Origin of the sequence: Methylobacterium sp. E-005, assembly GCF_022829725.1 — a bacterium.
In the GTDB taxonomy this organism is placed as follows: domain Bacteria; phylum Pseudomonadota; class Alphaproteobacteria; order Rhizobiales; family Beijerinckiaceae; genus Methylobacterium.
Map to the genome: position 1 here is coordinate 56,439 of NZ_JAKSYG010000045.1, position 43,123 is coordinate 99,561.

A 43,123-nucleotide genomic window follows, 5' to 3' on the forward strand; every position below is an offset into this window, starting at 1 on the left:
ACGGTCTGCGGGCCTGCGACCCGCGCGACGGGCTCTTCACCTTCTGGGATTATCAGGCGGGCTGCTGGCAGCGGAACGCCGGCATCCGCATCGACCATCTGCTGCTCTCGCCGCAGGCGAGCGACCGGCTGGTCTCGGCTGCGGTGCAGAAGCACCTGCGCGGGCTGGACAAGCCGTCGGACCACGTTCCGGTGACGGTGGAACTGGCGGCGGCCTGACGCTTTTCCCCGCGCTTGACGCTATCGCGTGCCGGTTGGCATCCGGCCGGCTCAGCAGTGTAGGAGTTTCACTTGATCGTCTACGGCACCGGTTATTCGCCCTACGTCCGCAAGGTCCTCGTTTCCCTCGCCGAGAAGGGCATCGCCTACGAGCACAGGCCCGTGATGTTTCACGCGCCCGACGCGGACTTCCAGGCGGCCAGCCCGTTCGGCAAGATCCCCGCGATTGAGGATGACGGTTTCCACCTCGCCGATTCCTCGGCCATCCTGTGGTATCTGGAGCGCAAGCACCCGAGCCCGGCCCTCGTCCCGGCCGATCCGCAGGCCCTCGGCCGCGCCATCTGGTTCGACGAATTCGGTGACACCGAACTGTTCGGGAAGCTGATCGTCCCGTTCGTCGAGCGGGTGCTCAAGCCCAACATGATGAAGCAGGCCACCAACGAGGAGGCGGTGACCAAGGCCCTGGAGAAGGATCTGCCGCCGCTCTTCGACTATCTGGAGGGCGAGATCGCCGGCCCGTATCTCGTCGGCGAGGCGTTCAGCATTGCCGACATCTCAGTCGCCACCAGCTTCTACAACTTCCACTTGGCCGAAGCCCGGATCGATGCCGGGCGCTGGCCCAAGCTCGCCGCCTATATCGATGCCACCCTGGGGCGGCCGTCATTCCGGGCCGCCTTGGAGGCGAAGAAGGGCTGATCGCCGACCCGCGCCGGCGGCATTCAGCGCCGCCGGCGGATCGACCCTACGGTCTGGAGCTGGGTCTGCGCCTCAGCGCGGTCGTCCTCGGCGGCTGCGGCCCAGTTCTTGTCGTAGAGCGCGACGATCCAGTCGTCCTTGCGGCCCTCCGCGCCCTCCCGGGCGAGCGAGAGCCACATCAGGCCCTTCACGCGCTGGATCGGCACACCGCCGAGGCCATTGATCAGCATGTCGCCGAGCAGCGCCTGGGCGGGATGATGGCCCTTCTCGGCCGCGAGGTTGAACCAGCGCGCCGCCTGCCGGGGATCGGACTCGACGCCGGTACCGTCGAGGTAAAGCCGAGCGAGATTGTACTGCGCGTTGGGGTCGCCGTAATAGGACGCCGCGTAGTTGAACATGTCGTAGGCGCGCTCGGGATTCGGGCGTACGTAGGTCCCCTTGATCCCCTCCAGGAAATAGGTTCCGAGCGCCGTGAAGGCGCTGCCCAGCACCGCGGAATTCTGCGGATCTGGCCCGTCATCGGTGCTCGCATCGGCGATCCGGGAGAAGAATTCAAACGCCTTCAAGTCGTCATGGGGCACGCCGTCGCCGTCGGCATACATCCGGCCGAGCTTCCAGAGCGCCAGGGCATGGCCCTGACCGGCCGCGTATTCGAGCGCCCGGGCGGCGCCCTGCTTGTCGCCGGCATTGTACTCGCGCATGCCGGCCCGGAGCGCATCCTTGGCCGAGCGGTAACTCTTGTCGGCCACCGGCACTTGGACCGGCGTGCGCACGTTGGCGTCGAGGGCGCGAGGCGCCGTGGTGGGCAGCGCGAGCAAAGCCAGCGCCCAGGCCGCCAGGGCAGCCCTGCCCGCTGACCGGAACCGACCGGGATCGGCCCCGGCCGACGCCCTGCGCCGGCTGAGGTCAGTCCTAGACGTCCGCATAGCTCTCCGTCTCCTTGGCACCGCCGGGGTGCGTGACGGCGCCGTAGAGCGCCGGGCCGACGCCCTGCGCGTATTTCCAGAGATAGCCGGAGGTCGCGGTGTTGCCCCGCGGCGTCCAGGCTTTGCGCCGCTCGGCCAGTTCCTCGTCCGACAGGGCCACGTTGAGCGTGCCCTGGATCGCGTCGAGGGTGATCATGTCGCCGTCGCGGATCAGGCCGATCGGTCCGCCGACCGCGGCTTCCGGCCCGACATGGCCAACGCAGAAGCCACGCGTCGCGCCGGAGAAGCGTCCGTCCGTGATCAGCGCGACCTTGTCGCCCATGCCCTGGCCGTAGAGGGCGGCGGTGGTCGACAGCATCTCGCGCATGCCGGGGCCGCCGCGCGGACCCTCGTAGCGGATGACCAGAACCTCGCCTTCCTTGTAGGTGCGCGACTGGACGGCCTCGAAGCAGGCCTCCTCGCCGTCGAACACGCGGGCCGGGCCGGTGAAGACCTGCTTCTCGGTCGGCATGCCCGCAACCTTCACGATCGCGCCCTCAGGGGCTAGGTTGCCCTTCAGGCCGACGACGCCGCCGGTCGGCGTGATCGGCTTGTTGGCCGGGTAGACCACGTCCTGATCCGGGTTCCAGGTCACCCGGTCCATGTTCTCCGCGATGGTGCGGCCGGTGACCGTCAGACAGTCGCCGTGCATGAAACCGTGATCCAGCAGCGTCTTCATGAGGAGCGGGATGCCGCCGACCTCGAACATGTCCTTCGCGACGTAGCGTCCGCCGGGCTTCAGGTCGGCGATGTAGGGGGTCCGGCGGAAAATCTCGGCCACGTCGAACAGCGTGAACTCGATGCCGCATTCATGCGCGATCGCCGGCAGGTGCAGTGCCGCGTTGGTCGAGCCGCCCGAGGCCGCCACCACGGTCGCGGCGTTCTCCAGGGCCTTGCGGGTGACGATGTCCCGCGGGCGGATCTGCTTCGCCAGCAGCTCCATCACCTTCTCGCCGGCGGTGGCGCAGAACTTGTCCCGGATCTCGTAGGGCGCCGGGGCGCCGGCCGAGTAGGGCAGCGCGAGGCCGATCGCCTCGGAGACGGTCGCCATGGTGTTGGCGGTGAACTGCGCGCCGCAGGCCCCGGCCGAGGGGCAGGCGACCTGCTCCAGCTCGTCGAGGTCCTCGAGGCTCATGTCGCCGACCGCGACCTTGCCGACCGCCTCAAAGAGGTCCTGCACGGTGACGGGCTTGCCCCGGAACGAGCCCGGCAGGATCGAGCCGCCGTAGATGAAGATCGACGGCACGTTGAGGCGCACCATCGCCATCATCATGCCAGGCAGGGACTTGTCGCAGCCGGCGAGCCCGACCAGGGCGTCGTAGGCATGGCCGCGCATGGTCAGCTCCACCGAATCGGCGATGACCTCGCGCGAGGGAAGCGAGGCACGCATGCCGCCATGGCCCATGGCGATGCCGTCGGTCACCGTGATCGTGCAGAACTCGCGCGGCGTGCCGTTCGCGGCCGCGACGCCCTTCTTCACCGCCTGCGCCTGCCGCATCAGCGAGATGTTGCAGGGGGCAGCCTCATTCCAGCAGGAGGCGACGCCGACCAGCGGCTGGTGGATCTGCTCGCGGGTCAGACCCATGGCGTAGAGATAGGAGCGGTGCGGGGCACGATCCGGCCCCTCGGTGACGTGGCGGCTCGGCAGCTTCGACTTGTCGTTCAAACGCGTCACCATGAGCCCGGACGGAGCCTTCGCACAACCGATCCCGAGACGGTGCGAAAGACCGCGGCGCTTCGCCGTTCGCGATGCGCCGGACCTATCCTCCACGTGCTCGGGAAACCTCGTTCGTTAACGGTAAAGCGTTGTCGAGATTGCCGTTTACCGCGGATGTTGAGGTGGGCCCGGACTATGGCGGGATCGCGGCGTTTACAGGCAGGTCTCGGGGCGGACCCGGGATCGTTTTACGGTGTTGCGACCCCGCCACAGCCACGCTTCGCGGCAATTCGGGGCGTTCCAACAAGTTAAGAATGCGTCAATGGCATCCGGCAGACGTGGTCGCCTCAAATGATCGGCGGCGCCAACGGGATAGATCATCGATGAAATATGGAGGCTATTTTCTGCTTTCTACAAGATTTTAGTGTTTCGAGCTGGCTGTTAAAAGCCGCATAAATCTCGCACGAGGGAATAGTCTTTATCGATCTGGCGCTCGCAACAGCTCTGAAACCTTGCTCGATCGCCGCCGTACGCGTGCATCCCAACGCTTATCTGCCCCCCACCGCCGGCACGGAGGGCATATTCGCCCTCGCCCCTTTTTGTCTGGCTTACGCAGTTCAGCGAAGGTCCGACAGCGCGGTCGGAACACCCTGAGGGTGCCTGAAAGCGTGGCGAACGCGACCGCTCAGGCCGCCCCGGCATGCGGCGCGGGGATTTCCGTCGAGATCGCGTCCACGGTGCGCGGCATGGGGCTGCCCTGCCCGTCCGTGCGCTGGATCCGCACCTGCTGGTTCACGGGCTGCATGTTGCCGAACGGCGTCGAGAAGGCGATCTCCGCGGCGTCGCGGCCGACGCCGATTCGCACCAGCCCGTCGAGATCGGCCTGCCGCGTGGCGTCGAACAGCCACCAGCGCCCATCGAGATAGGCCTCGAACACCGCGTGGAAATCGCTCGGGACGAGGCCATGGGCGTAGCAGCTCACGAATCGGGCGGGGATGCCCAAAGCCCGGCAGAAGGCCGTGCCGATATGCGCGAAGTCGCGGCAGACACCGGCACGCTTGAGCAGCGACTCGTCCGCGGTCGTCTCCCCGTCGCTGGTACCGGGCTGATAAGTGATGTGATCGTGGATCCAGTTGCAGATCTGGTTCACGCGGGCATGGCCCTTGGGCAGGGCGCCGAACTCCGCCAGCGCGAAGGGCGTCAGCCGGTCCGAGGAGACGAAGCGGCTCGGCAACAGGAAGGGCAGGATATCGAGGGGCAGTTGCCCGACCGGCGTCTCGTTGATGCTCGCCGGATCGGCCCGGTGCACGGTGAGGTCGACCTCGGCGTTGTATTCCAGGGCGAACTGGCCCGTCGGGACATTGAGGCCGAGATAGCGGTTCTGGAGATCGGGCGTGATGTAGATGTCGCGCTTCAGGTTCGGCGTAAGGACCAAGCTCTCGCTCAGGATCTCGACGCTCTTCAGCCTGGCCACCTCCAGATTGAAGATGAAGGTGGTGTCCGAGAGGATATTGTAGGACAGGCTGCAACCAAGCGTATAGCGCATCGGATCTCCTTGCCGGACGACAATTTCTCCGTCGTCCAAGCAAGGGGCGCGCCCGATCGCCGGTTCCGCCTCAGGTCGTTTTCGGCTGCATCACGACCGTGAGCGAGCGCACCCCCTGCGCCCCGTGGATCAGCACGCCCTCGATGTCGGCGGTGGCCGAGGGGCCGGTGTGCAGCACCGCGTAGGCCGAGCGCCCGAATTCCGGCCGGCGATAGGCCGCCTGGACATTGGGCAGGATGTCGGCCGGGTCGAGCAGGACGACGAGGTGCTGGGCGAGATAAGCCACGGCGTTCACGATCAGCTGGTCCTGCGTGAACAGCACCGAACCGGTCTCCGCGATGCCGAACACGGCGCGGACCACCGCCACGTCGACATCCTCGACCTCCTGGGGGTAGCGCACCGCCCGCAGGTCGCGGTTGCCGGTCAACTCCGGAACCGCCGAAGCGATGACCGTCGCGCCGTCAAGCCGTTCGCGAACCCCTGCGAAGACGTCGCCGGCCTGGGGCTCGGCCACGCGGCCGCCCATCCGCTCCAGCCGCTCGCCGAACTCGGTCACGAGATCGTCGCCGATGAGCGGGGCGAACAGCGGCACCTCCGGCAGTGGGAAGTCGCCCGCCGGCCGGTTCCGCCGGATGTCGGCCAGGATCGCGTCGCGGGCGCTCACGGCTGCGTCCCCTTCATCCGGTTCTGCTTGTACCAGGCGTGGAAGGTCTGGCGCGGGGCGTCGGGCATCTCGCGCTTCTTCCCCCAGGTATTGAGCGGGTTGTAGACCGCGAAGCGCGGCAGGACCTTCAAGGCAGAATCCGCGGCGCCGATCGCCGCCCGGTAGGCAGCCGGGCGCGACAGCACCGCGCCCGCGGCCTTCATCATGCCCTGCTTCAGCGCCGGAATCTGGTGCTCTTCGACCAGCACTTTGCGCCACGCAAAGATCTGCTCATGAATGTTGATTTTAACTGGGCAGACATTGGTGCAAGATCCGTTCATCGTCGAGGAGAACGGCAGCGTCGAGTATTTCCGCTTGTTGAAGGTCGGGTCGATGATCAGTCCGATCGGCCCGGAATAGGTCGCCCCATAGGACAGCCCACCCGAGCGCCGATAAACCGGGCAGGTGTTCATGCAGGCACCGCAACGGATACACTTCAGGGAGGTCCAGAACTCCTCCATGCCGAGACGCTCGGAGCGGCCGTTATCGACCAGGACCATGTGCATCTCGGTGCCCTTCCGGGGCGCGCGGAAATGCGAGGTGTACTGGGTGATCGGAGAGCCGAGCGCCGAGCGCGACAGCAGCCGGATGAAGACGCCGAGATGCTCGACCTTCGGGATGATCTTCTCGATTCCGATCGAGTGGATCTGAAGCGGCGGCACGTTGCCGGAGAGGTCGGCATTGCCCTCGTTGGTGCAGGTCACGACCGAACCCGTCTCCGCGATGGCGAAGTTGCAGCCGGTCATGCCGGCATCGGCCTTGAGGATGTAGGGCCGGGTCGTCTCGCGCTGGCTCTCGGCGAGGTAATGGGCGTCGTCGTTGTCGGGGTCTGTCCCGAGCGTTTTGGCAAAAACCTCGGCCACGTCCATCCGGGTCTTGTGAACCGCCGGGGCGACCACGTGGCTCGGCTCCTCGTTGTCGAGCTGCTGGATCCGCTCGCCGAGGTCGGTCTCGATCACCTCGATACCATTGGCATCCATGTGGTGGCGGAAGCCGCACTCCTCGGTGAGCATCGACTTCGACTTCACCAGGGTCTTGGCGCCGTGGCTCTTCAGGATCTCCAGCACGATACGGTTGTGGTCCGCCCCGTCCTTCGCCCAGTGGACGTGGACGCCGTTGGCCTTCGCGGCGGCCTCGAACTGCTCGAGGTAGTGGTCCAGGTGGCTCAGCGTGTGCGTCTTGATCTGCGAGGCGAACTCGCGCAGCTCCTCCCATTCCGGGATGCCGTGCGCGGAGACGTCGCGCTTCTTGCGCAGGTCCCACAGGCGCTCGTCGTGCGCTGCCTGATGGAGCGGCGCGGCGAGGAAGCGCTCGGCGGCCTCGGCCTGGTTGATCGGCCGGTCTCCGCGGATCTTGGCGCCGCGCGGCTGGGGCTCACGGACCTTGGGCGCGCGGATCGGCTTCGAGGCGGCCTCGGCGTGCTGGAGGCGGGCGCCGTCCTGCGAGCGCTCGCTCTCGTCGTCGCCCGCACGCACCTCCGGGTGGATGACACCCTCGCGCTCCCGGGGATTGAGATCCTCGACGCTCATGCGGCGGCTCCGTTCAGCACCTGCGCGATGTGGATGTATTTCAGCGGCAGCCCCAGGCGCTCGGCGCAGCCCTTCTGGTGCATCAAGCAAGAGGAATCGGCCGAGACGACGTAGTCCGCGCCGGCACGGTTCTGATCGGCGACCTTGTCATAGCCCATCTTGGCCGACACGGCCGGCTCGAACACCGAGAAGGTGCCGCCGAAGCCGCAGCATTCGTCGGGCCGGGCAAGATCCACGAGTTCGACGCCCTCGACCAGACGCAGCAGGTCGAGGGGCTTTGAGAAATAGGGCTTCACCAGCTCCGAGGGCCGCGCATGGTGAATGCCGCGCAGCGCGTTGCAGTTGGTGTGATAGGCCACCTTGTGCGGGAAGCTGGCCCAGGGCAGCGCCTCAACCTTCAGCACGTCGTGGAGGAACTCCACCAGCTCGTAGGTGCTGGCACGGACGTGGCGGACCTCGTCGGTCTGCGGAATCGCGGTCAGGTGCTCGCGGACCTGATGCACGCAGGATCCGGAAGGCGCCACGACGTAATCGAAGCCCGAGAAATTCTTGACGAACAGGGCTTCGGTGGCGGCCGCCTCGGCGTGGCAGCCGGTGTTGGTCATCGGCTGGCCGCAGCAAGTCTGGTCGAACGGATACTCGACCGTGCAGCCGAGCCGTTCCAGCAGTTCCAGCGTGGCGATGCCGACCTCCGGCTCGAAGGCGTCGACGTAGCACGGCACGAATAGGCCGACCCGCATGGTCTGGCACCCCCCTGCATCGCCGCTCCGTTGGTCTGGAACGGTTCGAGACTGATACAGGTGGTCTACCGGATGAGGTTGGTCTTGGCGAGGTCGAGAACCGCGTCACCGCGTCCGTCCATGACAGCGCGCAGGACATACAGGCTGAATCCTTTCACCTGCTGGCCGTCGATCTTGGGCGGCATCGACAGCTCGTTGCGGGCGGTGCGGACGTCGAGGAGCGAGGGACCGTCGAAGGCGAGGAACTCGCGCATGGCGCCGGGCAGCTCGGCCGGGTCCTCGACGCGCAGGGCGAAGATGCCGGCAGCACGCGACATCGCGGCGAAGTCCGGATTGTCGAGGGCGACGCCGGTCTCGAGGTAGCCCGCCGCCTTCATCTCCAGCTCGACGAAGCCCAGAGTGCCGTTGTTGAACACCACGACCTTCAGCGGCAGACGGTGCTGTCGCAGGGTCAGGAAATCGCCCATCAGCATGGCGAATCCGCCGTCGCCGCACAGCGCTATCACCTGCCGGTCGGGCTGGCACGCCTGCGCGCCGATGCCCTGCGACAGGGCGTTGGCCATCGAACCGTGGACCCAGGAGCCGAGGAGACGCCGCTTCCCGTTCATCGCGAGATAGCGCGCGGCCCAGATCGTCGGCGTGCCGACATCGGCGGTGAAGATTGCGTCGTCCGCGGCCGCTTCGCTAATGGTGCGGGCGAGGTATTGCGGGTGCAGCGGCCCGCCCGGTTTACCCGTGGCGAGCTCGTCGAGGCCGGTGCGCGCCTTGGCGTAGTGCTTCAGGCTGGCATCCAGGAACGACCGGTCGGTCTTGGGTTTCAGCCGCGGCAGGAGCGCCCGCAGCGTCGCCCCGACATCGCCCACGACGCCCAGTTCGATCCGGCAGCGCCGTCCGAGTTCGGACGGGCGCAGGTCGATCTGCGCCACTTTTGCCTCCTGCGGATAGAACTGCTTGTAGGGGAAGCCCGTGCCCAGCATCAGCAGGGTGTCGCAGGCCATCATGGCGGCGTAGCCCGATGCGTAACCGATCAGGCCGGTCATGCCGACATCGTAGGGGTTGTCGAACTCGACGAACTCCTTGCCACCGAGCGCGTGGACGATCGGGCTTTTCAGCGCCTCGGCGAGTTGCAGGAGTTCGGCATGCGCGCCGGCGCAGCCGCGCCCGCACAGCAGCGTGACACGCTTGCCGCCGTTGAGCAGCGCGGCCAGCGCGTCGAGCTCCGGATCCGCCGGACGCACCACGGGCTTCGCCGGGATCAGGCCGGCCCGGGGCGCCAGCGCGCGCTTGGGCGCCTCGCGGAGCGCCACGTCGCCCGGCAGGACGATGACCGCCACGCCCCCCTCCCCGACGGCGGCGCGGATCGCGTTCTCCAGCACGAACGGCATCTGCGCCGGATCGGAGACCATCTCACAATAATGGCTGCAATCGCGGAACAGCTCGGTGGGCTTGGTCTCCTGGAAATAGCCGGAGCCGATCTCGGGTGACGGGATATGGGCGGCGATCGCCAGGACCGGTGTGCGGCTGCGATGCGCGTCGTAGAGACCGTTGATCAGGTGCAGGTTGCCTGGCCCGCAGGAGCCGGCGCAGACCGCGAGCCGGCCGGTGATCTGCGCTTCCCCCGCCGCCGCGAAGGCTGCGGCTTCCTCGTGGCGCGTATGGATCCACTCGATCCGGCCCCGGGCCCGCAACGCCTCCGTGACCCCATTCAGGCTGTCGCCGACAACTCCGTAGATGCGTGCGACGCCCGCTTCCTGAAGGGTCTCGGCGACGATGTCGGCGACGTTGCTGATGCGCATGATCGGGTTCCGCTTTCGGGCTCACGCAGGGATGTGGAACCCGGGGGCTCGAAGTCACCCCGGACAGGCCCACCCACGGGACTTTCCCAGCCAACCCGGTGCGCGCGCTTGATTTCCGCCGCCCCAGAGTCGAAGGACGTCTGGAAACGTTCCGAAGAGATCATCACCATGGAAGAACTGCTCGCCCGTGTGACCGCCCGTACCGGGCTCGACGCCGCGACGGCGCAGACTGCGATCGGTCACATCCTCGCTTTCCTCCAGAAAGAGGGCCCCGAGACGGAAGTGAACCAGCTTCTGGCGGCGCTGCCGGGGTCCGAATCGCTGATCGCTGAGTCCAATGCCGGCGAGAGCGGCGGCGGCGGCCTGATGGGCATGCTCGGTGGCATGATGGGCGGTGGTGGCGTCATGGCGCTGGGCCAGAAGTTGATGGCGGCCGGCGTGCCGATGGGTCAGATGCAGCCGCTCGGCCAGGAGCTGTTCGCCTTCGGCCGCGAGAAGGTCGGCGAGGACGCGATGGGGCCGATTATCGGCTCGATCCCCGGGCTCAACCAGTTCGTCTGATACCGGAGCGCGTGTGCGGGGCCGCACTGAATTCGCGCATGGCTTGAACGATCGTGAAAAAACGGTTTCCGGGCGAAAGCTTGACGGAACCTGTCACCACGATCCCCGTTATTGGGGGGCGGTTGGAATCGACGCTTTCGGCGACGTTCGCGACCGCAATCCAGCAGGCCGGCCATGCCCGTCTTCGAAGCGAAGAATTTGGACAGCGCGTTCGAGGGCCAAGCCCTTCTCGCCGCCATTCTGCATCCGACGCGCGCGGCCCAAACCCGCGCGCTGCGTCACGGTCGCCGTCGCGCCGAACGTGCCGCCGCCCTGGCGGATCCTCTGACCCTGGAGCCGCGATTCCCGGTCACCGTTGAAGGCTTGGCTCCGACGGCTTGCCCGTCGCGCTGAGACTTCGAGCCGCTACCAGGGCTGCGGGACCACGACGCCCTGGCGGGTGACCACCACCCAGTCCCGCCCGCGGCGCTCGACGCCCTCGACGCGGCCGAAGCCCGGCAGGATCTCGCCCGGCCCAATCTCCAAGAGGCGATGACGGCGGTTCTCGAGGATCGCCATCCCGTCATAGACCTCGCGGACCGCCCAGGCGTCGATCACAGGGGGTTTGTCGCCCACTGAAGCCTTCTTGACGTCGGCCGGCTTGGTATCGGCGAGCTTTGCCTCGGTGATTTTGGTATCGGCGAGCTTTGCCTCGGTAATCTTGGCCTCGGTGATCTTGGCCTCCGCTACCTTGGCCTCGACGGCCTTCGGCTCGGTGTTTCGGATTTCGGCGAGGCTCCCGGTTTGGGTCGGCTCGGCTTTCGTGACCGTGGCGGCCCGGCGGTCGATCTGTGCCCCGAGGCTCGCGATCCGGGCGTTCTGCTCACGCTCGACCTGGTCGAGGCGCTCGCTGAGGGCTGCGGTCTTGGCCATCAGGTTTCTATCGAGCTGCGTGAGGCGCTCGCCGAGGGCGCTGCTGCGCGTCGAGGCCTCCTTGCGAGCCGTGTCGGTGGAGGCGCGCAGATCAGCCAAGACTTGGTGCAGCTGCGCGATATCGCTGCCGAGACGTGCTGTTTCGGTACGTCCGGCATCAAGCGTCGTGCTGAGCGCCGCAACGGCGTCGCTCGACAGGGCGGACGCATGGGTCATCGCAATGACGCCGCCGCCGAGCAGCGCACCGAACGCCAGGCAGGCGCCGGGGATCGCAACGGTCCTCCGGTCGATCGCTTTCAAGGAACGCATCACCGCAATCATCGGTGCGGCGGCGTCCGGGGCCTTGGCGTCGACCGCGGGTTCCGCATGGCCGGTGACAACGGCCTTGAGCAGGTCGTCCGGCGAGACGGCCGGCTTGGTCTCGGTCTTGATCATCGCCCCCAACTCCGGTGCAGGACCACGCTGCAAGCCTTCGCTAAGGACGTTTGTTTACGAAACCCTTACCGACCGTTCGAGCTCACGCCGCACGGTCCACGACACCATCCGGTCGCCGTGACGGTCGGATAAATTCCGACCAACCCACCGCGTCATCCTGAGCTGGTGGGTTGGACGTTCCATGCCGTTTCGAATCGTCTCTCGCACTCATGCCGCCAGTCCGCGCTTCTTCAGCAGCGGCTCGATGCTCGGCATCCGTCCGCGGAAGGCTGTGTAGGCCTCGCGTGGGTCGCGCAAGTTGCCGGCGCCGTACACGAAGGTGCGCAGGCGCTTGGCGGTCTCTGGATCGAAGATGTCGCCCGCCTCGCGGAAGGCATCAAACGCGTCGGCATCCAGCACCTCCGACCAGAGATAGCTGTAATAGCCAGCCGCGTAGCCGTCCCCCGAGAAGATATGGGCAAAATGCGGTGTCCGGTGCCGCATGCCGATCTCGGCCGGCATGCTGATCCGCCGGAGCGCCTCGGCCTCGAAGGCGGGCACGTCGAGCCCCGCTTCGCCTTCGGCCGAGAGGTGGAGCGTCATGTCGACGATCGCCGATGCGGTATACTCCACGGTGGCGAACCCCTGGTTGAAGGTGCGGGCAGCCAGCAGCTTCTGCAGCAGGGTATCCGGCATCGCCTCTCCGGTCTGGTGATGGCGCGCATGGGTCCGCAGGACCTCCGGCTGCTCCAGCCAGTGCTCGTAGAGCTGGGAGGGCAGTTCCACGAAGTCACGGGCGACTGCGGTGCCGGAGAGCAGCGGGTAGGTCACGTCCGATAGGAGGCCGTGCAGCGCGTGGCCGAACTCGTGGAAAAGCGTGCGGGCGTCATCGAAGGACAGGAGCGTGCTCTCGCCCTCCGGCGCCTTGGCGAAGTTCATGACGTTGACGATGATCGGCGTGATCGATCCGTTCAACCGCTCCTGCGAGCGGAAGGCGCTCATCCAGGCGCCGGATCGCTTGGTGGCCCGGGCGAAATAATCGCCGATGAACAGACCGACCTCCGACCCGTCCGAATTGCCGACCCGCCAGATCCGCACGTCGGGGTGGTAGCGTGGCGCCTCTTTGAGTTCCTCGAAGGTCAAGCCGAACAGCCGAGAGGCCGTGTCGAAGGCCGCCTGGATCATCCGCTCGAGGGGCAGGTAGGCCTTGATCTCGCTCTCATCGAGATCGTGCTCGGCGCGCCGGACCTTCTCGGCGTAGTGGCGCCAATCATGCGCCTGGAGGGTGAAGTTGTGGCCCTCCTCCTGGATCGCTGCCTGAAGCCGGTCGCGCTCGTCGCCGGCCCGGGCCCGGGCCGGGGTCCAGACATCGCGGAGCAGACCCGTGGCGGCATCGGGACTCGCCGCCATCGTGTCGTCGAGGGCGAAATGCGCGAAGCTGTCGAAGCCCAGCAGACGCGCGCGCTCGGCACGGAGCTGGATGATCTCGGCCGCAATCGCGCGGTTGTCGGTCGGGCCGCCGTTCTCGCCGCGCCGGGTCCAGGCGGCATGGGCGCGCTCGCGCAGATCCCGGCGGGTCGAGAAGACGAGGAACGGCTCGATCAACGAGCGGGACAGGGTGATGATGTGTCCGTCCAGCCCCCGTTCCTCCGCGGCACTCCGGGCGGCGGCACGCAGAAAGGCCGGCAGCCCGGCGAGATCCTCCTCGCCCTGTAGCGGCATCGTGAAGCTGCTCTCGTCGGCCAGGAGATTCTGGCTGAACGTCGTGCCGAGCTCCGACATCCGGGCCGCGATCTCGGCGATGCGTGCCTTCGCATCCGGCGCAAGAGTCGCCCCGGCCCGGCGAAAGCGGATCCGGTAGCGATCGAGGACGCGGCGCTCCTCCGGACCGAGAGCCTCAGCCTCCGCATCCACCGCCGAGATTCGGGCCCAGAGCTGTGGATTCAGGTAGATCGCGCTACCGTGGCGGGCGAGCTTCGGCCCGATCTCGCGTTCGATCGCCTGCAGCTCCGGGTTGGTGTGGCTCCCGGTGAGGTTGTAGAAGACGCCGGCGACGCGTTCGAGGGCCTGCCCCGCCCGCTCCATGGCCGCCACCGTGTTGGCGAAGGTCGCGGGCGCTGTCTCGGCCGCGATGGCCTCGATCTCACGGGCATGGACGGCAAGCGCCGCCTCGAAGGCCGGGCGATAGTGCTCCGGCCGGATCCGCTCGAAGGGCGGGATCTCGAAGGGCGTGCTCCAGAGGGCCTCGGAGAAGGGATTGTCCTGCGGCAGGCTCGGGAGCCCGGCTTCAACGGCGTCCGGCATTCAATCCTCAGAGTCGGTTCAGGCGGCGCGGGTCGTCATCGGGGCGGTTCGCCGACGCGATCCGTGCGCACGATCCGGCAGTGAGAATCCGGTTCTGGCCATCCGTCAACTATGCCGGTGATCCGAATGGCCGCTCGCTCGTTTCCGTGAACCAACGCCCACGCTTCGAGGCCCCATGCCGGCACGACGTCCACCGATCCGCCGATTGCCGTCTGTTCTGGCGTGCGGCGCCCTCGCCCTGGCCCTAACGACCGTCGCATGCCGGGCCGCCGAGGCACCGGCGGCCGCCGTCCCGATGCCCCCACCCCTCCCGCCGGAGCGGCCGGAGGCGCTCAAGACTCCGCCCGCGCCGGAGGCAGCGCCGCCGACGCCGCCGGTCCGACCGGCCGAGCTGACACCACCCGTCGCCGGATCGAAGGAGGCCACCGAGGCACCGGCAGCGGAGAAGCCTTTGGAGAACGGCAAGGCCGAGATCCCCATTCCACCGCCGACCCCGCCCGGGCGACCGCCCGAACTCTCCGGCGAGGCGGCCCTGGCACTGAAGGTCGCGCCCCCGGACGATACCGCATGCCGCACCCGCCTCGCGCGGCTGGGTGTGGCGTTCGAGCCCCTGGCGCCGATCGCCGAGGGACAATGTACGGCGCCGCTGCCGTTGAAGGTCGCACATCTTGCCGACGGCATTGCGCTACCGCAGGGCGCGACTCTCACCTGCCGGACGGCGGAGGCGCTCGCCCGATGGGTGACCGAGGTCCAGGTCGAGGCCGAGAGGACGCTGAAGCAGAAGGTGACCGGCCTGGAACTCGGCGGGACCTATGTCTGCCGCGGCCAGAATCACGATGTCGATGCCAAATTGAGCGAGCACGCTTTCGCCAACGCGGTCGACGTGATGGCCTTCACCTTCGCCAGCCGGGCCGGCATCCCGGTGAAGGCGATGCCTGAGGGATCCGACGAGGCGCAGTTCCTCAGCACCGTCCGCGGCAAGGCCTGTGGCTTCTTCCGGACGGTCCTGGGGCCGGGCACGAACGCAGCCCACGCCAACCATCTCCACCTCGACGAGCGTGAGCGGACCGCCGGTCACCGCCTCTGCGAATAGCGTGGGGGAACGTTCGGACAGACCCGGCATTTCTGCGTGCGGAGCACAGACGCTTCCGGAGATAGCGACCTCGATGACCCCGAAATCCTGGCGGCCGGTCCTTGCGGCGCTTCTGGTGACCAGCGTCGCCGCCCCGATCGCGGAGGCTCGTCCGGAGCCGAAGGTCTCCGAACGTGAAGCGCCATCACCCGCGCTGACCGCGGACGCCATCAACAGCGCTGCCCTGCCCCAACAAGCCGACGACAAGGCTTCCGCCAAACGCCCGGTCAAAACCGGGAAGGCGGACGAGAAACCCGATCCGCTGATCGTGAAGGCCCAGGTGCTGCTGGACCGCGCTCATTTCTATCCGGGCGCCATCGATGGGCTGACCGGCGAAAACTACAAGCGCGCCCTTTCGGCCTTCGCGGTCGCGCAGGGTCTTCCAGCGACGTCGGACCTGACACCGGAGGTCTGGGCCAAGCTCCAGTCCACGAGCGATAAGCCCGTCGTGACCGATTATACGATCACCGAGGCCGACAGCAAAGGCCCCTACGTCGACAAGATCCCGCCCAAGATGGAGGAGCAGGCCGATCTGAAAGCGATGAGCTACACGAACCCGCGCGAGATGCTGGCGGAACGCTTCCACATGAGCCGCGCCCTCGTGACGGCGCTGAACCCGGACAACCCCCTCGACAAGGCCGGCACCACCATCATGGTCGCGGCCGTGGACCCGATGGGAACCGACAAGCCGAAGGCGAAGGATCTGCCGCAGGATCCGAAGGTCGAGCGCATCGAAGTCGACAAGAAAAGCCACGACGTACGCGCGTTCGGTTCTGATGGAAAGCTGCTGGATTATTATCCAGCTTCGATCGGCAGTACCGAGAAGCCAGCACCGAGCGGCGAGACCAAGGTCAAGGGTGTGGCTTTCGATCCGGATTACACTTACAATCCGAAATACGCGTTCAAGGGCGTGAAATCGAAGAGCAAGTTCACCATCCAGTCGGGCCCGAACAACCCGGTGGGCCTCGTCTGGATCGACCTCGCGATCCCCAGCTACGGGATCCATGGAACGCCGGAACCCGAGAAGGTCGGCAAGACCGCGTCGCACGGCTGCATCCGGCTTACGAACTGGAATGCCCGGGACCTCGCCGCCCATGTCGCGCGCGGCGCAAAAGTCAGCTTCAAGGACGAGTGATACCTTAGCCCTGAGAGGGATCGGCCTCGCTGCGAATATGTAACAACGGTTAACATTCCGCGCCGATGCGGTTACCGGTACGGCTCCGCAACGCTTGACACGTTGCCCGTTACGGGCGACGCCAAAGGCTAGAACGTGAACCGTTCGTGGTAGCGGCGTTGGAAATTTCCGGACGTCAGCCAAACGGTTCACGGGTCAATCAATCGGACGGCTCGGTCCCCGGTTCGGGGGCACTCGATGGGAAGACGGCCCGGCGTGACTGCTGACTCCAACGACGATGTTCTCAACGGCGTCCGCGTACTCGTCGTGGAGGACGAGGCAGCGATCTCGATGCTGCTCGAGGACATGCTGCTCGATTTCGGGTGCGCCGTCGTCGGGCCGGCCGCACGCCTGTCCTCTGCCCTGGAGATGGCGGCCCAGGAGACGTTCGAGGTCGCGATTCTCGACGTGAACGTGGCCGGCGAGCCGATCTATCCGGTCGCCGAGGCGATCGCGAAGCGCGATCTGCCACTCGTCTTTTCCACGGGCTACGGCGGCGCCGGCATCCGCGAGCCGTTCCGCGACCGCCCGGTGGTGCAGAAGCCGTTCAGCCAGGCCGAACTGAAGCGCACCCTGATCGGTGCCATCCGGGCTGCCCGTGCCTGAAACGGCGGCGGTGCGTTAAAGACCTTCAATCGGGAACGCGTCGGCCACGTGCGCCGGCCAGCCCCGGGCGCCGACGAACACGGCGTCCGCCCGGAACGTCATGCCCGCGCACCACGGATTGTGCCCGATCCACGACCGGACCGCCCGGGAGAACCGGCGCCGTTTGGCCGCATCGATCGCCTCCCGGGCGTCATCGCGCCGGCTCCGCGCCTTGACCTCCACGAACGCGATGGTGTTCAGGCGCTGGACGATGAGGTCGATTTCACCCCCCGCGAAGCTCACACGCCGGCCGATCGGCCAGTAGCCCTTCAGCATCATCGCCGCCAGGGCGAGCCATTCGGCGCGGTGGCCACGCAGATAGGCGGCCCGACGCCTTGCTGTCTGCTCCGAGCGCGCTTCGATCATCCCTCGCTCCGTGCCAGGGCGAGGGCCCGGGTGTAGACGATCCGCCGCGGTTGCCCGGTCTCGTCGGCGACGAGGCTTGCGGCATCCTTGATCGAGTGCCGCTCCAGCGCCGTACGGAGCAGCGCGTCGAGGGCTTCATCGCCCTCCTCGCTCCGTTCGGCGGCCGTAGCGGCGCCGATGATGACGACGATCTCGCCCTTCACCGGCCCGTCCTCGGCAAAGCGCTGGCTGAGACCGCCCAGCGTGTCGCGACGGACGGTCTCGTAAAGCTTTGTGAGTTCCCGGGTCACCGCGGCCGGTCGGTCCGGCCCGAGCACCGCGGCGGCGTCGGCAAGCATCTCCGGAAGGCGATGCGGTGATTCGAACAGCACCAGCGTGCCTGGCACCTGAACCAGCGCCTCCAGCCGGTTGCGCCGGGCACCGGCCTTCTGAGGCAGGAAGCCCTCGAAGAAGAAGCGATCGGTCGGCAATCCCGCCGCCACCAGGGCGGTCATCACCGCCGACGGACCGGGGACCGGTGTGATCGCGATACCGGCCTCGATCGCGGCCTGAACCAGCTTGTAGCCCGGATCCGAGACGAGGGGCGTACCCGCATCCGAGACGAGCGCCAGGGCCTCGCCGGATTGCAGCCGGCCGACCATCCGCTCGCGCACGGCGTCGTTGGAATGCTCGTGATAGGCCAGCAGCGGCGTCGTGATGCCGTAATGGGCGAGGAGCGTCCGTGTGACCCGGGTATCCTCGGCCAGCACCGCATCAGCCGCCGCGAGGGTGGCGAGCGCGCGGATGGTTATGTCACGCAGGTTGCCGATCGGCGTCGCCACGATGTGCAGCCCGGGGGACAGCGCCTCGACTTCGTTTGCCAGCCCGAAGGCCGTGAAGGTGGTGGCCCGGGGCCGGTCCGCCCCCGGTCTCCGGGGAAGCGCTGTCGTCGGGGCGTCGAATCGGCGTGTCATCGCTGGCGATCTTGCCACACTGGCCGGCCCTCGTCGCGCCTGAGCCGCATGGCCGGGGGCAAGTCCGCTGCGACGCGTTTACATTTCCGGGATGCGCGATCAGGCTGCTTCCGCCTGTCCGAAGGAGATTGCGCCATGGCGCAGCTGATCGGCGCGCCGGTTCGTCTCGTGCGCGCCCTTGCCCTCAGCGTCCTTCTCTGCGCGACGCTCCTGCCCCTCGGCGGCTGCCTCGGCAGCGACGTGGCTCGGAAGGGCAGGCCTTCGCAAGCCGCCCTCACACCGCCGGTCGAGATTCCGCAGGAAGGGCCGTCGGCCGCTGCGCCGGCGCCCGCCGGACCGGGGCCGGTCACGCCCATGGCATCGGCCGGGCCGCGAATCGGCGCCGGATCGGTGAAGGTCGCCCTGATCCTGCCCCTGACCGGACAGGGATCGACCGTTGGCGCCGCCATGCGCAACGCCGCCCAGCTCGCCTACGAGGAGGCGCAGCAGCCCGACCTGACGATCCTGGTGGAGGATGATCGCGGCACCCCCGAGGGTGCCCGGGAGGCAGCCCAGGAGGCCCTGCGGCAAGGAGCCGAGATCGTCCTCGGGCCGCTCTTCGCTGGCAGCGTTCAGTCCGCCGCCGGCGTGGCGAAGGCCACCGGTAAACCGGTGATCGGCTTCTCGACGGATGTCACCGTGGCGGCGCCCAACGTCTACCTCCTGAGCTTCCTGCCGCAGCCGGAAGTCGACCGGGTGATCGAAGATTCCGTGGCGGGCGGCAAGCGCTCCTTCGCAGCGCTGATCCCCGAGTCCGCCTACGGCAACGCCGTGGAGGCAGCCTTCCGCGAGAGCGTGGCACGCCGAGGCGCCCGCGTCGCGGCCGTGGAGCGCTTTCCAGCAGGCAATCCGGGTCCGGCGGTGGAGCGCCTGGCCCGCGTCATCATCGGCCCCGGGGCAACGGCCGATGCCGTGTTCATCCCCGAAACCGCCGAGGCCATGCCAGCCGTCGCGGCGGCGCTGAGCAAGGCCAGATTCGCGCCCGCGCGTGTCCGGCCCGTCGGCACGGCCCTGTGGAACGAGCCCGCGCTCTTCGCCCTACCGGCCCTCCAGGGTGGCCGCTTCGCCGCTCCGGACCGAAGCGGTTTTTCGGCGTTCAGCGGACGCTATCAGGCGCGGTTCGGGGCGGTGCCCCCGCGGGTCACGTCGCTCGCCTACGATGCCGTGACGCTGGCGGCGGCCCTCGCGCGCCAATATGGCTCGCAGCGCTTCGCCGAGCCGACCTTGACCAACGGCGCGGGCTTCGCCGGTGTGGACGGCACCTTCCGCTTCCGCCCGGACGGGCAGAGCGAGCGGGCACTGGCGGTCTATGAAATTCGCAACAACGCCGCGACGCCGGTGAGCCCTGCCCCCCGGGTGCTGGCCAAGCCCGGGCTCTGATCAGCCCGCGAGTTCGGCAACGATCGCGTTCAGGACCGGTGCGCCGCGCGCGGTCGCTGCAATGCGACCTCCGGGGCGCCGCTCCAGCAAGCCGTCACCCGCCAACATGCCGATCCGGTTGCCGTTCAGGGGCCGGCCCTTCAGGGCAGCATAGCGGTCCGGATCGATCCCCTCGCGCAGCCGCAGGCCCATCACCAGAAATTCGTCGGCCTGATCGTTGGACGAGAGGGCCTCGGTCTCGACGATGCCGTGGCCGTCGCGCTCGACCCGACCGAGCCAAGCCTCGGGCATGCGCTCGGTCACGGTGCCGATCCGCCCGGCCTCGGTGACGAGGCGACCATGCGCCCCGGGGCCGATCCCGGCATACTCACCGTAGCGCCAGTAGAGCAGATTGTGGCGCGATTCCGCGCCGGGCCGGGCGTGATTCGAGATCTCGTAGGCGGGCAGCCCAGCAGCAGCACACAACTCCTGTGTCACGTCATACAGGGCGCGCCCCGTTTCGTCGTCCGGCACCACCAGCTTACCCCGCTCGGCAAGGCCCTGGAACGGCGTGCCCGGCTCGATGGTCAGTTGATAGAGGGACAGGTGCTCGCCGGCCCGATCCAGCGCCTCGGCGAGTTCGTCGCGCCACAGGGCGGGCGTCTGGTCCGGTCGGGCATAGATCAGGTCGAACGAGGTGCGGTCGAACGTCGCCTGCGCAACACGGATCGCGTCCAGGGCCTGTCTCACGTCGTGGAGCCGGCCGAGCGTCCTCAGGGCGGCGTCGTTCAAGGCCTGCACGCCGAGTGACACGCGGTTGACCCCGGCCGCGCGATAACCGCGGAAACGGGCCGCCTCAACACTCGACGGATTAGCCTCCAGGGTGATCTCTGCGTCCGGTGCCACGGACCAGCGCGCCGCAACGGCGTCGAGCAGGCCGGCGACCGTGGCGGGCTGCATCAGCGACGGGGTGCCGCCCCCGAGGAAGATGCTGGTGACCGTCCGGCCTGGCGTCCGGGCCGCGGCATGGTCGATCTCGTGCCGAAAGGCATCGCGGAAGCGCGCTTCATCCACGCCGGCGTGGCGAACGTGGCTGTTGAAGTCGCAATACGGGCATTTCGCGGCGCAGAAGGGCCAGTGCAGGTAGATGCCGAAACCCGCATCGCGGGTCGGGTGGTCCGGGCCGGTCGCTTGCATGATGGCGTGGATGTGAGCGGTGCGGCCCGGTTTGGCAATCAGGCGCCGGGTACGAGGCAGGCCCGGCTGAGATCGACGAAGGCCCGGGCGCGGTGCGAGAGCCCCAGCCCCCGCTGCCAGTCGACCCCGTGCTTCTCCTCTGCTGTCATCTCGCCGAAGGTGCGGTCATGGCCGTCCGGTCGAAAGATCGGGTCGTAGCCGAAACCCGCCGTGCCCCGAGCCTCGACGAGCTCGCCGAAGACGCGGCCCTCGAACAGCTCGGTGTGACCGTCCGGCCAAGCGAGCACCAGCGCCGAGACGAAATGCGCCCGGCGATCCTGGACACCGCGCCGATCCAGCTCGGCGAAGATGCGCGCCATGGCGCCGGCGAAATCCTTGGTGGGACCGGCCCAACGCGCGGAGAAAATGCCCGGCGCGCCATCGAGGCCATCGACGCACAGGCCGGAATCATCCGCGAAGGCGGGCAGGCCCGTCGCTTCGGTGGCGGCCCTGGCCTTGATCGCGGCGTTTTCGGAAAACATCGTGCCGGTCTCGTCCGGCTCCGGCAGGCCGAGTTCGCCGGCCGACACCGCTTGGATCCCGAAGGGCGCCAGCAACGTGCGCATCTCCGCGAGCTTGCCGGCATTGTGGGTGGCGATGACCACTTTGCCCGTGAGGCGCCGGCTCACGCCACCGCCTCCATCTGGAGGGCGACCAGTCGGTCGGTGCCGGCACGGGCGAGCCGTAGAAGGTCCAGGAGTTGCTCCTGCGAGAACGGCTCCATCTCGGCGGTCCCCTGCACCTCGACGATGCCGCCCCGGCCGGTGAGCACGAAATTGGCGTCGGTCTCTGCGGCCGAATCCTCCGCGTAGTCGAGATCGAGTACCGGTGTGCCCTTGTAGAGGCCGCAGGAAACGGCCGCGACGTGGTCGCGCAGCGGATCGACCGAGATGATCGAGCGCGCCCGCATCCAGCTGAAGCAATCGTGCAGGGCCACCCAGGCGCCCGTGATGGCAGCCGTCCGCGTGCCGCCATCGGCCTGGATCACGTCGCAATCCACCGTCACCTGCCGCTCGCCGAGGGCCGGAAGGTTGGTCACGGCCCGGAGCGACCGGCCGATCAGCCGCTGGATCTCCTGGGTCCGCCCCGAGGGCTTGCCGGAACCGATCTCGCGGCGGGTGCGTTCGTGCGTCGCACGGGGCAGCATGGCGTATTCGGCCGTGACCCAGCCCTTGCCCGAGCCACGCAGCCAAGGGGGCCCGCGCTCCTCCAGCGAGGCGGTGCAAAGCACCCGGGTGTTGCCGAAGCTGACGAGGCACGAGCCCTCGGCGTAGCGCGAGACCGCCCGCTCAAGGCTCACGGGCCGCAGCTCATCGGCGGCGCGTTTGGAAGGCCGCATTGCGGGCCCCTTCTATGAGGAAAGTCGAGGGCCGGGCTCTTAGGCCGCCAACTTGGCGCGGGCAAGCGGCGCAGCTGAAACGCAGGGACGGATTGATCCGGACCGAGCGGTTGGACATGATCGGACGTCAGGACCAGAGCGTGACAGACCCGAACCCGCGATTTTCCGACGGACCATCGATGCACGCGCTTGCCGCGCTCAACGAGCGCGCCCGGGAAATTTTCCGGCAGATCGTCGAAAGCTATCTGACCACGGGCGAGCCCGTAGGGTCGCGCAACCTCGCGCGGATCCTGCCGATGGCGCTCTCGCCGGCCTCGATCCGCAACGTGATGGCCGATCTGGAGCATTCCGGCCTGATCTTCGCGCCGCACACCTCCGCGGGCCGGCTCCCGACCGAGCTGGGCCTGCGGTTCTTCGTCGATGCCATGCTGGAACTCGGCGACGTCAGCCAGGACGAGCAGGCCCGGATCGAGGCGCAGATGCGGGCGGCCGCGTCGGGCCACACCTTCGATTCAGCCCTGACCGAGGCCTCGACCATGTTGTCCGGGGTTTCACGCGGCGCCGGGGTCGTGCTGACCACCAAGGCGAACGTGAACCTGAAGCACATCGAGTTCGTGCGCCTGGACCCGGCTCGGGCACTGGTCGTGCTGGTCTCGGACGACGGCTCCGTCGAGAATCGCCTCGTGGACCTGCCCCAAGGCCTGCCGGCCGGTGCGCTTCAGGAAGCCACGAACTTCCTGAACGCCCGTCTCCAGGGCCGAACCCTCGGGACCCTCAGGGCGGAGATCGAGGCCAGCCGCCAGGCGATGAAGCGGGAACTCGACGCCCTGACCGAGCGCCTCGTCGATGCCGGCCTCGCGACGCCGGTCGGCCCATCCGAGGCGCGTCAGCTGATCGTGCGCGGGCAGGCCAACCTGCTCGACGATCTCAGGGCCGTCGAGGATCTGGAGCGCATCCGCCTGCTGTTCAACGATCTGGAAAGCCAGAAGGACGTCATCGATCTCCTCGCCCGGGCCGAGGGTGGCGACGGCGTGCGCATCTTCATCGGGTCCGAGAACAAGCTGTTCTCGCTCTCCGGCTCTTCGCTGATCGCCGCGCCGTTCCGGGACGGAGCCCAGAAGATCGTCGGCGTCGTCGGGGTCATCGGCCCGACGCGGCTGAACTATGCCCGCATCGTACCGATGGTCGACTACACGGCCCGGGTCGTTTCAAAACTTCTGGATGGGGGGCGGTAACGCGGCCGTCGCTGCGCTCGGCGCTTTGCATCACATCCGGTTGAGTATCACCAACGGCAACCGGTAACTCCCGGCGCTCATCGTTTCCACTCTGGCTGTGTGGGAAGAGGACTGGCGAAATGGAGCGTAGCTCTCCACGCGCCCTTCGCTTTTCCAGACTAGGGCGGAAGGCCGACCATCCCCCGTCTGCCCGGTGAAAACCGGCCGCATGCGGCCTTCGCGGGAGGTTTGGTCAAGCTCACGCTGGATTTTACCTAGCTCGACGGTCATGGCGAGTCGGCCACGCCAGCGCCACGGTCGCCGCTAGAGCTCTGACAGGCCGTAGGCTATCCCTTCAACCCGTTGTTGGCAGCTATCGTCCCGCGTGTAAGACGGATCGTTCGGGCAGCACCCGGGCGCTCGTCTTGGTGGTGACGTTCGCGGAGAGAGATCGACATGCCGGATCTCGGCACCTACTTGGCCTTCGGAATGATCTCGCTGGGCATGGCCGTCACGCCGGGACCGAACATGGTCTATCTGATCTCCCGCTCGATCGCGCAGGGGCGGACAGCCGGCCTGATCTCACTTGGGGGCATCCTCGCGGGCCATATTGTCTACATGGCCTGTGCGGCCTTGGGCCTCACGGCCCTTCTGATCGCAATTCCCTTCGCGTACGATGCCGTGCGCCTCGCCGGCGCCCTCTATCTCCTGTGCCTCGCGTGGCAGGCGATCCGGCCGGACGGGCGATCCCCGTTCGAAGTCCACGATTTACCGAAGGACAGCCCACGCAAGCTTTTCGTGATGGGCCTCCTGACCAACCTGCTCAATCCGAAGATCGCGGTTCTGTACCTGTCGCTCCTGCCGCAATTCATCGATCCGGCGAACGGGAGCGTGCTTGCGCAGGCGCTGATTTTCTGTGGCACGCAGCTCGCCGTCAGCGTGGGGATGAATGCCGTCTACGTCGTCTCGGCCGGGACGATCGCGGTCTTCTTCATCCAGCGCCCGCTCTGGAGCGTTGTCCAACGCTGGTTGATGGGGACGGTGCTGGCGGCGCTCGCGGTCCGCATGGCGACCGAAGCCCATCGCTGATCGCGATGGGCCGGGTTGGCGTCACCTCGGCCGGACCGCCACAAGGCGGACGCCGCACGCTAAGGAATGGTCGTGCGGCGTCCGGTAAGGGCCAATCAGCCGGGGATCACATCCACGATCTCGTGCGTGTCGGGGTCGACGATGACGATGTCGTCACGCACCAGGACGAAATCGTAGCCCTCATATTCCGGCACGATCGAGATGATCGCCGGAGGCAGCCGGTGCAGGGAGACCGAGCGCGGGATCGCCGTGCCGACCGCCAGGCCGAACGCCACGTCCCGGAGTGGCGAGACGCCCAGGCGGGTGATCGACGAGCGGAACTCCGTGCGCTGCCGGGTGTCGAGCCGGCCCACCGCGCCGCGGACCGAGGCGCCTTCACGGGCTCCGCCGCGGGCGCCGCGCTCACCCGCAGGACCACGCTCACCGGCAGGACCACGCCCGCCCTGGTTGGGCCCGGCCGCATCACGATTGCCGCGTTCGCCACCTGGACCGGGCTCCCGCGCGCCACGCTCACCGGGACCGGGATTCGCGCCCGACGCACCGCGCTCGGCTGGTCCACCCCGCTCGTTGGCGCCCCCGGCGCGGCCGGGCCCTTCGGCACCGCGCCCTCCAGGTCCCCCCGGTTCCGCACCACGTGCGCCACCCTCTGCTGCAGGCCCGCGCATGGCACCGCCTTCCGCGCCGCCAGCACCGCCACGCATGCCGCCGCCCGCTCCGCCGGGACCGGCACCGCCGCCGGGACCAGCTCCGGCGGCGCCGGGCGCACCACCGGCTCCACCAGGCCCGGCGCCCCCTGCCCCACCGCCGCCCGGTCCGCCCTGCGCGAATGCAGTTGCCGCTCCCGCGACCACGATGGCAGCCGCCACCGTGTCTCTCAGAATCCGCTTCATGGCCTCTCCTCCTGCCGCCGTCGGAGCGCCATCGGCGTCCGTGCCGGGCCGCAACGGCCCCCCGGGGCAAACCGTTCCGGACGCGTCGGCCGCGGCAGCGACGCACCTGACAGGCGCCGGCAGCATCCCGAGGAAAGACTCATCACGGACTTGCGATCGCGGTCACCGCCTGTAACGTCGGATCGTATGAAGAAGAGGCCGGCCATCGCCGTCCCGATAAGTGATTGACGGAGACGCCATGTCCGCCTTGCGAAACGATACGATCGGTATCGCACCGGGCAGCCACGACGACGCTGCGGATCGGAAGCGGCGCATCTGGGCAATCGTCGGCTCGTCCTCGGGCAATCTCGTCGAATGGTACGACTTCTACTGCTACGCGTTCTTCGCCCTCTATTTCGCGCCGGCCTTCTTCCCGAAGGGCGATTCCACCAGCCAATTGCTCCAGACCGCCGGTATCTTCGCGGTCGGCTTCTTCATGCGTCCGGTCGGCGGCTGGCTGTTCGGACGCATCGCTGATCGGGTCGGGCGGCGGACCTCAATGGTCATCTCCGTCCTGATGATGTGCTTCGGCTCGCTGCTGATCGGCATCCTGCCGACCTACGAGCATGTCGGCACCCTGGCGCCCGTGCTGCTGCTGCTCGCCCGCATGCTTCAGGGGCTGTCGGTCGGCGGCGAGTACGGCACTTCCGCGACCTATATGAGCGAGGTGGCGATCAAGGGGAAACGGGGCTTCTTCGCCTCGTTCCAGTACGTCACGCTGATCGGCGGCCAGCTCCTCGCCTCGCTGGTCCTCGTGCTGCTCCAGACGGTGATGACCGCGCCTGAGCTGACGGCCTGGGGCTGGCGCATCCCATTCTTCATCGGCGCCGGACTGGCCGTCGTGGCGCTCTATCTCCGGCGCTCGCTCGCCGAAACCAAGGGCAGCGGCGACAAGGAAACGGCCGGCACCTTCACCGAGCTGGCGAAGCACTGGCGTGCGTTCCTCGTGGTCGTCGCCTACACCGCCGGCGGCAGCCTGAGCTTCTATACGTTCACGACTTACATGCAGAAGTACCTCGTCAACACGGCCGGAATGCCGAAGACTTCGGCCTCGCAGGTGATGACCGTGGTGCTGTTCGTCTACATGGCGATTCAGCCGATCTTCGGGGCCCTGTCCGACAGGATCGGCCGCAAGGCCAACATGTTGCTCTATAGCGGCCTCGGCACACTCATGGTCGTGCCGCTGATGACCGCGCTCGGCACCAACAAGGATCCCTACCTTGCCTTCGCGCTGATCACGCTGGGGCTCGCCGTGGTGTCGTTCTACACGGGCATCAGCGGCATCGTGAAGGCGGAGCTGTTCCCGACCAACGTGCGGGCGCTCGGCGTCGGCCTGTCCTACGCGGTGGCCAACGCCACGTTCGGCGGCACCGCCGAGTTCGTCGCCCTGTGGTTCAAGGACAACGGCATGGAGAGCACGTTCTTCTGGTACGTGACCGTGCTGATGGCGATCGCCTTCGTGGCGTCGCTGATCATGCCCAACCCGAAGGTCCACGGCTATCTCGACGGTAACGGCACCGTCGAGGAGGCGCTCGGCAAGAAGTCGCGCTTCGCCCACGCCTGAGCGCAGCCAGACGGTTCGGGCGGCCAGAAAGGCCGTCCTTAACCGGCCGCTTACCTTGCCCCGGTGAGGATACCCCCGTCATCCGACGAGGGATTGCATGACCGACATGACCGACACCGTGGGCGTCGCGGGCGACCGAATTCGCTCCATCATCGAGCGCGTCGAACGGCTTGAGGAAGAGATCAAGGATCTTATGGAAGCCAAGAAAGAGGTCTTCGCCGAGGCCAAGGGCGAGGGCCTCGACGTCAAGATCCTCAAGGAGATCCTGAAGATCCGCAAGCAGGACAAGGACGAGCGCGACGAGCACGAGACGCTGCTCGACGTGTACCTCCGGGCGATGGATGCTCCCGCCCCGGCCCCGATGGCAGCCGCTGCCTGAACGTTCTCGACCGTACCGATCGTCAGGGGGGGCGGCGCCAAACGCGCCGCCCCGTCAGCCCACGGGATGAGCGGCGAGGTAAGCCGCGATGTTACGGCTAACGCGGTCGAGCGGAGCTTCCGCCGGATCCGGCAGCGCAAAGGTCGAACCGGTGATCGTCTCGTAGGCGCGGATATAGATTGCCGCGGTCTCGAGGATGACGTCCGCCGGGATCTCGGGAATCGAATCCCGGTACGGGTCGCAGCGGGCCACGACCCAGTTGCGCACGAAGTCCTTGTCGAAGCTCTCGGGTGCCGCCCCGCTGGCAAAACGCTCAGGAAAGCTCTGCGCGAACCAGTAGCGGCTGCTGTCCGGGGTGTGGATCTCGTCCGCCAGAACGATGCGGCCGTCCCCGTCGGTTCCGAACTCGTATTTGGTGTCCGCCAGGATCAGCCCGCGCTCGGCCGCCACGACCTGCCCGCGGGCGAACAGGGCCAGCGCCGCCTCCGAGACAACCCGCCATTGCTGTTCGGTCAACAGGCCGCGGCCCAGGATCTCGGCCTCGGTCAGGGGCTCGTCGTGGCCGCCATCGAAGGCTTTGGTGGTCGGCGTGATGATCGGAACCGGCAGGCGCTCGTTCGGGCGCATTCCGTCGGGGAAGCGATGTCCGTAAATGTCCCGCTCGCCGGCCCGATAGCGCGTGAGGACGGAGGTCGAGGTCGTCCCGGCAAGATAGCCGCGGACCACCACCTCCACGGGCAGGATCTCCAGACGCTGTCCGACCACGACGTTGGGGTCGGGGTAGGCCAGAACGTGGTTGGGGCAGATGTCACCCGTCCGTTCGAACCAGAAGCGGGCGGTCTGGGTCAGGACCTGTCCCTTGAACGGGATCGCGGCGAGCGCCCGGTCGAACGCGCTGATCCGGTCGGTGGTGATCAGGATGCGCCGGCCGTCTGGGAGATCATAATTGTCCCGGACTTTGCCGCGATAGTGATTCGGTAGATCGGGCAACGTCGCCTCGGCCAGAACCTGATGCGCGTGCGGGGCGAGATCGGCCGTGTTCATCCGAGCGTTCCGTCAGGCAGGGCGGCGATGATGCCGCGCCGCCTGTGTGCGCGGACGGGTCGGAGATTTCCAGCCCCTTCTCGGCCTGGGAGATCCTCTCACCGGACGTCGATGCCGCGCTCCGGCAGCGCACAGACTCCGAAACGAGATAAAACTGCCCGCCAACGTGATGCCGTTCGGGCAAATAGAAGCGTCAATTCGATACAAATATTCCCGGTGGGACTTATCTTCCTGCGTCAGGCCGGTTCATTGGTGTCGTCAGGGTACCGGGATACTGCGCATCCGTCAGGCATTTGCATGCGTGCGGTATCTGCCCGAGGGTGATTGAGGCGAGATGAACGGAACGAACGACCACGCCACTCGGCATCCGCTGCTGCGCAGGATCGACAGCATCGCGCTGTTCGAACTCTCTTCCGAGGAGCGCGCCGCACTCGAAACTCTGCCGATGCAGGTTGCCCGGATCGAAGCCGCCCAGGACATCGTGCGCGAGGGGGATCGGCCGAGCCGCAGCTTCACGCTGCTCTCGGGCATCGCCAGTACCTATAAGACGACCCAGTCCGGCAAACGGCAGGTCATGAGCTACCACGTCCCCGGCGATGTGCCCGATCTTCAGAGCCTCCACCTGCAAACCCTGGACATCAGCATCGCGGCGATCAGCCCCTGCCGTGTCGGATTTGTGCAGCACGAGGCCATGCGGACGCTCTTCCGCGCGCATCCGCGCCTTGGCGAACTGTTCTGGCGGGTGACGCTGATCGACGCCGCTTTTGTGCGCGAATGGATGCTGAACACGGGTCGTCGGAACGCCTATGCCCGGATGGCTCACCTCTTCTGCGAGCTGGTCACGCGCCTCGGCGCGGTGGGCCTTGCTCCGGAGCTGAGCTGCGACTGGCCCATGACCCAGCCGGAACTGGCCGACGCCCTGGGAATCACGCCGGTTCACGTCAGTCGCACGATCCGGGATCTGAAGGCTGCGGGATTGGTATCGCTGCGCAGCCGGCGGCTGACCGTCCACGACTGGGAAGGGTTGGTGACCGCCGCGGAATTCGACCCGACTTATCTGCATGTGCGCAGATAGAAGCGGACGCTAATCCAACGCTCGCGTCCTTCGACACCCTTCAGTCTTGCACGTCTGCAGCCGATCAAGGACGCACAAGCTTGAGTGCGCGACATCCGGCCCCGCCTGCACGGAAAGCCCGCAAGCCACGCAATCGCCCGCTCGAACAATCAAAGGTGTTTGGCATCGTCGCTCTCGATCTCAGCGAGAGGATGGTGCCCAGGGGCGGAATCGAACCACCGACACTGCGATTTTCAGTCGCATGCTCTACCAACTGAGCTACCTGGGCGTCGTCCGCTGCCGTGCCGGCCTCGGACGCCGCGGGGTATAGTCAGTGCCTTGCGTCCTGTCCAGCCTCGGCGTGACACCGACGTGACGGAAACGCCGGAAAAAGTTCACCGCTCCGGATCTGGCTCCGGAGGCGGTTCGTCGGAATCGATCTCTTCGGGGATGGCGTAGCGCTCGTTCAGCCACCGGCCGAGGTCGACGTCGGCGCAGCGCTGCGAGCAGAACGGACGGAACTCCGGCGCGGACGGGCGCCGGCAGATCGGACAGGCTTCGCGGCGTTCCCGGCTCATGCGAGGCCGCCCCAGCCGGCGCGGATGGGATAGCCCTCACCGTCCAGCAGGCTCATGGTCTCGTAGAGCGGCAAGCCGACCACGGAACTGTAGGATCCGACGAGCTTGACCACGAAGGCGCCCGCCAGACCCTGGATCGCGTAACCGCCCGCCTTCCCGCGCCATTCGCCCGATGCGACATAGCCCTGGATGTCCCGACCGGAGAGGCGCTTGAATCGCACCCGCGTCTCGACGATCCGCTCGCGCCGTCCGCGCGGCGAGAGCAGACAGACCGCCGTGTAGACGCGGTGCTGGCGCCCTGAGAGCAGGCGCAGGCAGTCCGCCGCCTCGTCGGGAATCTCGGCCTTCGGCAGCACGCGCCGTCCGACAGCCACGACCGTATCGGCCGAGAGGAGCCAAGTCGGCGCGGTCTTGTCGCAGAGATGCAGGGCGGCCTCCGCGGTGGCGAGCTTGGTCCGCGCCAACCGGCGTGCGAGGTCGCGCGGCGGTTCAACCTTCCGCGGCGTCTCGTCGATCTCAGCCGGCAGAAGGGCATCCGGCTCGATACCCATCTGCTGCAGCAGCGCGAGCCGGCGCGGCGAGGCTGAGGCAAGCACGAGTCGGGCCGTCGGTCGCTGCGCCGTGCCGATCGCGTCTGGTATGGCGTCCATGATGTTCCGTTCGCACGATCGGCTGAGCGCGGCGCTGGCCCGTCGCGGCCCCCGTCCCGCCGACCCGGCCTCAATCCGCCTGCCTGATAAGGGATGGGTGTTGGCTTGTGAACCGGAGCGAGGGTCTCGTGCCCCCGGCGTCAGGCCGCGCTCCGTTGAAGGGGCTCAATGGACGAGGCGGTGCCGCCGATCCCAACGCAATATCCCAAGCACCGCGACCAGGACGACCGTGGCATCGACGAAGACCTCGGCAAGATCTCGGACGGAAAGGTAACCGCGCGTTAACCACAAACCCAGACAATCAGACGCATCGGGATGGAGTTGTCGCTGATGCTGAACGCCGATCCACTGCTGCGGCGCCCGCGGCTGCTGAACAAGGCGCTGGTGGCCCGGGCCTTCGAAGGTTTCCGGCCGAAGGCCGATTCCCCCGATAAAATGTGGCGGATGCTCACGGACCAGTACGTGGTCGATCTCGATGCCGTCGCGGCCCTGCTCCCCGCCAGGGAGCCCGAAACACACTGGCTCCCGGCACGCGACTGATCCCAGCCGGTGCAGCACGAAGCTTCACAACTGGCATGAGACGTGCCTCGGCAGCTCAACATCTTTGAGGAAGCACCCAGGCAACGACAACGCGGCGGCTCGCACGCCAGAGCACCCCGCGGACCTTTCGATCACTCGAAACCGAGGTCCGTCATGTCTGAACTGCTTTCCGTTGCCCTGGTCTGCGCTGGCACATTGCTGGCTCAGGAGTGCTCCCGCGACACCGCCCTCGATGTCATCATTGCGCCTGCGCACACCCCGATGGAATGCCTGATGCACGCGCAGACCATGGCGGCACAGGCTGGTTTGCCCGGAGGCAGCGACCGATACCTGAAGATTGCCTGCGAGCACCGCCGCACCGAGGTCGAACAGGCCGTCCGCCGGGCATCCTGAGGGTGTTGGCCGACGTAGATATCGACGCAACAGACCGAGTATCGGCCGACCGCATGATAGGGATCAACGCCGCAGCCGCGGCCGTTTCCTGCCGCCCGGATGATGCACCAAAGTCACGTCGGTAGTCTTCTTCTGGCATTTCGTCCTTTGGACAGTTGCCGGCCCTCGGAGGCGGGACCATCCTAACCGGCCACGCTGATGCAATTCCAATCCGGCATCCGCCTCCATTGCCGCCCCGATGGCCCGCGTGCCGGGCAGGGCTCCGCGAGTGCCCGCCCCATGCTGTACGACGCGTTCGACCTGCAGACCGACATCGCCGCCCAGACGCGGGCCTGGGGGCGGATGCTCAACGAGGTGTGGTCGCCCTGGGTCGGGCTCGGCGAGCCGTTCACCTGGATGTCGGCCGGTGCCCGGATGATGATGCGCACCGGCCTGACCTTCGCGCGACCGCCCTTCGGCATCGATGCCGTCGATGTCGGCAACAGAAGCGTGCCGGTGGCCGAGGAACCGGTCGTGGTCACCCCGTTCGCCACGCTGCTGCATTTCAAGAAGGATATTCACACCGAGCAGCCGAAGGTGCTGATGGTCGCGCCGATGTCCGGCCATTTCGCAACGCTGCTGCGGGCGACCGTGCGCACCATGCTGCCGGACCACGACGTCTACATCACCGACTGGCACAACGCCCGCGACATTCCGGTATCGGAGGGGCGCTTCGGCTTCGACGATTACGTCGGCCACCTCGTGCACTTCCTGCAGACGATCGGCGAAGGCGCCCATATGGTGGCGGTCTGCCAACCTGCGGTACAGGCGCTGGTGGCCGCCGCCGCGATGGCGCAGGCCAAGGACGCCGCGGCGCCGCGCAGCATGACCCTGATGGCCGGCCCGGTCGATTGCCGGATCAACCCGACCGGCGTCAACGAACTCGCCAACTCGAAGCCGATCACGTGGTTTGAGGAAAACCTCATCGCGACGGTCCCGACCCGCCACAAGGGGGCGGGCCGCAAGGTCTACCCGGGCTTCATGCAGGTCACCGCGTTCATGTCGATGAATGCCAAGCGGCATGTGCAGGGCCATGCCGACCTGTTCTGGCACATGGCCAACGGCGAGGACGCCAAGGCCGCGGCGATCGAGACCTTCTACGATGAGTATTTCGCTGTCCTCGACCTCGCGGCCGAGTTCTACATCGAGACCGTCAAGACCGTCTTCCAGGACCACGCTCTGGCCCAGAACGCGGTGACGTATCGCGGCGAGCCGATCGATTTGCGGTCCATCCGACGGACGGCTCTGATGACCGTCGAGGGCGAGCGGGACGATATCTGCGCCGTGGGCCAGACCATGGCGGCCCACGACCTCTGCACCGGCCTCGCGCCGTATATGCGGACGCATCATCTCCAGCCGGGCGTGGGTCATTACGGCGTCTTCGCCGGACGCCGCTGGGAAACGCAGATCTATCCGCAGGTGCGAAACTTCATCCAAGCGCATAACTAGGCCGTTCGTCGCGCCGATTTGACCCGCCGACCGCCGCGGCCCACCATGATAGCGTTGGACGATCGGCTTCGGATTCACATCCGTCGCCAGGGGCGCGAGGCGGAACGATCGGCGTGATCGGCAAAAACGGCTTCGAAGACGAGAACGGCAACGGCGGCGCGAGATCGGAGCGTGCACCGGCATCCGCGCGGCTCGACCGACTCGTCGCGCAAGCGCGCTGGGCTGCGCTCTGGGAAGAGACTTGGCCGGTCCTCTGGCGCGGTCTCGCGGTCGTGCTGCTCTTCCTGATCGTGTCGTGGTCCGGCCTCTGGCTCGACCTGTCCCCACTCTGGCGCCGGATCGGCTTGGTGATCCTGGCCACCCTGCTGGTCGTCGCGCTGCTGCCCCTCACCCGGCTCAGGTGGATCGAACGGCGTTCAGCCTTGAGCCGGCTCGACCAAGAGGCCGCGACGCGCGATCCGGCGCTCCGCCACGGGCCGGCGTCAGCCGCGCAGGACACCTTGGCGGTCGGCGCCACCGATGCGGGCAGCCGGGCGCTGTGGGATCTTCATCAGCGTCGTTCAGCGCGAGCCGTCGCGGCTCTCCGGGTCGGGCGACCGCGGCCCGGCATGGTGCGGCACGATCCCTTCGCGCTGCGCGCCGGGCTGATCGTCGCGGCAGCCGCAAGCCTCTTCGCTGCGGGACCGGAATGGCGCGAGCGGATCGGGTCGGCCTTCGACTGGCATGAGCCGGCGATGCCCAGCCCGAATTTCCGCGTCGACGGCTGGATCGACCCGCCGCTCTACACCCGGCTGCCGCCGCTCCTGATCGCCATGGATGGCAGCGAGCAGCACCTGCGGGCACCGATCAACGCGCAACTCATCGTGCGCATCGCCGGTCAGGGCAAGGCCGCGGCCAACACCACGCTCACGGCCAATGCCGGCCTCGTTCCCGTGCCGGGCCAGGAGCCACGCCCGGACCTGCGTGAGGAGCGCTATCGGATCACCGGCAACGCGGAACTGACGATCGTGACCCCGGCCGGCCGGCAGCGTCTGACCGTGGATGCGATCCCCGACCGGCCGCCGGAGGTGACCGCGATCGGCGGCCCCGAGGTGAACGGGCGCGGGACCTTCAACCTCACCTACCGTGCCAAGGATGATTACGGGATCAGCTCGGCCGAGGCGGTGATCGCGCCGGTCAAACCGGGCCGGTCGCTCGTTCCGCTCCCGCATATCGGCCTCGCGCTGCCGGGCGACGCAACCGGCGATACCGACACCAAGACGCTCGTCGATCTCACCGACAATCCCTGGTCGGGCGCCCGCGTGCGCTATCAGATCGTCGTGAAGGATGAGGCCGGGCAGGAAGGCCGGACGCCCGAAAGCGAGATCACGCTGCCGGCGCGGCCATTCCGCGACCCTCTGGCCCGCGCCCTCGCGGAGGAGCGCCGGCGCCTCGTCACCGCCCCCGACACGGATCGCCCCTGGGTACAGTCCGCCCTGGACGCGTTGATTGTCGCCCCCGACCTGTTCACGCCGCAACCCGCGGTGTTTCTCGGACTGCGGACCGCCACGGAGCGCCTGCGCCGGGCGCGATCGGATGCCGACCTCGTGGCTGTCGCCGACCTGCTTTGGGAGATGGCGCTGAAGATCGAGGACGGCGACCTTTCGGACGCCGAGAAGCAGCTGCGTCAGGCGCAGGATCGGCTGAAGGAGGCCATCGAACGCAACGCGCCCGACGACGAGATCAAGCGCCTGACCCAGGATCTGAAGCAGGCGCTCAACAAGTTCCTGTCCGAGATGGCGCAGAAGCAGGGGCGCGATCCCAACAAATCCGGCGAGCGCCAGCAGAAAAACCAGCAATCGAAGACCGTCACGCCCGAGGATCTCGACAAGATGATCCAGGACATGGCCGACGCGATGAAGCGGGGTGACACCGCGGAGGCGCAGCGCCTCATGGAGCAGCTGCGCAACATCCTGGAGAACCTCCAGACCGCCGAGCGCGGCAGCCGTTCGGATCAAGCCTCCCGCGAAATGCAGAAGCAGATGCGCGACCTCGATGCGATGACGCGTGAGCAGCAGGGCCTCCGCGATCAGACCTTCAAGGATCAGCAGGAGCAGCGCGATGGTCAACGCCAGCCCAATCGCGGGCAGCCGCAACAGGGCCAGCGCGGCCAACAGGGGCAGAAGCAGCAGGGCCAGCAGGGCCAGGGTCAGCAGGGCCAGGGACAGCAAGGTGACGTCGGCGAGCGCCAGCAGGCGCTGCGGCAGAAACTGGAAGAGCTGCAGCAGCGTATGAAAGAGAACGGCATGCGCGGCGAGCAGGGCCTGTCCGATGCCGAGAATGCCATGCGGGATGCCGAGAACGCCCTGAAGGACGGCGATTCCGGCGAAGCGGTCGACGCTCAGGGCCGTGCCCTCGACGGCCTGAAGAAGGGCGCCGAGGGCATGGCGCAGCAGATGCAGGAGATGGCCGAAGGTCAGGGCGAGGGCCAGCAGGAAGGCGGGCAGCAGCCGGGTCAGCAGGGCCAAGCCGGCGCGAGGGACGATGATCCGCTCGGTCGGCCGACCCGCGGCCGTGATATGAGCGACGGACGCGTCCGCGTCCCGACCGCCGACGAATCGGCCGTCCAGCGTGCCCGGCGCATCATGGAGGAGTTGCGCCGCAAGCTCGGCGATCCGACGCGGCCCCGCGAGGAACTCGATTATTTCGAGCGCCTGCTCCGTCGCAACTGAACCCCTTCCCGCTTCGCGACGGGAACCGCTCTCGGTTCCCGTCAGGTCCGGATCGTCGTCACCATGTCGTCCAACACCCTCGTCCTTCTCGCCTGCCTGGCCGTCGCCTTCGTGCTGTTCTTCGGGCTGGCCAACATGATGCGCGGCGGCAGCGCCAACCTCTCGCAGAAATTGATGCGTCTGCGCGTCCTGCTTCAGTTCGTGGCCATCGTGATCATCATGGGCGTGGTCTGGTGGCGCTCAGCCTGCTGACCGGAACGCCGGTGTGACCGGGCTGCCGCACCCGCAGCCTTTCGCGGGTGGGAGGGATGAAAAGCCGGCCTGAGCTCAGCGGCACCGTGCTACGCTCGGTAGTATCGAACCGCCAAGTCGCTTCGGCCGAGTGTCTATGACCGCCCCTATCCGCGCCTGTCTCATAGGTCTGATCCCGTTGGTGGTGATCCAGCCCGTCTCGGCTGCGGATCTGCCGCCCGCCCCGGCTACTTACTACGCACCGCCGGTCCAACCCCTGAGCATCGTCTCCGAAGTGCGCATCGGCGGCTCGGTTCAGGACCCCGGCAGCGCCGAAGGCAAGCTCCCGGGCTTCAGCAAGGCGAACGTCAACGGCGAGATTCTGTTCGCCAAGCCGGCCATCAGCGCCGATCCGTTCTGGCAGGCCTTCGTGCCGCGGCCTACGGTGGGTGGCAGCTACAACACCGGCGGCCGGACCAGCTACGCCTATCTCGGAGCGACTTGGACCCTCGAAGTCTTCCCGGAGACCTTCAATCGCCGCGTCTTCCTCGATGGGTTCTTCGGCGGTGTCGCGCATAACGGCTATACCGGCCCGAAGGCCGACACACCCTACGGCTTCAACACCCTCGGTTGCTCGCCGATGTTCCGCGAAGCTGCCGCGTTGGGCTTCCGTCTGACCGAGCATTGGAGCATCATGGCCACCGTCGAGCACATGTCGAACGCGGGCCTCTGCGCGAACAACCGCGGATTGACCAATTTCGGCGGCAAGATCGGCTACACGTTCTGAGGCGTCCCGCTGCGTGGTCAAGCTCAACAAGATCTACACGCGCACCGGCGATAACGGCACGACTGCGCTGGCGGATGGTCAACGGCGGTCCAAGGCGGACCTCCGGGTCGAGACCTACGGCACCGTCGACGAGACCAATGCCTGCATCGGCCTCGTCCGTCTGCACACGTCGGGGCCGCTCGACGCCATGCTCGCGGCGATCCAGAACGACCTGTTCGACCTCGGCGCCGACCTCGCGACGCCGCCGAGTGCGGATCCCCTCCCCTACGAACCGCTGCGGATCGTCGCGAGCCAGGTGGAACGCCTGGAGCGCGACATCGACGCCCTGAACGCGTCGATCCCACCGCTGAAGTCCTTCGTGTTGCCCGGCGGTTCGGCGGCGGCGGCGGCCCTGCACCTCGCCCGCACCGTGTGCCGCCGCGCCGAGCGGCTGGCAGTGAGCCTCGCTGCGCAGGAGAACGAGATCGTCTCACCCGCGGCGCAACAATATCTGAACCGCCTCTCGGACTTCCTGTTCGTCGCGAGCCGCACCGCCAATCGCGACGGCGCCGATGACGTGCTCTGGGTCCCTGGCGCAAACCGCTGAGCCGCAGAGTCTCTTTTCCAGCCCCCTTCACTCCGCCGCGTTGACAAGGCGGAAATGCGGCCGCTACGGTCCGGCCCGCCCTGCACGCCTCCGCGCCGGCGCCCCTGGGCGCCCGCGGGAACGGCCTGCACGACGACAAGAATCCTCCGGGGAAGGATCGTGACCGCCATGAAGGTGCTGGTGCCCGTCAAGCGGGTTGTGGACTACAACGTCAAGATCCGCGTGAAGGCCGACGGCTCCGGGGTCGAACTCGCCAACGTCAAGATGTCGATGAACCCCTTCGACGAGATCGCCGTCGAGGAGGCGATCCGGCTCAAGGAGAAGGGCAAGGTCACCGAGATCGTGGCTGTCTCGATCGGCCCGCAGCAGGCACAGGAGACGCTGCGCACCGCCCTCGCCATGGGCGCCGACCGGGCGATCCTCGTGAAGACCGACGTCAATTGCGAGCCGCTCGCGGTGGCCAAGCTCCTCAAGGCCGTGGTCGAGAAGGAGAGCCCGCAGCTCGTCATCCTCGGCAAGCAGGCGATCGACGACGATTCGAACCAGACCGGCCAGATGCTCGGCGCGCTGCTCGGCTGGCCGCAGGGCACCTTTGCCTACAAGATCGAAGCCGGTGAAGGCAGCCTCGACGTCACCCGCGAGGTCGATGGCGGCCTGCAGACAGTGGCGCTGAAGCTCCCGGCGATCGTCACGACGGACCTGCGCCTCAACGAGCCGCGCTATGCCAGCCTGCCCAACATCATGAAGGCGAAGAAGAAGCCGCTCGAGGAGCTGGCTCCCGATGCGCTGGGCGTCGACGTGACGCCGAAGCTCAAGGTGGTGAAGACCGTCGAGCCGGCGGGGCGTTCGGCCGGCGTGAAGGTCGGCTCCGCCGCCGAACTGGTTCAGAAGCTCAAGGTCGAGGCCGGCGTCATCTGATCGGCAAGCGAGGCTCCCCGACGCGGGTCGAGCCTCGCATCACCAATTCCGGGGATTCGAAACGACCATGACGACACTCCTCTTCGTTGAGCACGGCAACGGCCAGATCAAGGACGGCACGCTTAAGGCGCTGACCGCAGCCAAGGTTATCGGTGCGCCGATTCATGCCCTCGTGCTGGGTTCAGGATCGAAGGCGGTGGCCGAGGCGGCGGCTAAGCTCGACGGCGTCGAGAAGGTGCTGGTCGCAGAGGATGCCGCTTACGACCACGACCTCGCGGAGCCGGTCGGGGCCTTGATCGCATCGATCGCCGAGCCCTACGACACGATCATCGCCTCAGCCTCGACGACAGGCAAGAACGTGCTTCCGCGCGCCGCCGCCCTTCTCGACGTGGCGCAGGTATCGGACATCATCAAGGTCATTGCGCCCGACACGTTCGAGCGCCCGATCTACGCCGGCAACGCCATCCAGACTGTCCAGACACCGGCCGGGAAACGTGTCATCACCGTGCGCACCGCGGCCTTCAAGGCGGCCGAAGAGGGTGGCGCGGTAGCTCCGGTCGAGCCGGTCTCCGCCTCCGCGCCCGAGGCAGCCGGTTCGACCTTCAAGGGTGAGGAGATCGCCAAGTCCGACCGTCCGGAGCTGGCCTCGGCTCGGATCATCGTCTCGGGCGGCCGCTCGCTCGGATCGTCGGACAAGTTCCACGAGCTGATCGAGCCGCTCGCCGACAGCCTCGGCGCGGCGGTGGGCGCGTCCCGCGCGGCGGTGGATGCGGGCTACGCGCCCAACGACTGGCAGGTCGGCCAGACCGGCAAGGTCGTGGCGCCCGATCTCTACGTGGCGGTGGGCATCTCCGGCGCGATCCAGCATCTCGCCGGCATGAAGGACTCGAAGGTCATCGTCGCCATCAACAAGGACGAGGACGCTCCGATCTTCCAGATCGCCGATTATGGCCTTGTCGGCGATCTGTTTCAGGTCGTTCCGGAGCTGCAATCGGAGATTGGCAAGGCGAAGGGTCAGTAACGGATCGGACTTCGTGCCGGTGATGCGGTGCGGGCATTCTAGCCCCCCGCGTCCCTGCGGGTTCCTTCCGCGTCGGTGATTGGTCTAGAAGGCGGTGACGGCGCGATTGCAGGCCGTCGTCTTGGCGCAGTCCGTCGAGTCCGGCGGCCGTGCATCGGCAACGGCATCAGGGGCACAGGTCGGTCAATGGACATGGAGATCAAGCGGGTCGGCATCATCGGCGCGGGCCAGATGGGCAGCGGCATCGCACAGGTCTGCGCCGCGGCCGGTCTCGATGTCCTGCTGAACGACCGCGATCCGAACCGCCTGGAAAACGGTCTGGGATTGATCGAGAGCAATCTCGGCCGGCTCGTCTCCAAGGGTGCCCTGTCCGACGAGGGCAGCCGTGAGGCCCGGGCGCGCATCAACCCGGCACGCGATTTCGACGCCCTCGGCCCCTGCGACCTCGTTATCGAGGCTGCGACTGAGAACGAGGCCACGAAGCGCGAGATCTTCTCATCGCTGTGCGCGTCCCTCAGGCCGGACGCGCTGGTCGCCACCAACACGTCGTCGATCTCGATCACCCGGCTCGCGGCGGCGACGGACCGGCCGGAGAAGTTCATCGGTATTCACTTCATGAACCCGGTGCCGGTCATGCAGCTGGTCGAGCTGATCCGCGGCATAGCGACCGAGGACACGACCTACGAGGCCGCCAAGGCGTTCATCGCCAAGCTCGGCAAGACCTCGACGATGTCCGAGGATTTCCCGGCCTTCATCGTCAACCGCATCCTGCTGCCGATGATCAACGAGGCGATCTACACGCTGTATGAAGGCGTCGGGTCGGTGGAGTCGATCGACACGGCGATGAAGCTCGGGGCGAACCATCCGATGGGCCCGCTTCAGCTCGCCGACTTCATCGGACTCGATACCTGCCTGTCGGTGATGCAGGTTCTCTACGAAGGACTCGCGGATTCGAAGTACCGCCCCTGCCCGCTGCTGGTGAAGTATGTCGAGGCCGGCTGGCTGGGCCGAAAGGCGAAGCGCGGCTTCTACGATTACCGCGGGCCGACGCCGATCCCGACCCGCTGATCCGGCGAGGAGGGGCGGCAGCACGGCCGCCCCAAGCCCGGTTACTTCGCCGCGCCGCCATTCGCGCCCGGCTGAGCCGGCTGCGGATAGGACGGGTTGCCACCCGGAACGCCCGTGCTGTTGGACGGCGACGCCGCGCCAGATTGACCATTGACGGAGCCCGTCACCTCGCGCCGCGACGCATCCTGGCTCTGGCTGGCGTAATCCTTCGGCGAATTCGCGCCATTCCACGTCAGTAGCCCGACGGTGGCGATCGCCAGGAGGACGAGGCTCGCCACCAGCACCCAGAGAACGGGCTTGCCGCGCTCGCCCTGCCGGCCGTCCTGCGGGTTCAATCTTTCGGCCATCTGCACACATCCTCGTCTGCGGGACGCAACACGCGGAGGCGTGGTCTGCGACACAATCCCGTTACCGGCCGCCAACGCGGGGCCGGCGAAGCCGGTTCCTGCCGCCCCGGCGCTCAGCGGCCGGTGGTCAGCAGGATCTTGCCGAGATGGGCACTCGATTCCATCAGCGCATGCGCCTCCTGGGCCCGCTCCAGCGGGAAGGTCGCGTGCGTGACGGTGCGGATCCGGCCGGCATCGAGTTCGGGCCAGACGTCCCGGCGCAGGCCATCGGCGATCGCGGCCTTGTCGGCCTTCGGGCGGGGGCGGAGCGTCGAGCCGGTAAAGGTCAGGCGGTTACGCATGATCGGGGTGATGTTCAGCCCATCGACCTTGTAGCCGCCCATGAGCGCGATCATCACCAAACGCCCGTCCGGCGCGAGGGATTTGAGATTCCGGGCGAGATAGCTGGCGCCGATCATGTCGAGGATGACATCGACGCCGCGCCCATCGGTGAGGCGTTTCACCTCTTCGGCGAAATCCGCCTGCTTGTAGTCGATCGCGGCGTCGGCTCCGAGGTCCTCGCAGAAACGGCATTTCTCGGCCGAGCCGGCCGTGGCGAAAACCTTCGCGCCGACATGCTTGGCAATCTGGATCGCCGTCGCGCCGATGCCGCTCGATCCGCCATGGACCAGGAAGCTCTCCCCGGCGGTCAGCCGGCCGCGCTGGACCACGTTCGAGTAGACGGTGAAGAACGTCTCCGGCAGGCCACCGGCATCCACCAGCGAGACAGCCTCGGGGCGTGGCAGGCAGTGGCCGGCTTCAGCCACGGCGAATTCGGCATAGCCGCCACTGATCACCAGGGCACAGACCTCATCGCCAACGGCCAAGCCGTTGACGCCTTCGCCGAGGGCAACGACACGGCCCGCAACTTCGAGGCCTGGGATCTCCGTCGCTCCGGGCGGCGGCGGATACAGGCCGGCACGCTGCATCATATCCGGGCGATTCACCCCCGCGGCCACCACCTCGATCAACACCTGACCGGGCCCCGGGCGCGGCAGCGGCACGGACTCGACCGCGATCACCTCCGGGCCGCCCGGACCCGTGAAGCGGATCTGGCGCATGGTCTCTGGCAGGGCAGTGCTGGCCATCACGGCGTCCTCAACGCATGCGTTTTTCGGGCCGTGCCTCATGGACACGGCCCGTCTTGATTGCGGCAATGGCGGCGCTTGGCAAGCGCGGGCCCTGCGCAACCCTACCGGGCTGCGGCCTTGACGGCGGCGGGCAGAACGATCTGGCCCTGGGCGAGGCTCTTCGGCCAGATCGCGATCTGCTTACCATCCTGCCACTGGGCCATCAGCCCGGTGACGAAACCCGTCCCGTACTTGATCGAGTGGGTGAAGGGATCGTCCTTGCCGTAGAACTGCGTGCGCCCGACCGTCCCCTCCCAATCGGTCTTCTCCAGGGCCTCGACGAGCTTGTCGGCCTCCGTGGAGCCGGCCCGCTTCACGGCTTCCGCGGCGTAGTAGACCTGATCGTAGGCCATGTAGCCCGCGTAGGACGGATCGCTGTTGAACCGCTTCTTGAACGCATCGCTGAAGGCGAGCGACTTGCCGGTGATGGCTGCGCCCGGCACCGCGATGCTCTGGAAGATCACGCCCTGCGTCGCGCCGTTGGTGTTCGACCAGAAGGTCGAGGAGGTCGCCTGCGAGTTCATGCCGGTCATGGCCAGCGGGACCTGCTGGTTCTGCCACTGCACGGTCGGCTGCACGCCCACGTGCGAGATGCCGGTGACGATGAGATCCGGCTTGGAGGCCTCGATCTTGTTGTAGATCGGGGTGAAGTCGCCCGTATCCGGCGAGAAGCGAATGTGGTCGACGACCTTCACGCCGATCTCGGGCAGGCATTTCTCGTAGCCGACATCGAGCGGACGGGTCCAGGCTGCGTCCTCACTCATGATCGCAGCGGTCTTCACCTTCATCAGATCGATCAGCATGTCCTTGGTCGAATCGCAGATCGACTGCGCCAGCGCCGCCGAGGTCAGGTAGCCGTGGAACGTGTACTTGTTGCGCGCATAGTCTTTGTGGACGGCGAGACTGATCTCGTTCGAAGCCGCACCGGGTGTGATCATCGGGGTCTTCAGCCGCGCCGCCCAGGGCATGAGCGCCAGCACGACCTCGGAGATGTAGCTCGCGATGACGAGGTTGACCTTGTCCTCCGAGACCGCCCGCTGGAAGGCGCGGACCGCATCCGAGGCTGACGACTTGTCGTC

General features: G+C 67.4%; 44 protein-coding genes and 1 tRNA gene (1 of these 45 running past the window's edge). 23 read left to right on the forward strand and 22 right to left on the reverse strand.

The genetic code is table 11. The features are described from left to right. Both xth and MKK88_RS04255 read left to right on the forward strand, forming a co-directional pair. Positions 1-218 carry the end of an exodeoxyribonuclease III gene (xth, locus tag MKK88_RS04250; protein WP_243997359.1) on the forward strand. Its footprint begins 577 nt before the window's first position, so the window shows 218 of its 795 coding nt (coding positions 578-795); the start codon falls outside the window, past its left edge; the stop codon is at positions 216-218. Between the two features lie 72 nt (positions 219-290). Continuing rightward, positions 291-914, forward strand: a complete 624-nt coding sequence (locus MKK88_RS04255) for a glutathione S-transferase family protein (RefSeq protein WP_243997360.1) — start codon at positions 291-293, stop codon at positions 912-914. 23 nt (positions 915-937) lie between these two features. Here MKK88_RS04255 and MKK88_RS04260 read toward each other — a convergent pair whose 3' ends face one another. The 7 genes from MKK88_RS04260 to poxB form a co-directional block, all read right to left on the reverse strand. Beyond that, the gene (locus tag MKK88_RS04260) at positions 938-1,840 is read right to left on the reverse strand and encodes a tetratricopeptide repeat protein (protein WP_243997361.1); all 903 of its coding nucleotides are present in this window, start codon (positions 1,838-1,840) and stop codon (positions 938-940) included. Beyond that, positions 1,827-3,557: a dihydroxy-acid dehydratase gene (ilvD, locus tag MKK88_RS04265; RefSeq protein ID WP_243997362.1), complete on the reverse strand. Its 1,731-nt coding sequence runs from the start codon at positions 3,555-3,557 to the stop codon at positions 1,827-1,829. Before ilvD ends, MKK88_RS04260 begins: the two co-directional genes overlap by 14 nt. Before the next feature lie 664 nt (positions 3,558-4,221). Beyond that, the gene (locus MKK88_RS04270; protein ID WP_243997363.1) at positions 4,222-5,082 is read right to left on the reverse strand and encodes a transglutaminase-like domain-containing protein; all 861 of its coding nucleotides are present in this window, start codon (positions 5,080-5,082) and stop codon (positions 4,222-4,224) included. 70 nt (positions 5,083-5,152) lie between these two features. Continuing rightward, a complete protein-coding gene (locus tag MKK88_RS04275) occupies positions 5,153-5,746 on the reverse strand; it encodes a lactate utilization protein C (protein WP_243997364.1) in 594 nt (197 codons plus the stop codon). Next, positions 5,743-7,314, reverse strand: coding sequence for a lactate utilization protein B (locus MKK88_RS04280; protein ID WP_243997365.1), 1,572 nt, complete (start codon positions 7,312-7,314; stop codon positions 5,743-5,745). Before MKK88_RS04280 ends, MKK88_RS04275 begins: the two co-directional genes overlap by 4 nt. Further along, a complete protein-coding gene (locus MKK88_RS04285) occupies positions 7,311-8,054 on the reverse strand; it encodes a (Fe-S)-binding protein (protein ID WP_243997366.1) in 744 nt (247 codons plus the stop codon). Before MKK88_RS04285 ends, MKK88_RS04280 begins: the two co-directional genes overlap by 4 nt. A 65-nt stretch (positions 8,055-8,119) precedes the next feature. Next, positions 8,120-9,850 (reverse strand): ubiquinone-dependent pyruvate dehydrogenase, encoded by a 1,731-nt coding sequence (gene poxB, locus MKK88_RS04290; protein WP_243997367.1) that lies wholly within the window; start codon positions 9,848-9,850, stop codon positions 8,120-8,122. A 168-nt stretch (positions 9,851-10,018) separates the two neighbouring features. On the opposite strand from poxB, the gene MKK88_RS04295 reads away from it, so the two are divergent. Next, a complete protein-coding gene (locus tag MKK88_RS04295) occupies positions 10,019-10,411 on the forward strand; it encodes a DUF2267 domain-containing protein (RefSeq protein ID WP_007562002.1) in 393 nt (130 codons plus the stop codon). A gap of 174 nt (positions 10,412-10,585) precedes the next feature. Then, positions 10,586-10,804, forward strand: a complete 219-nt coding sequence (locus MKK88_RS04300) for a hypothetical protein (RefSeq protein ID WP_243997368.1) — start codon at positions 10,586-10,588, stop codon at positions 10,802-10,804. Between the two features lie 12 nt (positions 10,805-10,816). On the opposite strand, the gene MKK88_RS04305 is transcribed toward MKK88_RS04300, so the two are convergent. Together MKK88_RS04305 and MKK88_RS04310 are read right to left on the reverse strand one after the other, a co-directional pair. Further along, entirely contained in the window at positions 10,817-11,758 is a 942-nt protein-coding gene (locus MKK88_RS04305; RefSeq protein WP_243997369.1) for a hypothetical protein, read from the reverse strand. A 207-nt stretch (positions 11,759-11,965) separates the two neighbouring features. Beyond that, positions 11,966-14,041, reverse strand: coding sequence for a M3 family metallopeptidase (locus MKK88_RS04310; RefSeq protein ID WP_243997370.1), 2,076 nt, complete (start codon positions 14,039-14,041; stop codon positions 11,966-11,968). Positions 14,042-14,216: 175 nt separating this feature from the next. On the opposite strand from MKK88_RS04310, the gene MKK88_RS04315 reads away from it, so the two are divergent. The 3 genes from MKK88_RS04315 to MKK88_RS04325 all read left to right on the forward strand — a co-directional run bounded on the left by MKK88_RS04315 (position 14,217) and on the right by MKK88_RS04325 (position 16,953). Then, a complete protein-coding gene (locus MKK88_RS04315) occupies positions 14,217-15,134 on the forward strand; it encodes an extensin family protein (protein WP_243997371.1) in 918 nt (305 codons plus the stop codon). Between the two features lie 73 nt (positions 15,135-15,207). Next, positions 15,208-16,308, forward strand: coding sequence for a L,D-transpeptidase (locus tag MKK88_RS04320; RefSeq protein WP_243997372.1), 1,101 nt, complete (start codon positions 15,208-15,210; stop codon positions 16,306-16,308). 255 nt (positions 16,309-16,563) lie between these two features. After that, the gene (locus MKK88_RS04325) at positions 16,564-16,953 is read left to right on the forward strand and encodes a response regulator (RefSeq protein WP_243920087.1); all 390 of its coding nucleotides are present in this window, start codon (positions 16,564-16,566) and stop codon (positions 16,951-16,953) included. Positions 16,954-16,968: 15 nt separating this feature from the next. Here the strand turns inward: MKK88_RS04325 and MKK88_RS04330 are convergent, their stop codons facing one another. Next, complete coding sequence (locus tag MKK88_RS04330) at positions 16,969-17,358, reverse strand: YraN family protein (RefSeq protein ID WP_279602067.1); 390 nt, start codon at positions 17,356-17,358, stop codon at positions 16,969-16,971. Beyond that, on the reverse strand, positions 17,355-18,311 hold the full coding sequence (gene rsmI, locus MKK88_RS04335) for a 16S rRNA (cytidine(1402)-2'-O)-methyltransferase (protein ID WP_243997373.1): 957 nt from the start codon (positions 18,309-18,311) through the stop codon (positions 17,355-17,357). Before rsmI ends, MKK88_RS04330 begins: the two co-directional genes overlap by 4 nt. Before the next feature lie 135 nt (positions 18,312-18,446). Between rsmI and MKK88_RS04340 the strand changes: the two genes are divergently transcribed. Continuing rightward, positions 18,447-19,730, forward strand: a complete 1,284-nt coding sequence (locus MKK88_RS04340) for a penicillin-binding protein activator (RefSeq protein WP_243997374.1) — start codon at positions 18,447-18,449, stop codon at positions 19,728-19,730. Here the strand turns inward: MKK88_RS04340 and hemW are convergent, their stop codons facing one another. Genes hemW through rph form a run of 3 tightly spaced genes read right to left on the reverse strand, consistent with a single transcriptional unit; the run spans position 19,731 to position 22,284 of the window. Next, positions 19,731-20,906, reverse strand: coding sequence for a radical SAM family heme chaperone HemW (gene hemW, locus MKK88_RS04345; protein ID WP_243997375.1), 1,176 nt, complete (start codon positions 20,904-20,906; stop codon positions 19,731-19,733). It lies immediately after the preceding gene. A gap of 38 nt (positions 20,907-20,944) precedes the next feature. Beyond that, entirely contained in the window at positions 20,945-21,574 is a 630-nt protein-coding gene (gene rdgB, locus MKK88_RS04350) for an RdgB/HAM1 family non-canonical purine NTP pyrophosphatase (RefSeq protein ID WP_243997376.1), read from the reverse strand. Further along, entirely contained in the window at positions 21,571-22,284 is a 714-nt protein-coding gene (rph, locus tag MKK88_RS04355; protein ID WP_243997377.1) for a ribonuclease PH, read from the reverse strand. The genes rdgB and rph overlap by 4 nt, the downstream gene beginning before the upstream one ends. A 179-nt stretch (positions 22,285-22,463) precedes the next feature. Here rph and hrcA point away from each other — a divergent pair, with 179 nt between their 5' ends. Together hrcA and MKK88_RS04365 are read left to right on the forward strand one after the other, a co-directional pair. Continuing rightward, positions 22,464-23,519 carry a heat-inducible transcriptional repressor HrcA gene (gene hrcA / locus MKK88_RS04360; protein WP_243997378.1) on the forward strand — a complete coding sequence of 352 codons (1,056 nt, stop codon included), beginning with the start codon at positions 22,464-22,466 and terminating at the stop codon, positions 23,517-23,519. 435 nt (positions 23,520-23,954) lie between these two features. Next, on the forward strand, positions 23,955-24,587 hold the full coding sequence (locus MKK88_RS04365) for a LysE family translocator (RefSeq protein ID WP_243997379.1): 633 nt from the start codon (positions 23,955-23,957) through the stop codon (positions 24,585-24,587). Positions 24,588-24,682: 95 nt separating this feature from the next. Here the strand turns inward: MKK88_RS04365 and MKK88_RS34040 are convergent, their stop codons facing one another. Further along, positions 24,683-24,940, reverse strand: coding sequence for a DUF1236 domain-containing protein (locus tag MKK88_RS34040; protein ID WP_313902297.1), 258 nt, complete (start codon positions 24,938-24,940; stop codon positions 24,683-24,685). Positions 24,941-25,715: 775 nt separating this feature from the next. Between MKK88_RS34040 and MKK88_RS04375 the strand changes: the two genes are divergently transcribed. After that, positions 25,716-27,080: an MFS family transporter gene (locus tag MKK88_RS04375; RefSeq protein ID WP_243997381.1), complete on the forward strand. Its 1,365-nt coding sequence runs from the start codon at positions 25,716-25,718 to the stop codon at positions 27,078-27,080. A 97-nt stretch (positions 27,081-27,177) separates the two neighbouring features. Beyond that, entirely contained in the window at positions 27,178-27,459 is a 282-nt protein-coding gene (locus MKK88_RS04380) for a DUF2312 domain-containing protein (RefSeq protein ID WP_243997382.1), read from the forward strand. A gap of 54 nt (positions 27,460-27,513) precedes the next feature. Here the strand turns inward: MKK88_RS04380 and MKK88_RS04385 are convergent, their stop codons facing one another. Then, positions 27,514-28,503 (reverse strand): phosphoribosylaminoimidazolesuccinocarboxamide synthase, encoded by a 990-nt coding sequence (locus tag MKK88_RS04385; RefSeq protein WP_243997383.1) that lies wholly within the window; start codon positions 28,501-28,503, stop codon positions 27,514-27,516. Positions 28,504-28,837: 334 nt separating this feature from the next. Between MKK88_RS04385 and MKK88_RS04390 the strand changes: the two genes are divergently transcribed. Then, positions 28,838-29,578: a Crp/Fnr family transcriptional regulator gene (locus MKK88_RS04390; protein ID WP_243997384.1), complete on the forward strand. Its 741-nt coding sequence runs from the start codon at positions 28,838-28,840 to the stop codon at positions 29,576-29,578. A gap of 192 nt (positions 29,579-29,770) precedes the next feature. Here the strand turns inward: MKK88_RS04390 and MKK88_RS04395 are convergent. From MKK88_RS04395 to MKK88_RS04405, 3 genes are all read right to left on the reverse strand, one after another. Continuing rightward, positions 29,771-29,846: transfer RNA gene (locus MKK88_RS04395), tRNA-Phe, on the reverse strand. Between the two features lie 106 nt (positions 29,847-29,952). Continuing rightward, the gene (locus MKK88_RS04400; RefSeq protein ID WP_243997385.1) at positions 29,953-30,135 is read right to left on the reverse strand and encodes a DNA gyrase inhibitor YacG; all 183 of its coding nucleotides are present in this window, start codon (positions 30,133-30,135) and stop codon (positions 29,953-29,955) included. Then, positions 30,132-30,785: a Maf-like protein gene (locus tag MKK88_RS04405; RefSeq protein WP_243997386.1), complete on the reverse strand. Its 654-nt coding sequence runs from the start codon at positions 30,783-30,785 to the stop codon at positions 30,132-30,134. Before MKK88_RS04405 ends, MKK88_RS04400 begins: the two co-directional genes overlap by 4 nt. A gap of 330 nt (positions 30,786-31,115) precedes the next feature. Here MKK88_RS04405 and MKK88_RS04410 point away from each other — a divergent pair, with 330 nt between their 5' ends. The 10 genes from MKK88_RS04410 (at position 31,116) to MKK88_RS04455 (ending at position 40,528) form a co-directional block, all read left to right on the forward strand. Beyond that, complete coding sequence (locus tag MKK88_RS04410; RefSeq protein WP_243997387.1) at positions 31,116-31,325, forward strand: hypothetical protein; 210 nt, start codon at positions 31,116-31,118, stop codon at positions 31,323-31,325. A 153-nt stretch (positions 31,326-31,478) separates the two neighbouring features. Continuing rightward, entirely contained in the window at positions 31,479-31,718 is a 240-nt protein-coding gene (locus MKK88_RS04415; RefSeq protein ID WP_243997388.1) for a hypothetical protein, read from the forward strand. Positions 31,719-31,997: 279 nt separating this feature from the next. Then, a complete protein-coding gene (locus MKK88_RS04420) occupies positions 31,998-33,206 on the forward strand; it encodes a polyhydroxyalkanoate depolymerase (RefSeq protein WP_243997389.1) in 1,209 nt (402 codons plus the stop codon). 113 nt (positions 33,207-33,319) lie between these two features. Continuing rightward, complete coding sequence (locus tag MKK88_RS04425) at positions 33,320-35,917, forward strand: TIGR02302 family protein (protein ID WP_243997390.1); 2,598 nt, start codon at positions 33,320-33,322, stop codon at positions 35,915-35,917. A gap of 63 nt (positions 35,918-35,980) precedes the next feature. Next, positions 35,981-36,169, forward strand: coding sequence for a twin transmembrane helix small protein (locus MKK88_RS04430; protein ID WP_243997391.1), 189 nt, complete (start codon positions 35,981-35,983; stop codon positions 36,167-36,169). 136 nt (positions 36,170-36,305) lie between these two features. Beyond that, positions 36,306-36,935, forward strand: a complete 630-nt coding sequence (locus tag MKK88_RS04435) for an acyloxyacyl hydrolase (RefSeq protein ID WP_243997392.1) — start codon at positions 36,306-36,308, stop codon at positions 36,933-36,935. A 13-nt stretch (positions 36,936-36,948) separates the two neighbouring features. After that, positions 36,949-37,521 carry a cob(I)yrinic acid a,c-diamide adenosyltransferase gene (locus MKK88_RS04440; RefSeq protein ID WP_243997393.1) on the forward strand — a complete coding sequence of 191 codons (573 nt, stop codon included), beginning with the start codon at positions 36,949-36,951 and terminating at the stop codon, positions 37,519-37,521. A 168-nt stretch (positions 37,522-37,689) separates the two neighbouring features. Next, positions 37,690-38,439, forward strand: coding sequence for an electron transfer flavoprotein subunit beta/FixA family protein (locus MKK88_RS04445; protein WP_243997400.1), 750 nt, complete (start codon positions 37,690-37,692; stop codon positions 38,437-38,439). A gap of 67 nt (positions 38,440-38,506) precedes the next feature. Beyond that, positions 38,507-39,460: an electron transfer flavoprotein subunit alpha/FixB family protein gene (locus MKK88_RS04450; protein ID WP_243997394.1), complete on the forward strand. Its 954-nt coding sequence runs from the start codon at positions 38,507-38,509 to the stop codon at positions 39,458-39,460. A gap of 186 nt (positions 39,461-39,646) precedes the next feature. Beyond that, positions 39,647-40,528, forward strand: a complete 882-nt coding sequence (locus MKK88_RS04455) for a 3-hydroxybutyryl-CoA dehydrogenase (protein WP_243997395.1) — start codon at positions 39,647-39,649, stop codon at positions 40,526-40,528. 41 nt (positions 40,529-40,569) lie between these two features. On the opposite strand, the gene MKK88_RS04460 is transcribed toward MKK88_RS04455, so the two are convergent. From MKK88_RS04460 to MKK88_RS04470, 3 genes are all read right to left on the reverse strand, one after another. After that, positions 40,570-40,875: a hypothetical protein gene (locus MKK88_RS04460; protein WP_243997396.1), complete on the reverse strand. Its 306-nt coding sequence runs from the start codon at positions 40,873-40,875 to the stop codon at positions 40,570-40,572. Positions 40,876-40,988: 113 nt separating this feature from the next. Then, positions 40,989-42,002 (reverse strand): NAD(P)H-quinone oxidoreductase, encoded by a 1,014-nt coding sequence (locus tag MKK88_RS04465; RefSeq protein ID WP_243997397.1) that lies wholly within the window; start codon positions 42,000-42,002, stop codon positions 40,989-40,991. Between the two features lie 104 nt (positions 42,003-42,106). Beyond that, the coding region (locus MKK88_RS04470; RefSeq protein WP_243997398.1) for an ABC transporter substrate-binding protein at positions 42,107-43,123 on the reverse strand (1,017 nt) is incomplete at its 5' end.

Excerpts from the sequence above, each read along its gene's own strand:
- hemW (WP_243997375.1), bottom strand. The coding sequence starts at position 20,906 with ATGCAAGCGACCGGCCCGGACCACCCGACCCGCGATGCGGGTTTCGGC.
- ilvD (WP_243997362.1), bottom strand. The coding sequence starts at position 3,557 with ATGGTGACGCGTTTGAACGACAAGTCGAAGCTGCCGAGCCGCCACGTC.
- MKK88_RS04450 (WP_243997394.1), top strand. The coding sequence starts at position 38,507 with ATGACGACACTCCTCTTCGTTGAGCACGGCAACGGCCAGATCAAGGAC.
- rsmI (WP_243997373.1), bottom strand. The coding sequence starts at position 18,311 with ATGACACGCCGATTCGACGCCCCGACGACAGCGCTTCCCCGGAGACCG.
- MKK88_RS04460 (WP_243997396.1), bottom strand. The coding sequence starts at position 40,875 with ATGGCCGAAAGATTGAACCCGCAGGACGGCCGGCAGGGCGAGCGCGGC.
- MKK88_RS04445 (WP_243997400.1), top strand. The coding sequence starts at position 37,690 with ATGAAGGTGCTGGTGCCCGTCAAGCGGGTTGTGGACTACAACGTCAAG.
- MKK88_RS04430 (WP_243997391.1), top strand. The coding sequence starts at position 35,981 with ATGTCGTCCAACACCCTCGTCCTTCTCGCCTGCCTGGCCGTCGCCTTC.
- MKK88_RS04270 (WP_243997363.1), bottom strand. The coding sequence starts at position 5,082 with ATGCGCTATACGCTTGGTTGCAGCCTGTCCTACAATATCCTCTCGGAC.
- MKK88_RS04375 (WP_243997381.1), top strand. The coding sequence starts at position 25,716 with ATGTCCGCCTTGCGAAACGATACGATCGGTATCGCACCGGGCAGCCAC.
- rph (WP_243997377.1), bottom strand. The coding sequence starts at position 22,284 with ATGCGGCCTTCCAAACGCGCCGCCGATGAGCTGCGGCCCGTGAGCCTT.
- poxB (WP_243997367.1), bottom strand. The coding sequence starts at position 9,850 with ATGCGCATCAGCAACGTCGCCGACATCGTCGCCGAGACCCTTCAGGAA.
- MKK88_RS04420 (WP_243997389.1), top strand. The coding sequence starts at position 31,998 with ATGCTGTACGACGCGTTCGACCTGCAGACCGACATCGCCGCCCAGACG.
- MKK88_RS04390 (WP_243997384.1), top strand. The coding sequence starts at position 28,838 with ATGAACGGAACGAACGACCACGCCACTCGGCATCCGCTGCTGCGCAGG.
- MKK88_RS04415 (WP_243997388.1), top strand. The coding sequence starts at position 31,479 with ATGTCTGAACTGCTTTCCGTTGCCCTGGTCTGCGCTGGCACATTGCTG.
- MKK88_RS04400 (WP_243997385.1), bottom strand. The coding sequence starts at position 30,135 with ATGAGCCGGGAACGCCGCGAAGCCTGTCCGATCTGCCGGCGCCCGTCC.
- MKK88_RS04340 (WP_243997374.1), top strand. The coding sequence starts at position 18,447 with ATGGCGCAGCTGATCGGCGCGCCGGTTCGTCTCGTGCGCGCCCTTGCC.
- MKK88_RS04310 (WP_243997370.1), bottom strand. The coding sequence starts at position 14,041 with ATGCCGGACGCCGTTGAAGCCGGGCTCCCGAGCCTGCCGCAGGACAAT.
- MKK88_RS04455 (WP_243997395.1), top strand. The coding sequence starts at position 39,647 with ATGGACATGGAGATCAAGCGGGTCGGCATCATCGGCGCGGGCCAGATG.
- MKK88_RS04365 (WP_243997379.1), top strand. The coding sequence starts at position 23,955 with ATGCCGGATCTCGGCACCTACTTGGCCTTCGGAATGATCTCGCTGGGC.
- MKK88_RS04300 (WP_243997368.1), top strand. The coding sequence starts at position 10,586 with ATGCCCGTCTTCGAAGCGAAGAATTTGGACAGCGCGTTCGAGGGCCAA.
- MKK88_RS04295 (WP_007562002.1), top strand. The coding sequence starts at position 10,019 with ATGGAAGAACTGCTCGCCCGTGTGACCGCCCGTACCGGGCTCGACGCC.
- MKK88_RS04305 (WP_243997369.1), bottom strand. The coding sequence starts at position 11,758 with ATGATCAAGACCGAGACCAAGCCGGCCGTCTCGCCGGACGACCTGCTC.
- MKK88_RS04435 (WP_243997392.1), top strand. The coding sequence starts at position 36,306 with ATGACCGCCCCTATCCGCGCCTGTCTCATAGGTCTGATCCCGTTGGTG.
- MKK88_RS04330 (WP_279602067.1), bottom strand. The coding sequence starts at position 17,358 with ATGATCGAAGCGCGCTCGGAGCAGACAGCAAGGCGTCGGGCCGCCTAT.
- MKK88_RS04285 (WP_243997366.1), bottom strand. The coding sequence starts at position 8,054 with ATGCGGGTCGGCCTATTCGTGCCGTGCTACGTCGACGCCTTCGAGCCG.
- MKK88_RS04410 (WP_243997387.1), top strand. The coding sequence starts at position 31,116 with ATGCTGAACGCCGATCCACTGCTGCGGCGCCCGCGGCTGCTGAACAAG.
- MKK88_RS04320 (WP_243997372.1), top strand. The coding sequence starts at position 15,208 with ATGACCCCGAAATCCTGGCGGCCGGTCCTTGCGGCGCTTCTGGTGACC.
- MKK88_RS04315 (WP_243997371.1), top strand. The coding sequence starts at position 14,217 with ATGCCGGCACGACGTCCACCGATCCGCCGATTGCCGTCTGTTCTGGCG.
- MKK88_RS04405 (WP_243997386.1), bottom strand. The coding sequence starts at position 30,785 with ATGGACGCCATACCAGACGCGATCGGCACGGCGCAGCGACCGACGGCC.
- MKK88_RS04465 (WP_243997397.1), bottom strand. The coding sequence starts at position 42,002 with ATGGCCAGCACTGCCCTGCCAGAGACCATGCGCCAGATCCGCTTCACG.
- MKK88_RS04380 (WP_243997382.1), top strand. The coding sequence starts at position 27,178 with ATGACCGACATGACCGACACCGTGGGCGTCGCGGGCGACCGAATTCGC.
- hrcA (WP_243997378.1), top strand. The coding sequence starts at position 22,464 with ATGCACGCGCTTGCCGCGCTCAACGAGCGCGCCCGGGAAATTTTCCGG.
- MKK88_RS04280 (WP_243997365.1), bottom strand. The coding sequence starts at position 7,314 with ATGAGCGTCGAGGATCTCAATCCCCGGGAGCGCGAGGGTGTCATCCAC.
- MKK88_RS04385 (WP_243997383.1), bottom strand. The coding sequence starts at position 28,503 with ATGAACACGGCCGATCTCGCCCCGCACGCGCATCAGGTTCTGGCCGAG.
- MKK88_RS04260 (WP_243997361.1), bottom strand. The coding sequence starts at position 1,840 with ATGCGGACGTCTAGGACTGACCTCAGCCGGCGCAGGGCGTCGGCCGGG.